Origin of the sequence: Streptomyces sp. NPDC059740 (assembly GCF_042733155.1) — a bacterium.
GTDB lineage: Bacteria > Actinomycetota > Actinomycetes > Streptomycetales > Streptomycetaceae > Streptomyces.
On sequence record NZ_JBHWGP010000008.1, the window covers coordinates 1 to 57,671 of the forward strand.

The 57,671-nt window shown below is 72.3% G+C and carries 42 protein-coding genes, 1 tRNA gene and 3 pseudogenes (1 of these 46 running past the window's edge); 11 read left to right on the plus strand and 35 right to left on the minus strand.

Translation table 11 applies throughout. The features are described from left to right. The first annotated feature begins 140 nt into the window (after nucleotides 1-140). The 3 genes and pseudogenes from ACFV3R_RS12460 to ACFV3R_RS12470 all read left to right on the plus strand — a co-directional run bounded on the left by ACFV3R_RS12460 (nucleotide 141) and on the right by ACFV3R_RS12470 (nucleotide 4,325). Nucleotides 141-959, plus strand: a pseudogene (locus tag ACFV3R_RS12460) (IS5 family transposase). Nucleotides 960-1,785: 826 nt separating this feature from the next. Next, nucleotides 1,786-2,549 (plus strand): annotated as a pseudogene (locus tag ACFV3R_RS12465) (transposase family protein). Between the two features lie 195 nt (nucleotides 2,550-2,744). Then, nucleotides 2,745-4,325 (plus strand): IS1182 family transposase, encoded by a 1,581-nt coding sequence (locus ACFV3R_RS12470; RefSeq protein WP_385580509.1) that lies wholly within the window; start codon nucleotides 2,745-2,747, stop codon nucleotides 4,323-4,325. Between the two features lie 123 nt (nucleotides 4,326-4,448). Here the strand turns inward: ACFV3R_RS12470 and ACFV3R_RS12475 are convergent, their stop codons facing one another. The 25 genes from ACFV3R_RS12475 to ACFV3R_RS12595 all read right to left on the minus strand — a co-directional run bounded on the left by ACFV3R_RS12475 (nucleotide 4,449) and on the right by ACFV3R_RS12595 (nucleotide 32,395). Further along, nucleotides 4,449-4,955 carry a DUF2550 domain-containing protein gene (locus ACFV3R_RS12475; RefSeq protein ID WP_385579942.1) on the minus strand — a complete coding sequence of 169 codons (507 nt, stop codon included), beginning with the start codon at nucleotides 4,953-4,955 and terminating at the stop codon, nucleotides 4,449-4,451. Between the two features lie 135 nt (nucleotides 4,956-5,090). Continuing rightward, on the minus strand, nucleotides 5,091-5,474 hold the full coding sequence (locus ACFV3R_RS12480) for a F0F1 ATP synthase subunit epsilon (RefSeq protein WP_385579945.1): 384 nt from the start codon (nucleotides 5,472-5,474) through the stop codon (nucleotides 5,091-5,093). Between the two features lie 134 nt (nucleotides 5,475-5,608). Beyond that, complete coding sequence (gene atpD / locus ACFV3R_RS12485) at nucleotides 5,609-7,063, minus strand: F0F1 ATP synthase subunit beta (RefSeq protein WP_385579948.1); 1,455 nt, start codon at nucleotides 7,061-7,063, stop codon at nucleotides 5,609-5,611. Nucleotides 7,064-7,068: 5 nt separating this feature from the next. Further along, nucleotides 7,069-7,989 carry a F0F1 ATP synthase subunit gamma gene (locus ACFV3R_RS12490; protein ID WP_385579951.1) on the minus strand — a complete coding sequence of 307 codons (921 nt, stop codon included), beginning with the start codon at nucleotides 7,987-7,989 and terminating at the stop codon, nucleotides 7,069-7,071. A gap of 23 nt (nucleotides 7,990-8,012) precedes the next feature. Beyond that, nucleotides 8,013-9,605, minus strand: a complete 1,593-nt coding sequence (gene atpA, locus ACFV3R_RS12495; RefSeq protein WP_385579953.1) for a F0F1 ATP synthase subunit alpha — start codon at nucleotides 9,603-9,605, stop codon at nucleotides 8,013-8,015. A 210-nt stretch (nucleotides 9,606-9,815) separates the two neighbouring features. After that, nucleotides 9,816-10,631 carry a F0F1 ATP synthase subunit delta gene (locus ACFV3R_RS12500; RefSeq protein ID WP_385579955.1) on the minus strand — a complete coding sequence of 272 codons (816 nt, stop codon included), beginning with the start codon at nucleotides 10,629-10,631 and terminating at the stop codon, nucleotides 9,816-9,818. Further along, nucleotides 10,628-11,194 (minus strand): F0F1 ATP synthase subunit B, encoded by a 567-nt coding sequence (locus tag ACFV3R_RS12505; RefSeq protein ID WP_385579958.1) that lies wholly within the window; start codon nucleotides 11,192-11,194, stop codon nucleotides 10,628-10,630. The genes ACFV3R_RS12500 and ACFV3R_RS12505 overlap by 4 nt, the downstream gene beginning before the upstream one ends. Nucleotides 11,195-11,231: 37 nt before the next feature. Beyond that, nucleotides 11,232-11,486 carry an ATP synthase F0 subunit C gene (gene atpE / locus ACFV3R_RS12510; RefSeq protein WP_385579961.1) on the minus strand — a complete coding sequence of 85 codons (255 nt, stop codon included), beginning with the start codon at nucleotides 11,484-11,486 and terminating at the stop codon, nucleotides 11,232-11,234. Between the two features lie 86 nt (nucleotides 11,487-11,572). Beyond that, nucleotides 11,573-12,400, minus strand: coding sequence for a F0F1 ATP synthase subunit A (atpB, locus tag ACFV3R_RS12515; RefSeq protein ID WP_385579964.1), 828 nt, complete (start codon nucleotides 12,398-12,400; stop codon nucleotides 11,573-11,575). 249 nt (nucleotides 12,401-12,649) lie between these two features. Beyond that, nucleotides 12,650-13,063, minus strand: a complete 414-nt coding sequence (locus ACFV3R_RS12520) for a hypothetical protein (RefSeq protein ID WP_385579967.1) — start codon at nucleotides 13,061-13,063, stop codon at nucleotides 12,650-12,652. 465 nt (nucleotides 13,064-13,528) lie between these two features. Then, on the minus strand, nucleotides 13,529-14,950 hold the full coding sequence (locus ACFV3R_RS12525; RefSeq protein WP_385579970.1) for an MraY family glycosyltransferase: 1,422 nt from the start codon (nucleotides 14,948-14,950) through the stop codon (nucleotides 13,529-13,531). A gap of 358 nt (nucleotides 14,951-15,308) precedes the next feature. Continuing rightward, nucleotides 15,309-16,748, minus strand: a complete 1,440-nt coding sequence (glyA, locus tag ACFV3R_RS12530) for a serine hydroxymethyltransferase (protein WP_385579973.1) — start codon at nucleotides 16,746-16,748, stop codon at nucleotides 15,309-15,311. A 375-nt stretch (nucleotides 16,749-17,123) separates the two neighbouring features. Further along, nucleotides 17,124-17,819, minus strand: a complete 696-nt coding sequence (locus tag ACFV3R_RS12535; protein ID WP_385579976.1) for a protein-tyrosine-phosphatase — start codon at nucleotides 17,817-17,819, stop codon at nucleotides 17,124-17,126. Next, nucleotides 17,819-18,466 (minus strand): L-threonylcarbamoyladenylate synthase, encoded by a 648-nt coding sequence (locus ACFV3R_RS12540; protein ID WP_385579978.1) that lies wholly within the window; start codon nucleotides 18,464-18,466, stop codon nucleotides 17,819-17,821. Before ACFV3R_RS12540 ends, ACFV3R_RS12535 begins: the two co-directional genes overlap by 1 nt. A gap of 92 nt (nucleotides 18,467-18,558) precedes the next feature. Beyond that, nucleotides 18,559-19,398, minus strand: coding sequence for a peptide chain release factor N(5)-glutamine methyltransferase (prmC, locus tag ACFV3R_RS12545; protein ID WP_385579981.1), 840 nt, complete (start codon nucleotides 19,396-19,398; stop codon nucleotides 18,559-18,561). A gap of 149 nt (nucleotides 19,399-19,547) precedes the next feature. Beyond that, entirely contained in the window at nucleotides 19,548-20,618 is a 1,071-nt protein-coding gene (prfA, locus tag ACFV3R_RS12550; RefSeq protein ID WP_385579984.1) for a peptide chain release factor 1, read from the minus strand. 152 nt (nucleotides 20,619-20,770) lie between these two features. Next, a complete protein-coding gene (gene rpmE, locus ACFV3R_RS12555) occupies nucleotides 20,771-20,995 on the minus strand; it encodes a 50S ribosomal protein L31 (protein WP_385579989.1) in 225 nt (74 codons plus the stop codon). 197 nt (nucleotides 20,996-21,192) lie between these two features. Beyond that, complete coding sequence (locus tag ACFV3R_RS12560) at nucleotides 21,193-22,317, minus strand: LCP family protein (RefSeq protein ID WP_385579991.1); 1,125 nt, start codon at nucleotides 22,315-22,317, stop codon at nucleotides 21,193-21,195. A 550-nt stretch (nucleotides 22,318-22,867) separates the two neighbouring features. Further along, nucleotides 22,868-24,910: a transcription termination factor Rho gene (gene rho, locus ACFV3R_RS12565; protein ID WP_385579993.1), complete on the minus strand. Its 2,043-nt coding sequence runs from the start codon at nucleotides 24,908-24,910 to the stop codon at nucleotides 22,868-22,870. A gap of 381 nt (nucleotides 24,911-25,291) precedes the next feature. Then, complete coding sequence (gene thrB / locus ACFV3R_RS12570) at nucleotides 25,292-26,209, minus strand: homoserine kinase (RefSeq protein ID WP_385579996.1); 918 nt, start codon at nucleotides 26,207-26,209, stop codon at nucleotides 25,292-25,294. Nucleotides 26,210-26,570: 361 nt separating this feature from the next. Further along, the gene (gene thrC / locus ACFV3R_RS12575) at nucleotides 26,571-27,671 is read right to left on the minus strand and encodes a threonine synthase (RefSeq protein ID WP_385579999.1); all 1,101 of its coding nucleotides are present in this window, start codon (nucleotides 27,669-27,671) and stop codon (nucleotides 26,571-26,573) included. 8 nt (nucleotides 27,672-27,679) lie between these two features. Next, the gene (locus ACFV3R_RS12580) at nucleotides 27,680-28,972 is read right to left on the minus strand and encodes a homoserine dehydrogenase (protein ID WP_385580002.1); all 1,293 of its coding nucleotides are present in this window, start codon (nucleotides 28,970-28,972) and stop codon (nucleotides 27,680-27,682) included. Nucleotides 28,973-29,123: 151 nt separating this feature from the next. Next, nucleotides 29,124-30,527 carry a diaminopimelate decarboxylase gene (gene lysA / locus ACFV3R_RS12585; protein ID WP_385580005.1) on the minus strand — a complete coding sequence of 468 codons (1,404 nt, stop codon included), beginning with the start codon at nucleotides 30,525-30,527 and terminating at the stop codon, nucleotides 29,124-29,126. Nucleotides 30,528-30,553: 26 nt separating this feature from the next. Beyond that, nucleotides 30,554-31,795, minus strand: coding sequence for a DALR anticodon-binding domain-containing protein (locus tag ACFV3R_RS12590; RefSeq protein WP_385580008.1), 1,242 nt, complete (start codon nucleotides 31,793-31,795; stop codon nucleotides 30,554-30,556). A gap of 159 nt (nucleotides 31,796-31,954) precedes the next feature. Continuing rightward, nucleotides 31,955-32,395 carry a response regulator gene (locus ACFV3R_RS12595; protein ID WP_385580012.1) on the minus strand — a complete coding sequence of 147 codons (441 nt, stop codon included), beginning with the start codon at nucleotides 32,393-32,395 and terminating at the stop codon, nucleotides 31,955-31,957. Between the two features lie 496 nt (nucleotides 32,396-32,891). On the opposite strand from ACFV3R_RS12595, the gene ACFV3R_RS12600 reads away from it, so the two are divergent. From ACFV3R_RS12600 to ACFV3R_RS12610, 3 genes are all read left to right on the plus strand, one after another. Beyond that, nucleotides 32,892-32,963: transfer RNA gene (locus ACFV3R_RS12600), tRNA-Arg, on the plus strand. A gap of 793 nt (nucleotides 32,964-33,756) precedes the next feature. Continuing rightward, nucleotides 33,757-34,020, plus strand: coding sequence for a CopG family transcriptional regulator (locus tag ACFV3R_RS12605; protein WP_385580015.1), 264 nt, complete (start codon nucleotides 33,757-33,759; stop codon nucleotides 34,018-34,020). Next, a complete protein-coding gene (locus tag ACFV3R_RS12610; protein ID WP_385580018.1) occupies nucleotides 34,017-34,430 on the plus strand; it encodes a type II toxin-antitoxin system VapC family toxin in 414 nt (137 codons plus the stop codon). Before ACFV3R_RS12605 ends, ACFV3R_RS12610 begins: the two co-directional genes overlap by 4 nt. Before the next feature lie 60 nt (nucleotides 34,431-34,490). Here ACFV3R_RS12610 and ACFV3R_RS12615 read toward each other — a convergent pair whose 3' ends face one another. Continuing rightward, nucleotides 34,491-36,158: an SWIM zinc finger domain-containing protein gene (locus ACFV3R_RS12615; RefSeq protein ID WP_385580020.1), complete on the minus strand. Its 1,668-nt coding sequence runs from the start codon at nucleotides 36,156-36,158 to the stop codon at nucleotides 34,491-34,493. A 258-nt stretch (nucleotides 36,159-36,416) separates the two neighbouring features. Here ACFV3R_RS12615 and ACFV3R_RS12620 point away from each other — a divergent pair, with 258 nt between their 5' ends. Further along, complete coding sequence (locus ACFV3R_RS12620; RefSeq protein ID WP_385580023.1) at nucleotides 36,417-37,052, plus strand: hypothetical protein; 636 nt, start codon at nucleotides 36,417-36,419, stop codon at nucleotides 37,050-37,052. A gap of 96 nt (nucleotides 37,053-37,148) precedes the next feature. On the opposite strand, the gene ACFV3R_RS12625 is transcribed toward ACFV3R_RS12620, so the two are convergent. The 6 genes from ACFV3R_RS12625 to ACFV3R_RS12650 all read right to left on the minus strand — a co-directional run bounded on the left by ACFV3R_RS12625 (nucleotide 37,149) and on the right by ACFV3R_RS12650 (nucleotide 47,561). Beyond that, a complete protein-coding gene (locus ACFV3R_RS12625) occupies nucleotides 37,149-39,371 on the minus strand; it encodes a hypothetical protein (RefSeq protein ID WP_385580026.1) in 2,223 nt (740 codons plus the stop codon). Nucleotides 39,372-39,546: 175 nt separating this feature from the next. Further along, the gene (locus ACFV3R_RS12630) at nucleotides 39,547-40,107 is read right to left on the minus strand and encodes a transglycosylase SLT domain-containing protein (RefSeq protein ID WP_385580029.1); all 561 of its coding nucleotides are present in this window, start codon (nucleotides 40,105-40,107) and stop codon (nucleotides 39,547-39,549) included. Between the two features lie 530 nt (nucleotides 40,108-40,637). Next, nucleotides 40,638-43,565, minus strand: a complete 2,928-nt coding sequence (locus ACFV3R_RS12635) for an FUSC family protein (protein WP_385580033.1) — start codon at nucleotides 43,563-43,565, stop codon at nucleotides 40,638-40,640. Next, nucleotides 43,562-44,020 (minus strand): MarR family winged helix-turn-helix transcriptional regulator, encoded by a 459-nt coding sequence (locus tag ACFV3R_RS12640; protein ID WP_385580036.1) that lies wholly within the window; start codon nucleotides 44,018-44,020, stop codon nucleotides 43,562-43,564. The genes ACFV3R_RS12635 and ACFV3R_RS12640 overlap by 4 nt, the downstream gene beginning before the upstream one ends. Before the next feature lie 391 nt (nucleotides 44,021-44,411). Continuing rightward, on the minus strand, nucleotides 44,412-46,127 hold the full coding sequence (locus ACFV3R_RS12645; RefSeq protein ID WP_385580039.1) for an adenine deaminase C-terminal domain-containing protein: 1,716 nt from the start codon (nucleotides 46,125-46,127) through the stop codon (nucleotides 44,412-44,414). A 135-nt stretch (nucleotides 46,128-46,262) separates the two neighbouring features. Then, nucleotides 46,263-47,561, minus strand: a complete 1,299-nt coding sequence (locus ACFV3R_RS12650; protein ID WP_385580041.1) for an NCS2 family permease — start codon at nucleotides 47,559-47,561, stop codon at nucleotides 46,263-46,265. Nucleotides 47,562-48,258: 697 nt separating this feature from the next. Between ACFV3R_RS12650 and ACFV3R_RS12655 the strand changes: the two genes are divergently transcribed. After that, nucleotides 48,259-49,233, plus strand: coding sequence for a LacI family DNA-binding transcriptional regulator (locus tag ACFV3R_RS12655; RefSeq protein WP_385580044.1), 975 nt, complete (start codon nucleotides 48,259-48,261; stop codon nucleotides 49,231-49,233). A 270-nt stretch (nucleotides 49,234-49,503) separates the two neighbouring features. Here ACFV3R_RS12655 and ACFV3R_RS12660 read toward each other — a convergent pair whose 3' ends face one another. Next, nucleotides 49,504-50,064, minus strand: a complete 561-nt coding sequence (locus ACFV3R_RS12660) for a transglycosylase SLT domain-containing protein (protein ID WP_385580047.1) — start codon at nucleotides 50,062-50,064, stop codon at nucleotides 49,504-49,506. A 1,229-nt stretch (nucleotides 50,065-51,293) separates the two neighbouring features. Here ACFV3R_RS12660 and ACFV3R_RS12665 point away from each other — a divergent pair. Further along, nucleotides 51,294-52,739, plus strand: a complete 1,446-nt coding sequence (locus ACFV3R_RS12665) for an SUKH-4 family immunity protein (protein WP_385580050.1) — start codon at nucleotides 51,294-51,296, stop codon at nucleotides 52,737-52,739. Between the two features lie 130 nt (nucleotides 52,740-52,869). Here ACFV3R_RS12665 and ACFV3R_RS12670 read toward each other — a convergent pair. Next, nucleotides 52,870-53,880 (minus strand): annotated as a pseudogene (locus ACFV3R_RS12670) (chitinase); the annotation flags it as partial. A gap of 361 nt (nucleotides 53,881-54,241) precedes the next feature. After that, nucleotides 54,242-54,874: a hypothetical protein gene (locus ACFV3R_RS12675; RefSeq protein ID WP_385580053.1), complete on the minus strand. Its 633-nt coding sequence runs from the start codon at nucleotides 54,872-54,874 to the stop codon at nucleotides 54,242-54,244. Between the two features lie 546 nt (nucleotides 54,875-55,420). On the opposite strand from ACFV3R_RS12675, the gene ACFV3R_RS12680 reads away from it, so the two are divergent. Next, nucleotides 55,421-57,130 (plus strand): LCP family protein, encoded by a 1,710-nt coding sequence (locus ACFV3R_RS12680; protein WP_385580056.1) that lies wholly within the window; start codon nucleotides 55,421-55,423, stop codon nucleotides 57,128-57,130. Nucleotides 57,131-57,545: 415 nt separating this feature from the next. Beyond that, nucleotides 57,546-57,671 carry the beginning of a murein biosynthesis integral membrane protein MurJ gene (gene murJ / locus ACFV3R_RS12685; RefSeq protein WP_385580512.1) on the plus strand. It continues 1,464 nt past the right edge of the window, so only the first 126 of its 1,590 coding nucleotides appear in the window; it begins with the start codon at nucleotides 57,546-57,548; its stop codon lies off the right edge, out of view.

The window sequence follows — 57,671 nt, forward strand, 5'->3', positions numbered from 1 at the left end:
TGCCAGTTCTACCGGGGCTCCGCTTCTCACGTCCCGGATCACACCAGATCAGTCCCCACGCGTTTGCCTTCCCGAGCCTTAACTTCACGGCCTTGGCCCTTAGACCGTGTCCTACGTGGTGCTGGCTCGGTGGGCTCGTCATGGGGCGGGGTACGTGGAGTTGGATTGTTCCGGACGGGATGTGGGAGACCGCGGAGCCGCTGATCCCGCCATCGAGGGTGCGGCCGCAGGGCGGCGGGACGCAGGACACGCCTGATGAAACGCTGTTCGCCGCGATCATCTACGTCCTGGTCAGCGGATGCGCCTGGCGGTCCTTGCCACGGTGTTTCGGGATATCGAAGTCAACGGCCCACCGCAGGTTCCTGATCTGGTCCAGGGCCGGCGTCTGGGGCCGGCTGCACGAGGAGATCCTGCACCGCCTGGACGACACCGACCTCCTCGACCTCTCCCGGGCCGTCCTCGACTCCGCCCCCACGGCAGGGCTGAAAAAGGGGCGAACTCACAGGTCCGAGCCCCGTGGACCAGGGCAAGCCGGGGCCCAATATGCACATCCTGTCGGACGTGAACGGGCTGCCCCTCGTCGTCGGCCTCGCCCCGGCCAACACCCACGACAGCCTCGCGCTGAAGCCGATGGTCGAGGGTCACCAAACGAGACACGACCCCCACCGCGGCCGCTACTTCAAACCCCAGCGCCTGCATGCGGACAAGGCGTACGACGTACCTCACCTGCGAAAATGGCTCTGGGAAAGCACATCGGCGTACGCATCGCCCGTAAGGGAGTCGAGTCCAGCGAACGATTAGGACGCCGCAGATGGGTCATCGAGCGCACCATGTCCTGGCTGACCGGCTACCGCAGACTCAACCACCGCTACGAACGCCATCCCCGCAACTACCTGGCTTTTCTCGGCCTCGCGGCCGCCCTCTGCTGCTACAAACGGCTCGCTCGACTCACCACGTAGGACATGGTCTTAGCTACATAGAAGATTTGCAACTGCTTCAAATCTACGTGGTCGATACTCCCTACCCGTCGATGGGTTGCATGCACCGATTCTTCGCCGGAATGGCGAACGCCTACGGGCTCGCCCATAACCGAGGAAGCAGGGCTTCGCGCTTCGAGGACGCTTATAGCCCCTAACGCGCCAAGCTCAGTACCCGGCGCGATCAACCGAACTTGGTCGACGACACAAACCTGGTGTCCCCTGTCGTAACGATGGCTGTCGCTTCAGCAACGTTTCTCTGTCATACCGCCGCACCTGGCCCCGGGGCCGCCCTCCAAACGGCACGTACGGGCAAGCGGGATGACTCACTTGCTTCCGGTACCGGGGGTACCTCAGCAAATGACCGGTCGGCTGGGAATGACCTGACTCTCAGAGCCCGAGAAGATTGGTGCTTATCATGCGTCCCGCTTCATCTACCGCAGGACGCTCAGGGGGAGAACCGTTGAGCCGCTGCGAGCTCAACTCCTCCCGTTTGAGGTCAAGCCCTCTGCGAGAGACACGTCAGCAAAGGCCCGCCCCTCGGTCCCCAGTAAGCGGCTCCCCTCCAGTCAGGCGCGGTGAGTCGTCGACAAGAACAGCACCCAGACCGGCTACGGGACCTACGGACCAGGACCGGAAAAAAGTGAGGTCCTGCTCAGGACCAGACGCCTCCACGGAAGCGAGTGAGCCTTTTCCAACCTGGCTGGGCGGGTGGTCGGTTGGGGGCGATGGGGTGGTGTCTGGGTATGAAGAAGCTCCTGGTAGACGGGTTCACGACCAAGATCGCCTGTCCACCAGGAGCTTCCGCGTGCTTGTCTACCGGTCCGGCATCGATGTGTCCACCTCGACCTTGAGGTACCTGTCCGCTCGCCTGCGGGCTCGCCGCGAGGAGCGTGGAACGCGTTGGCGTCGCGTGAGCGCGGGCCGCCAGGCCCTGCTGGTCTTGGCGCACCTGCGCTGCGGCCATACCTACGCCCAACTGGCGGCAGGATTCGGTGTCGGAACCACGGCCGCCTATCGGTACGTCGCCGAGGCCATCGACGTCCTGGCTGCACTCGCGCCGACCCTCGCCGATGCGATGAAGACCGCCTCCACCAAGGCGTTCGTGATGCTGGACGGCGCGCTGCTGCCGATCGACCGGGTCGCAGCCGACCGGCCCTTCTACTCCGGGAAACACAAGAAGCACGGTATGAACGTGCAGGTCATTACCGACCCGGTGGGGCGACTGCTGTGGGCCTCGCCTGCGCTGCCCGGCGCGGTCCACGACATCAAGACCGCGCGCACCCACGGCATCCTCGACGCCTTGACCGAGGTCGGCGTCGAGTGCTGGGCGGACAAGGGCTACCGCGGTGCCGGCGGCACCATACGGCTGCCCTACTGAGGCCGCTGGGAGACGCTCTCCGCAGGTCAGCAAGCCGTCAACCGCGCCCACGCAAAGATCCGCGCGCTCGTCGAGCAGGCCATGGCCACCCTCAAGACCTGGCGCCTCCTGCGCAAGATCCGCTGCAGCACCACCCAAATCACCCAGCTCATTCAGACCGTCCTCACCTGCACCTGACCTGCTCAAACTGAGGTTGGAAACAGCTCAGTGGCATCCCCGCACACCGCCAGGCTCCGCTGTCACCGCCCCACAGGGCTGCCACCTGATTCCTTCGAACGGCGCATGCGTCCGTTCCGGCGGGGTCTCAGAGGGCCCTAGAAGACTGATGGAGATGTTGGGTTCTGGTCCTGCCGCGTCAGCGGTAGGACCAGACTCGTCATGTGGCGATGGGCGAGTGGGGCGGCGAGACGATCGGGCCGGATGTGTGGGAGACGTGCCGGGATCTGATTCCGGCGGGGAGTGTGTTCGCGTTCCTGGCCGAGCACCGTGGCGAGCTGTTCCCGGTGGAGATGTTCGCGGACATGTATCCGTCGGCGAACGGACGGCCGAGCATGCCGCCGCAGATCCTGGCCGCCGCGATCACCTTGCAGGCCCTGCACGGTCTGTCGGACTTCGAGACGGTGCAGGAACTGCGGTGCGACCTGCGGTGGAAGGCCGCCTGCGGGCTGGGCCTCAACGACATGGCGTTCGACCCGTCGCTGCTGGCCTACTTCCGCCGCCGTCTGACCTGCTCGGGGCGCCCGAACCGCGTCTTCGAAGCCGTGCGGGAGGTGGTGAGGGCCACCGGGGTGCTCAGGGGCAAACACCGGCGTGCTCTGGACTCCACCGTTCTGGACGATGCGGTCGCCACCCAGGACACCGTCACCCAGCTCGTCGCCGCGATCCGCGCGGTGATCCGCGAGGTCCCCGGCGCCGACCATGTCGCGGCCGTGCAGTGCACCGCCCACGACTACACCGTTCCCGGTAAGCCACGTATCGCCTGGAACGATGAACAGGCCCGCGCTGATCTCGTGGACGCCCTGGTCACCGACGCGCTCAGGCTGCTGGGGCATCTGCCCGAGCGGGAGCTGGGCGAGAAGGCGGCGAATGCAGTCGGCCTGCTGGCCCTGGTCGCTGGGCAGGACGTGGAGCCGGCCGAGGACTCCGACGGCCGTGACGGGCGCTGGCGCATCACCCGCGGCCCCGCCTACGACCGGACCGTCTCCACCGTCGATCCCCAGTCCCGCCACGTCCACAAGCCCCGCACCCACCAGCAGGACGGCTACAAAGCCCACCTCGCGATCGAGCCGGAGACCGGGTTGTACACCGCCGTCGCCCTCACGCCCGGGGCCGGACCCGAGCATCACGAGGCAGCCGTCGGCCTGGCCCTGCTCGCCGACGAGGACATCCCGCTCGACGTCTTCGGCGACACCGCCTACTCCACCGGCGACGCCCGCCACAGCCTCGATGGCGCAGGTCACCGACTGTTCCTCAAACCCGCCCCGCTACGGCCCGCCGTCCCGGGCGGCTTCACCCTCGACGACTTCGCCATCGACACCACCGCATCCCTGGTGACCTGCCCCGCCGGGCACACCGTCCCGCTCTCGGCACCCGGCGGCCGGCACGACCAGCGCACCGCCTCCTTCAAAGACCTGTGCATCGGCTGCCCCCTGCGTGAGCGATGCACCAAGGCCAAGACCGGACGAGTGGTGACGATCCGCCCGCACCACGACCTCCAGACCGCCACCCGCCACCAAGCCGCAACCGACCCCGACTGGCAGGCCGATTACCGCCGCTGGAGGCCACCGGTCGAACGAGCCGTCGCCTGGCTCGTCCAGCACGGCAACCGCCGCCTGCACTACCGCGGAACCATCGCCAACAATGCATGGCTCCACACCCGCGCAGCCGCCTTCAACCTCCGCCGACTGATCAACCTCGGACTCACCCACACCGACGGCACCTGGCAACTCCCTCCAGCCACGGCATAGCGAACAGGGCCGCCCGGCCTACGGCCGGACAGCCCCGCACCAAGATCTTCATCAGTCTTCTAGGCCACATTGACCCTCCCCCAGACTCCGTCCGGGGGCACCCCCACCCAAAGGGACCGCGCCTCAAGCAACATTGACCCTTTGGCCCGGGGGCGCCGCCTCCAGCCAGGCCAGGAACCCGGTCAGGGCGTCCTCGCTCATGGCGAGCTCCACCGGCGTGCCGGCGGCCCGGCAGGTGAGGACGATCGAGTCGGAGAGCAGCGCGAGCTCCTCCTCGCCCTCGGGCGAACGGCGCTCCACCACCTCGATGGCCCCGCGGCGCAGTACGCGGCGGGGCCTGGGGGCGTAGGAGAAGACGCGGAACCACTCGACGCGGTCCCCGTTGTACCGGGCCACGCCGTAGATCCAGCCCTTGCCGCCCGGCTCGGTGGCCACAGCGGTGGAGCCGGTGTTCCCGGCGGGCAGGGCGGCACCGGGCGGGGAGGCCGGGGAGGGCGCCACGTCCCAGCGCAGCGAGCAGTCGAAGGTCCCGCCCGACCGCTGGATCAGGCGCCTCCGCAGCCCGAAGACGAAGAGCCCCAGCAGCGCCAGGACCACGATGACACCGATCACGGTCAGAGCGAGGATCACCGTCGCTGACCTCCTCGCCTCGTACCGAAACCACTGCCGCATCGACTCAAGCCGCGGACCGCACTGGAGAAGGCTCCAGGCGACCCGCGGCTGAGGTACTTCCTCGGTGTGGGGGTTCTCTCCTTGAGTAGAAACTCAGTGAGTTCCCGCCACTGCGCGCAAGCGGACGTCGGCGCGGCGCTCGGCGACCGTGTCGGCCTCCGTCTTCGCCCGCTCCAGCGCCCGCTCGGCACGCTGGACATCGATCTCGTCGGACAGCTCCGCCACCTCCGCGAGGAGGGACAGCTTGTTGTCGGCGAACGAGATGAAGCCGCCGTGCACCGCGGCGACGACGGTGCCGTCCCCGCTCTCACCGGTCGTCCGGATCGTCACCGGACCCGACTCCAGCACGCCGAGCAGCGGCTGGTGTCCGGGCATGACGCCGATGTCGCCCGACGAGGTGCGCGCGACGACCAGGCTGGCCTCGCCGGACCAGACCTGACGGTCGGCGGCGACCAACTCGACGTGCAGCTCAGCCACGATGGCTCCTCGGGTCTGACACCGGCCGCGGTCCGGGCCGGTGTTGGGTCACATACTAGTGGGGCTCGGCACCGGGGGCGGGACGGGCCCGCCCCCGGGCCGGGTTACGGCGGTGGTGCCGAGTGCGGCAGGCGTCAGGAGACGCCCAGCTCCTTGGCGTTGTTCTTCAGGTCCTCCAGGCCACCGCACATGAAGAAGGCCTGCTCCGGGAAGTGGTCGAACTCACCGTCGGCGATCGCGTTGAACGCGGCGATGGACTCGTCCAGCGGCACGTCCGAGCCGTCGACACCGGTGAACTGCTTCGCCACGTGGGTGTTCTGCGACAGGAAGCGCTCGATGCGGCGGGCGCGGAAGACGGTGAGCTTGTCCTCCTCGCCGAGCTCGTCGATGCCCAGGATGGAGATGATGTCCTGGAGGTCCTTGTACTTCTGCAGGATCCCCTTGACGCGCGAGGCGCAGTCGTAGTGCTCCTGCGAGATGTAGCGCGGGTCCAGGATGCGGGAGGTCGACTCCAGCGGGTCGACCGCCGGGTAGATGCCCTTCTCCGAGATCGGACGCGAGAGGACGGTGGTGGCGTCCAGGTGCGCGAAGGTGGTCGCCGGCGCCGGGTCGGTCAGGTCGTCCGCGGGGACGTAGATCGCCTGCATCGAGGTGATGGAGTGACCACGCGTGGAGGTGATGCGCTCCTGCAGGATGCCCATCTCGTCCGCCAGGTTCGGCTGGTAGCCCACCGCGGAGGGCATGCGGCCCAGCAGGGTGGAGACCTCGGAACCGGCCTGGGTGAAGCGGAAGATGTTGTCGATGAAGAACAGCACGTCCTGCTTCTGGACGTCGCGGAAGTACTCCGCCATCGTCAGACCGGCCAGCGCGACCCGCAGACGGGTGCCCGGGGGCTCGTCCATCTGGCCGAAGACCAGCGCGGTCTTGTCGATGACGCCGGAGTCGCTCATCTCCTCGATGAGGTCGTTGCCCTCACGGGTGCGCTCACCGACGCCCGCGAACACCGACACACCGTCGTGGTTGTTGGCGACGCGGTAGATCATCTCCTGGATGAGGACGGTCTTGCCGACGCCCGCACCACCGAACAGACCGATCTTGCCGCCCTTGACGTACGGGGTCAGCAGGTCGATGACCTTGATGCCGGTCTCGAACATCTCGGTCTTGGACTCGAGCTGGTCGAAGTTCGGGGCCTTGCGGTGGATGGTCCACCGCTCGCCGATGTTGGCGTTCTCCTCGGGGACGTTCAGCACCTCGCCGAGGGTGTTGAACACCTTGCCCTTGGTGAAGTCGCCGACCGGGACGGTGATGCCCGTGCCGGTGTCGGTCACCGGGGCCTGGCGGACCAGGCCGTCGGTGGGCTGCATGGAGATCGCGCGGACCACGCCCTCACCGAGGTGCTGGGCGACCTCGAGGGTCAGGGTCTTGCGCTCGCCGGCGTTGGCCGGGTCGGCGACCTCGACGGTCAGCGCGTTGTAGATGTCCGGCATCGCGTCGACGGGGAACTCCACGTCGACGACCGGGCCGATGACCCGGGAGACGCGGCCGGTGGCCACGCCCGCGCCGGCGGTCGGCTCAACAGTGGTGGTCATAGTTGTCAGTCACTCCCCGCGGTCGCGTCGGCCAGGGCACTCGCGCCACCGACGATCTCGCTGATTTCCTGGGTGATTTCGGCCTGGCGGGCCGCGTTGGCAAGCCGCGACAGCGACTTGATGAGCTCCTCGGCGTTGTCGGTCGCCGACTTCATCGCGCGCCGGGTGGCGGCGTGCTTGGAGGCGGCGGCCTGGAGCAGCGCGTTGTAGATGCGGCTTTCGACGTACCGGGGCAGCAGGGCGTCCAGGACGTCCTCAGCCGACGGCTCGAACTCGTACAGCGGCATCAGCTCGCCCTTGGTGGCCTCCTCGGCCTCCTTGGCGGTCTCCTCAAGGCTGAGCGGCAGCAGCCGGGCGTCGACGGCCGTCTGCGTCATCATCGAGACGAACTCGGTGAAGACGATGTGCAGTTCGTCGACGCCGCCCTCGGCGGAGCCCTTGACGACGGCCTCGATCAGCGGGCCCGCGACCGCCTTGGCGTCCGCGTAGGTCGGGTTGTCGGTGAACCCCGTCCACGAGTCGGCGACAGGCCGCTCGCGGAAGGTGTAGTACGACACGCCCTTGCGGCCGACGATGTAGGCGTCGACCTCCTTGCCCTCACCCTTGAGCCGCTCGGTGAGCCGCTCCGCCGCCTTGATGGCGTTGGAGGAGTAGCCGCCCGCGAGACCGCGGTCGCTCGTGACGAGCAGCACCGCGGCGCGCGTCGGGTTCTCCGCCTCGGTCGTCAGGGCGTGCTTGGTGGTGGAGCCCTTCGCCACCGCCGCCACCGCGCGTGTGAGCTCACTGGCGTACGGCGACGATGCCGCCACCTGGCGCTGCGCCTTGACGATGCGCGAGGCGGCGATCATCTCCATCGCCCGGGTGATCTTCTTGGTCGCGGAGACGGATCGGATGCGACGCTTGTAGATCCGGAGCTGCGCTCCCATGGATCAGGTCCCTTCCGTCGTCGTCACTTGTCGGAGCCGGCTTCGGTGCCCTCACCGAGCAGCTTGCCGTCCGAGGTCTCGAACTGCTGCTTGAAGGTGTCGACCGTCTCGGAGAGGGCCTGGAGGGTGTCGTCCGACATCTTGCCGCCCTCGCGGATGCCCGTGAGCAGGTCCTTCTTCTCACGGCGCATCCAGTCGAGCAGCTCGCGCTCGAAGCGGCGCACGTCCGCCACCGGCACGTCGTCCATCTTGCCGTTGGTGCCGGCCCAGATGGAGACGATCTCCTCCTCGGGCGGGAACGGCGCGTACTGCGACTGCTTGAGCAGCTCGGTCATGCGCTGTCCGCGGGCGAGGGAGGCCTTGGAGGCCGCGTCCAGGTCGGAACCGAAGGCGGCGAACGCCTCCAGCTCGCGGTACTGGGCGAGGTCGACCCGGAGCCGGCCGGAGACCTGCTTCATGGCCTTGTGCTGGGCCGAGCCGCCGACGCGGGAGACCGAGATACCGACGTTCAGCGCCGGGCGCTGGCCCGCGTTGAACAGGTCGGACTCCAGGAAGCACTGGCCGTCGGTGATGGAGATGACGTTGGTCGGGATGAACGCCGAGACGTCGTTGGCCTTGGTCTCGACGATCGGGAGACCCGTCATCGAGCCGGAGCCCATCTCCTTGGAGAGCTTGGCGCAGCGCTCCAGCAGCCGGGAATGCAGGTAGAAGACGTCGCCCGGGTAGGCCTCGCGGCCCGGCGGACGGCGCAGCAGCAGGGAGACGGCACGGTAGGCGTCGGCCTGCTTGGAGAGGTCGTCGAAGATGATCAGGACGTGCTTGCCCTGGTACATCCAGTGCTGACCGATGGCGGAACCGGTGTAGGGCGCCAGGTACTTGAAGCCCGCCGGGTCCGACGCGGGGGCCGCGACGATGGTGGTGTACTCCATCGCGCCGGCCTCCTCCAGCGCGCCGCGCACGGACGCGATGGTGGAGCCCTTCTGGCCGATGGCGACGTAGATGCAGCGGACCTGCTTGCTCGGGTCGCCGGACTGCCAGTTGTCGCGCTGGTTGATGATCGTGTCGACGGCCAGCGCGGTCTTGCCGGTCTGGCGGTCGCCGATGATCAGCTGGCGCTGACCGCGGCCGATCGGGGTCATCGCGTCGACGGCCTTGTAGCCGGTGGCCATCGGCTCGCCGACGGACTGGCGCTGCATGACCGTGGGGGCCTGGAGCTCCAGGGCGCGACGGCTCTCGGTGGCGATCTCGCCCTGGCCGTCGATCGGGTTGCCCAGCGGGTCGACGACGCGGCCGAGGTAGCCCTCACCGACACCGACCGAGAGCACCTCACCGGTGCGCTGCACCGGCTGGCCCTGCTCGATGCCGCTGAACTCGCCGAGGACGACCGCGCCGATCTCGCGCTCGTCCAGGTTCAGTGCGAGGCCGAGGGTCCCGTCCTCGAACTTCAACAGTTCGTTCGCCATGGCCGAGGGAAGACCCTCGACGTGTGCGATGCCGTCGGAGGCATCGCTGACCGTGCCGACCTCCTCGCGGGAGGCCGCGTCCGGCTCGTACGACTGGACGAAATTCTCCAGCGCGCTCCGGATCTCCTCCGGCCGGATCGTGAGCTCCGCCATCTGGGTTCCCTGCTCTCCTTGTTGGGCCCGATTGTCTGGGGGGTTGTGCCTGCCACCCCCCACCGCAGGCTGCGGGCTTGCGCCCGTCGTATGTCTGCGTCTCCACGGCCCAACCCGGGCCGCCGTGACTGTTCTTGGCTTGTGTGGCTTACGGCTGCGTGCTGCCTGCCGGACGCCGTGGGGTCTGCGTCCGTGCCGTCGACCGGTGGGTCAGTTGGTCATCCGTCGTGAGGCCTCGGCGAGCCGCTCGGAGACGGTCCCGTCGATCACCTCGTCGCCGATGCGCACCCGCACTCCGCCGACGACCTCCGGATCCACGTCCATGTTGAGGTGGATCTGGTGGCCGTAGAGCGAGGCCAGGGCAGCACCGAGACGGTCCCGCTGGGCGTCGCTGAGCGGCACCGCAGAGGTGACGACCGCGACCAGCCGACCGCGGCGGGCCGCCGCCAGCTTGGAGAGGGCGTCGAGCCCCGCCTCCAGGCTACGGCCTCGCGGCTGGGAGACGAGCCGGACGATCAACCGCTCGGTGACCGCGTCGGCCCGGCCGCCCAGCAGGCGCCGCAGCAGCTCCGCCTTGGCGTCCCGGCCGGCGCGCCGGTCGGTCAGCGCCGAGCGCAGCTCGGTGGAGGAGGCGACGATCCGGGCGAACCGGAACAGCTCGTCCTCGACGTCGTCCAGCGATCCGGCACGCTCGGCCGCCACCAGGTCGGCGCTGTGGGACAGCTCCTCCAGGGTGTCGGCCAGGTCCCGCGAGCGCGACCAGCGGGAGCGGACCATGCCGGAGACGAGGTCGAGTGCCTCGCCGCCGATCTGGCCGTCCAGCAGGCGCCGGACCAGATCCGCCTTGGCGGTTCCGGACTGCGCCGGGTCGGTGAGGACCCGGCGCAGGGACACCTCGCGGTCGAGCAGGTCGGTCACCCCGGCCAGCTCGTCGGCGAGGGCCCCGGCGTCGACGGCGGTGTTGTCCGTCAGGGCGTCCAGGCGCTCGCGCGCGGCGGCAAGCGCCTCGCGGCTCGCTCCGTTCATCGGCCGGCCTCGGCCTTCGCCGGGTCGGCCGCCTTGTTCTCCAGCCCGTCCAGGAACCGGTCGATGGTCCGGCTCTGGCGGGCCTGGTCCGCAAGGGACTCGCCCACGATCTTGCCGGCCAGTTCGGTGGCCAGACGGCCCACGTCCTGGCGCAGCGTCTGCGCGGCCTGCTTGCGGTCGGCCTCGATCTGGGCGTGACCGGCAGCGATGATCTCCTCACGCTGCCGCTGGCCCTCCGCGCGCATCTCGGCGATGAGCGCGGCGCCCTGCTCCTGCGCCTCCTGGCGCAGACGGGCCGCCTCGTGGCGGGCGTCGGCGAGCTGGGCGCGGTAGTCCTCAAGGACCTGCTGGGCCTCGGCCTGCGTGGCCTCCGCCTTCTCCATGCCGCCCTCGATCGCCGCGCGGCGCTCCTCCAGAACCCTGTTGATGTTCGGGAGGAGCTTCTTGGCGAGGAAGCCGAAGACGATGACGAAGGCGAGCAGGCCGATGATCAGCTCTGGGATGGGGGGGAAGAGGGGATTCTGAGTCCCTCCCTCCGCCGCCAGCTGTACCAGCGAGTTCACATCAGTGCCTTTCGTCGAAAAGGGGCGTTCTACCGCGTCACTTCGCCGGGTAGACGAAGCCCATGACCAGACCGATCAGCGCCAGCGCCTCACAGAGGGCGAAGCCGAGGATCTGGTTGGCGCGGATCAGACCGGCAGCCTCGGGCTGACGGGCGAGGGCCTGGGTGCCGTTACCGAAGACGATGCCGACGCCGATGCCCGGGCCGATCGCGGCCAGGCCGTAGCCGATCGCGGCCAGGTTGCCCTGGATGTTGACGGTGCCGGCAGCGAGGGTCTGGAGAGCAGCAGACATGCTCGTTACTTCCTTCTCGTTCACGGACCCGGTGGGGATTGGCCACCGGACGGTTGTGGGGTGGGACGTTCAGGTGGGCCTGAGGGTCAGTGGCCCTCGGCCATCGCGCCCTGGACGTAGTTGGTGGCCAGCAGCACGAACACGTACGCCTGGACAGCCTGGATGAAGAGTTCGAACGCCGTCATGATCACGGTCATGACGAAGGAGACGCCGGCGTAGACGATGCCGATGCCGTTCAGCAGGTACCAGCTGGCGATGGTGAACAGCAGCAGCAGGGTGTGGCCCGCGAACATGTTGGCGAAGAGCCGCACCGCGTGGGTGAAGGGCCGCACGACGAGGTTCTGGAGCAGCTCCAGCGCCATGATCAGCGGCAGGATCGGGCCGAGCGACTTGTCGTAGCCGGAGAGGTTCTTCCAACCGCCGGTCCAGCCGTGCCGCTTGAAGGTCAGGCCGACCCAGAGCACGTACACCAGCAGGGCGAGGCCGAGCGGGTAGGAGATGATCGAGGTGACCGGGAACTGGGCGAGCGGGATGACCGCCCAGATGTTCATGATCCAGACGAAGAAGAAGAGCGAGACGATGAAGGGCACCCACTTCTCGCCCTCCTTCTTGCCCAGCGCCTCGTAGACCACGCCACGGCGGATGAAGTCGTAGCCGGCCTCACCGATCATCTGGAGCTTGCCGGGGACGACCTTCGCGCGGCCGAACGCCATCCAGAAGAACACGACGATGACCAGCGTGGACAGCAGCGCCAGCAGCATCGTCTTGTTGAACTCGAAGCCGCCGACGGTGAACAGCGGCCGGAAGATGAACGAGTTGAGCCCTGGGGCCGGGAAGCCGCAACCGCTGAAGATGTGGCAATCGGCCTCGGAGGCGAGCATCAGGTCAGCACTCACCGCGGGCTCCTTCTGCATGGCGCATGGATACGGCTACCTCAATGTGTCGGCGCGGCGCGCGGCCACGGAGCGGCACTGGACTGGTCTGGCGATGGAGGGGACGGCGGCGGCACGGCGCCAGGCCGTGACGGCGGACCGACGAGGCCGGGGTGAACGCTCGATCCCGTCCCACAGGTTCCGAGTGTTCGGCCGCAGATGCCGGAGGTGCCGCAGTTGGCACCGGACGATAGCAGGCCACGTCGTGGGCGTTTATCCCGGTCCTACGCGTCACGCCGAGTTCCGGGCGGCGTCGGGGTCGATGTACATGATCTTGGCCCTCTTGTAGCTCCACGCCTGGGCGGTGATCCACACCAGGGTGGCCGCCAGCATCGAGAAGCCGAAGGCACGGGGGTTGAAGAGCTCGGTGCCCCGGAAGACCGCCAACACGACGGCCATCAGCAGCACCTGGACGACGTACATCGCCGGCCCCATCATCTGGAACAGGTGCGGGTACTTCCGGGCCGTGGTCTGCAGCCCGGCCATCCCCGACCCCATGAGCACCGCGGCGACGAGCACACCGACGACCGCGCCGAGCGCCCCCTTGCCGCCGGCCAGCGCAGCGCTGACGGCGACGGCGATCACGCCGGTGCCAGCGGTGGGCAGGGCTGCGGTGAGGAGAAGTCGGGCGTCATTCGATGGCATGGCGGCGCTCCGGCGGGTGGGAATGGGGGGTCGTCCGGGACGAGCGTAAACCCGGTACGAGGGCGGAACTGCTCCCCAAAGGACCGTCAGATGAAGGGCCTTCGGCTCGGTTGCCGGGTTTTTGTGAACGGTAGCACAAACTATTTGATGAGGTCTTTACCTACATCGTGTGCTACCCGTCACACGTGAGCGGGATACCGCCCGTTAGTGCAGCGACAGGGAGGGCATTGTCTGGTATTGGCCCGAGACGCCGGATTTTTGAACCGCTCTTTGCGCGGCAGGGATGACGCCTGTCACCCCTGACTTTACGAGGAGGGCCGAAGCCGCCTCGCCCCGGGGGCCGCCGCGACGCGGGGGGGGCGACCTGGGGCGGTCCGGGCGGGGCACCCGTCGTCCGGCTGCCCTCTCCCGGGGTCGTACCGGCACCGGTCTGGCCAACCCGGTGGCCGAAAACAGGCGTTGGGGTCAGCGGCGCAGACCGGCACCACGCCGGTCGGCGAAGCGCGCGCGTTCGCCGATGGCGGTGGCGCCGTGCAGGCCGGCCGCCACCGGTTCGGGGTGGTCGGCGTCCTGGTGCCGGGGCCGCTCCGGCGCCTCCGGTCCGCCCGGGCCGGTGACCACGCTCTGTGCGGCCACCGCCTCCTGGGCCTCCATCTCCGCAGCGACGCGTTCCATCGCCTCGTCGGTGGCACCGGCCGCGTCCCGGTGGGTGCGGCGGTAGCGCGGCGGCACCAGGCGCTCCGCCCAGTGCGGAGCGTGCGGGCTGAACCGCGGCAGCAGGAGCAGCACCAGCCCGACCGCGCTGAGCACCATGACGCCGACCAGGATCCACATGCTGGTGCTGTTCACCGAGTAGGCGACGGCGCCGAACGCGATGAGCGCGGTCCAGAAGTACATGATCAGCACCGCACGGCTGTGGGAGTGCCCGATCTGCAGCAGCCGGTGGTGGAGGTGGCCGCGGTCCGCCGCGAACGGCGACTGGCCTGCCCAGGTGCGGCGGACGATGGCCAGGACGAGGTCGGCCACCGGCAGCGCGATGATCGTCAGCGGCAGCAGCAGCGGGATCCAGACCGGGACCATCGCGTGCACCACCTCCCGCGAACCGCCGACCTGCGCCCGCAGCACGTCCGGGTCGACCTGGCCGGTGACCGAGACCGCGCCGGCCGCCAGCACCAGGCCGATGAGCATCGATCCGGAGTCGCCCATGAAGATCCGGGCCGGGTGCATGTTGTGCGGGAGGAAACCGAGGCACATGCCCATCAGGACCACGGCGAAGAGGGTGGCCGGGGCCGCCTGCTGCACGCCGTAGCCGTACCAGAGCCGGTAGGTGTAGAGGAAGAACGCACAGGCGGCGAGGCAGACCATGCCGGAGGCGAGACCGTCGAGGCCGTCGACGAAGTTCACCGCGTTGATGGTGATCACCACGAGGGCGACGGTGAGCAGGGTGCCCTGGATCGGGGTCAGCGCGACCGTCCCCACGCCCGGAACCGGAATCCACAGGATGGTCAGGCCCTGGAGCACCATGACGCCGGCGGCGATCATCTGGCCGCCCAGCTTGATCAACGCGTCCACGCCCCACTTGTCGTCCAGGACGCCGAGCACCCAGATCAACGCGGCGCCGGAGAGCAGCGCCCGGGGTTCGTGCGAGGTCTCGAAGACGCTGGAGAGGTTCGTCAGGTGGGAGGCGATGAGGAGGCCGGCGCACAGCCCGCCGAACATGGCGATCCCGCCGAGCCGCGGTGTCGGTTCACGGTGGACGTCCCGTGCCCGGATCTCCGGCATCGCACCGGCCGCGATCGCGAACTTGCGTACCGGTCCGGTCAGCAGATAAGTGACCGCGGCCGTGACGCAGAGCGTCAGCAGGTATTCACGCACGGGCTGCCCCATCGATGTCGCCGGCCATGTTCAGCCACACAGCTTAAGTGTGCTCGTCCCTCCCCCGTGAATGGTCTCTACGACGAGAGGGGAAGCCTCCATGGTTGCATCCCGCCGTCCACACCTCCTGCCGCACTCGGCCACATACGGCCACATCCGGCCACCTCGCCACGGGGGACGGCGGCCCCGGGACGGCTCCGCGCCCCCCGCCGGGCCGGGCGGCGGGCCCGCGAAGGGGTGCCGGCCGGCCGGCGGCCGGCGGTGGCCCGGCGCACCCGCAGCCGTCCGCGCCTTGCCCCCGCCCCGCCGCGGACCGCCCGCCTCCGACGGGGACGCCGTCACCGGACGGTCCGCACGCATCCGGCCGCCGTCACCGGTCGGGGTAGGGCGGGAACGCCGAGACCAGGTCCGCCGTCGCTCCCGGAGGGACGTTCCCGTCCCGCACCGCTGCGGCGACCAGCGCGGCCACGCGGAGCATCTCCGGCTCCCCCATCCCCTGCGTGGTGACGGCGGCGGTGCCCAGCCGCAGACCGGTGCGGCGGGTGTTCGGGTCGGGCCCCGGCAGACCGCAGGTGTCGAGCACCACACCGGCCGCCGCCAGCCGGCCGCGGGCGGTCCGAGCGTCCACCCCGAGGGGCTCGCAGTCGACGGTCACCAGGTGGGTGTCGGTGCCGCCCGTGGTGACCGCGAACCCCTCACGGGCGAGGGCCGCGGCGAGCGTGCGGGCGTTGGCGACCACCTGGTGCGCGTAGTCGCCGAAGGCCGGGGTCGCGGCCTCCCCGAAGGCCACTGCCTTGGCGGCCACCGAGTTCATCTGCGCCCCGCCCTGGGTGAACGGGAAGACCGCGCGGTCCACGCGCCGGGCCAGTCCCGCCTCGCACAGCAGCAGCCCGCCGCGAGGGCCCCGCAGGACCTTGTGCGTCGTGGCGCACACCACGTCGGCGTAGGGGACGGGGCTGGGGGCCGCTTTGCCGGCGACCAGGCCGATGGGGTGTGCGGCGTCGGCCACCAGGTAGGCCCCGACCTCGTCGGCGATGTCCCGGAAGGCGGCGTAGTCCGGGTGCCGGGGGTAGGAGATCGAGCCGCAGACGATCGCGCGCGGCCGGTGGGAGCGGGCCAGTTCGCGCACCGCGTCGTAGTCGAGCAGTCCGGTGGCGGGGTCGACGCCGTACCCGACGAACCGGAACCAGCGGCCCGAGAAGTTGGCCTGCGAGCCGTGGGTGAGGTGACCGCCGTGCGGCAGGGACATGGCCAGCACGGTGTCCCCGGGCTGGAGCAGCGCCGCGTAGGCGGCCAGGACCGCGGAGGAGCCGGAGTGCGGCTGGACGTTGGCGTGCTCGGCACCGAACAGGGCCCGGGCGCGTTCCACGGCGAGCGTCTCGGCCGCGTCGGCGTACGCACAGCCGCCGTGGTGGCGGGCGCCGGGGTAGCCCTCGGCGTACTTGTCGACCAGCGGCGAGCCGAGGGCTGCCAGCACCGCGGGCGAGGTGTGGTTCTCGGCGGCGAGGAGTTGGAGGGTGGTGGCGCGGCGGCGGACCTCGCCCCACAGGACGTCGGCGACCTGGGGGTCCTGGCGGCGCAGCACTGCGGGGTCGGGGCGCCAGCCGGCCGTCCCCGCGGCGCTGCGGGGGGCCGGCGCCGCGGCGGGCGGGCTCGTGACGGGCCCGGCCGTGACGGGCCCGGCCGTGACGGGTGCGGCCGTGACGGACGCTGTCGTGACGGGCCCGGTCGTGACGGGTGCACTCGTGACGGGCGCGGCCGGGGCGTCGGCGGCTGCGGTGGGGCGTGGGGAGGCGGTCGGGGCGGGCATCGCGGGCACCTCGCACAGGATGGAACGTCCTGGTCTGTGATGTATGCCCAATGTAGGGCGGCCCGGGCGATACGGCGCCCCCAGCCGGGGCTCCGGGCGACACCGGCCCGGCCGGCAACCGCCGTCGGGGCGCGGGGCGTGCGGTCGTGGGCCGCGGGGCCCGTGGCGGACGGGGCACCTCGTGGGTGGGGCGGGCCCTCGCCGGGGGAGGCGTCCTCGGGCCCGTCGTCGGGCGGCGGCACTCGGCGGGCCCCTGGGGCCCGCAGGACCCGCGGGCGCCGCTCAGGAGCGGGCCCACGGGCTCCCGTGGCCCCCCTCGCCGGCCGCGAGGTGCGAAGGCCGCCGCGGTGCTCCGCCGCTCGCGGACGGCGGCTCTCAGGTGTGGGCGGGGACGCCGGTGAGAGCGGTCACCACCGGATCCAGGGCCTCGTCGATCTCCTCGCCGATGGAGCGGAAGAAGGTCAGGGGCGCACCGTAGGGGTCGTAGACCTCGTCGGCCTCAGGGGTGGGCGCCAGCAGCCAGCCGCGCAGCGCCGCGGCGGCGCCGACCAGGGAGCGGGCGCGCTCGACCAGGCCGCTGCCGGGGCGGGTGGGGTCCGGTTCCGGCAGGGTGGCGGGGTCTATGGCCCGCACCAGCCGGGTGAACTCCTTGAGGGTGAAGGTGCGCAGCCCCGCGGAGTGGCCCATGGAGATGACCTGGGCGCGGTGGTCACGGGTGGCCGTGAGCACCAGGTCGGCGCGGATGACGTGCTCGTCGAGCAGCTCGCGGCCGAGGAAGCCGGTGGCGTCGGCGCCGCGGTCGGCCAGGACCGTCGCGGCGTTGGCCTCCATCGGCGCGCCCTCGTGGCCCCAGGTGCCGGCCGACTCCACGATCAGCCCCTCGGCCCGGCCGTCGCCGAGCCGGACGTCCAGGGCATGCCGGTGGAGCCGCTCGGTGATCGGCGAGCGGCACACGTTGCCGGTGCTGACGTGGAGGATGCGGAAGACCGTCGGATCGGTGTCGTCGCGCGTCTCCCTCCGGTCGTACGACAACCCCCGTACCGCTATGCCACGCCCCGCGGGTGGCGGCATCAGTGCGCCACCTCTAGATCGGGTACGACCTTGCGGAGCTCCTCTGCGCTCAGCGCGCCCTCGCGCAGCAGGACCGGCACGCGGCGGGTGACGTCGACGATGGAGGAGGGCACCGCCGCGGGGGTGGGGCCGCCGTCGAGGTAGACGGAGACGGAGTCGCCCAGCATGTCCTGCGCGGCGTCGCAGTCCTGCGGGGAGGGGTGGCCCGTGAGGTTGGCGCTGGAGACGGCCATCGGGCCGACCTCGGTGAGCAGTTCGATGGCCACGGGGTGCAGCGGCATGCGCACTGCCACGGTGCCGCGCGTCTCGCCCAGGTCCCAGGTCAGCGAGGGCTGGTGGGTGGCGACCAGGGTGAGCGCGCCCGGCCAGAAGGCGTCGACGAGCTCCCAGGCCTGCTCGGAGAAGTCGGTGACCAGACCGTGCAGCGTGTTGGGCGAGCCGATGAGCACCGGCGAGGGCATGCCGCGGCCCCGGCCCTTGGCCTCCAGCAGGTCGCCGACGGCCTCGGCGCTGAAGGCGTCGGCGCCGATGCCGTAGACGGTGTCCGTCGGCAGGACGACCAGTTCGCCACGGCGGACCGCCGATGACGCCTCACGCAGACCGGTGACGCGGTCGGTCGGGTCTTCGCAGTCGTAACGCCGTGCCATCTAGCGGACCTCCTCGTACTGAACCATTGGTGTCTCGGCGCCGTAGCCGCATCCGGCCGGCGCCACCGGCCCGTCCAGGGGCCGCGGCGCGGTCACGGCGTCGCCCGGCGGGCCGTGGCGAAGCGGGGCCGCTTGTTGAGGTCGGGGTGGTCGGCCGCGTCGGCCCAGCCCCGCTCCTCGGTGAAGATCCAGGGGACCTGGCCGCCCTGGGTGTCGGCGTGCTCGACCACCACGATGCCGCCGGGGCGCAGCAGCCGGTGGGCGGTGCGCTCGATCCCGCGGATGGTGTCCAGGCCGTCCTCGCCGGAGAACAGCGCGAGCTGCGGGTCGTGGTCGCGGGCCTCGGGCGCCACGTACTCCCACTCGGTGAGCGGGATGTACGGCGGGTTGGAGATGACCAGGTCGACCTGGCCGTCGAGCTCGGGCAGCGCGGTCAGCGCGTCACCGTGGTGCAGCTGCACCCGGGAGCCCTCGACGTTCTTGCGGGCCCACGGCAGCGCCTCCTCCGACAGCTCCACGGCGTGGACGCGGCTGCGCGGCACCTCTTGGGCGAGGGCCAGGGCGATGGCCCCGGAGCCGGTGCACAGGTCGACGATGAGGGGCTCGACCACGTCCATGGCGCGCACTGCGTCTATGGCCCAGCCGACGACGGACTCGGTCTCCGGGCGGGGGACGAAGACGCCGGGGCCGACCTGGAGCTCCAGGTAGCGGAAGAAGGCCCGTCCGGTGATGTGCTGGAGCGGTTCGCGGGCCTCGCGGCGGGCGATCGCCTCCCAGTAGCGGGCGTCGAAGTCGGCGTCGGCGACCCGGTGCAGGTCGCCCCGCTTCACCCCGTGCACGTGCGCGGCGAGTTCCTCGGCGTCGAAGCGCGGCGAGGGCACGCCGGCGTCGGCCAGCCGCTGGGTGGCCTGGGCCACCTCGGCGAGCAGCACGGACCGGGAACCCGGCCCGCGACCGAGTCGCTGAGGGTCGCCGTGACCCCCGGGAGAACGCTGCACTGGGCTCCTCCTACCGGTGTCGTACAGGTCGTGCGGGGTGGTGCGGGTGGTGCGGGTGACGCGGTCCTGCGGGGTGGACGCGCCTACTGGGCGACGGCCAGCTTGGCCGCGGCGTCCGCGTCGACGCAGGCCTGGATGACGGGGTCGAGTTCGCCGTCGAGCACCTGGTCGAGGTTGTATGCCTTGAACCCCACGCGGTGGTCGGAGATGCGGTTCTCGGGGAAGTTGTAGGTGCGCACCCGCTCGGAGCGGTCGACGGTGCGGACCTGGCTGCGGCGGGCGTCGGAGGCCTCGCGTTCGGCCTCCTCCTGAGCGGCGGCCAGCAGCCGGGAGCGCAGGATGCGCAGCGCCTGCTCCTTGTTCTGGAGCTGGCTCTTCTCGTTCTGGCAGGAGACGACGATGCCGGTGGGCAGGTGCGTGATGCGCACCGCGGAGTCGGTGGTGTTGACCGACTGGCCGCCGGGCCCGGAGGAGCGGTAGACGTCGATGCGCAGGTCGTTCGCGTTGATCTCGACCTCCACCTCCTCGGCCTCGGGCGTGACGAGCACGCCGGCGGCGGAGGTGTGGATGCGGCCCTGCGACTCGGTGGCGGGCACGCGCTGCACGCGGTGGACGCCGCCCTCGTACTTCAGGCGGGCCCAGACGCCCTGGCCGGGCTCGATCTGGCCGCGGGCCTTCACAGCGACCTGGACGTCCTTGTAGCCGCCGAGGTCGGACTCGTTGGCGTCGAGGATCTCGGTCTTCCAGCCCAGGCGCTCGGCGTAGCGCAGGTACATGCGCAGCAGGTCGCCGGCGAACAGCGCGGACTCCTCGCCGCCCTCGCCGGCCTTCACCTCGAGGATGACGTCCTTGTCGTCGCTGGGGTCGCGCGGGACCAGCAGCAGGCGCAGCTTCTCGGTGAGCTGCTCGCGCTCGGCGCTCAGCTGCTTGACCTCGTCGGCGAAGTCGGGGTCGTCGGCCGCCAGTTCGCGTGCGGTCTCGATGTCCTCGCCCGTCCGGCGCCAGTTGCGGTAGGTCGCGATGATCGGGGTGAGCTCGGAGTAGCGCTTGTTCAGCCGCGTCGCCTCGCGCTGGTCGGCGTGGACCGCGGGGTCGGCGAGCCGCTTCTCGAGGTCGGCGTGTTCGCCGATGAGTTCCTCGACCGCCTCGAACATCGTGGCTTCCTTAAGGGGGCTTCAGGGGCGTGGTGCCCGCAGGGGGCCTGGACCGCTTCAGCGGGCCCACGAGGCGTGGGCCCGCTGACGAAAGGCGCCGGGCCCCGGCCGTCCGTTTGCGGGACGACCGGGGACCGACGCCTTGAGGGTCGCTACTTCCGTCCGGTCCCGGCGTTCTTGCCGAAGCGAGCCTCGAAGCGGGCCACGCGGCCGCCGGTGTCGAGGATCTTCTGCTTGCCCGTGTAGAAGGGGTGGCACTCGGAGCAGATGTCCGCGCGGATGGTGCCGCTGCCGACGGTGCTGCGAGTGGTGAACGAGGCGCCACAGGTGCAGCTCACCTGGGTCTCGACGTACTCGGGGTGGATGTCGCGCTTCAAGGGATCTCCTAGGTTCGGGAGGGCTCCGGGTCGTGGCGCGGGTTGCGGCACGTGAACCGGGACCGACGGTCCAGTCTGCCAGGACCGCCCGCACAGGACCAAAACGGGGGTGGGGGGTCGGGTATTCCCGCACCTCCGCGCCCCGCCGCCGGAGGGCGGTACGGGGGCGGAGGTGCGTCCGGAGTGGTCCCTGGCGGCTACTTCACGTAGTCGGAGGTGCCGCCCTTGTCGCCGACGGAGCCCCTGGTGGCCTTCGCGGGGATCGGACGGTCGTGGCGCAGGGCGTTCCAGACCTGGTGGTCGGCGGTGGCCATGGGCAGGACGCGGGCCGCGTCGTTCGGGTCGTAGGTGACGGGCAGGGTGACCATCTTGATGGCCCCGGAGTCGATCCCGCCGAGGTCCTTGGCCAGCCCGGTCAGCTTGGAGACCGAGTCCAGTCCGGTGTCGGTGGTGACGGCCTGCGTCGCGGTGTCGGCCACCCGGTAGAGCCGGGTCGGGTCCGAGAGCAGTCCACCGCTCTTGACCTGCTGCATGAGCGCCTTGATGAAGGTCTGCTGGAGCTGGATGCGGCCCAGGTCGCTGCCGTCGCCGCCGGGGACGCCGTGGCGGGTGCGGACCAGGCCGAGGGCCTGCTCGCCGCCGAGGGTGTGGGTGCCGGGCCTCAGGTGCAGGTGGCTGTCGTCGTCGTCGATCGGCTTGGTGGTGGTGATCTTCACGCCGCCGAGCGCGTCGATGATCTTCTTGAAGCCGGTGAAGTCGACCTCGACGAAGTGGTCCATGCGGATGCCGCTCATCGACTCGACGGTCTTCACCGCGCAGGCCGGTCCGCCGGAGGCGTAGGCGGTGTTGAACATGGCGTCCTGCTCGCCGGGGACGGTCTTGCCGTGCTCGACGCAGTCGGGGCGGTCGACGAGGGTGTCGCGCGGGATGCTGACCACGCTCGCCTTCTTGTGGCCGGGGTAGACGTGGACGACCATCGCGGTGTCCGAGCGCGCCCCGGTGTCGCCGCTGCCGTACTTCGCGTTGGAGCCGGCGCGGGAGTCGGAGCCGAGGACGAGGATGTCCATGGAGCCGTCGTCGGGGTTCTTCGGCCGGTCACCGCCGAGCGCGGCGTTGATGTCGACGCCCTTGAGGTTGCCGTTGAGGTGGAAGTACAGGTAGCCGAGGCCGGCTCCGGCCAGGACGACACAGCTCACCAGCGCGCACAGGACGATCTTCAGCGCGCGGCGGCGCGGGTCGGGGCGGCGGCGGCGACGGCCGCTGGCCCGTATGCCGCCGGGACGGGGTCGGCCGGCGTTGCCGCCCGGGCTGTTGTCCGCCATGTTCTCCAGTCCTTCGTTCCGTCGGCCCACCGCCGACGGCCGGTCGTTTCTCGCCACGTGCGCGGCAGGACAGCTCGACGGGAAGGGTCGCACAGCGCCCTGGGCGCACGGCCGGGGCCGAAGTGCCCCTCCGGCGCCGCCGACAAGCCTCGCTTTCCGCCCTCACCTGCACATTCGTCCCGTTGGCCGGCTTTTCGCAGCCCCGGTACGCCGTCTGCCCCTGTGCGCAAGCTCTCAGACCCGGCTCCACCGAAAATCCACATGCGGTTCCCGGTGCAGGGGCCCGCGCAGATCGTCGGCGCTCCGGCCCGGGAAGCCGGTTCGGTGCCCGGCCGGGCCGCGCGGCTGCGTCCGGCGGTGGGCCCGGCTGCGGTGCCCGCCCGCGCACCGGCACGGTGGCGCCGCGGCTGTCCGGGGCGTTCAGGGCGGCTGTGCGGGCTGCCGCGGAGGCGGGACGGCCGAGGGCCCCGCCCTCCCGCGGTGGGGAGGACGGGGCCCTCGGTGGTACTCCCGTGCCGGTGTGGACCGGCGCGGCACGCCGACCATGAGGTCAGTCGTTGCCGTTGCCCGGGGTGGGCGTCGTCTTCTGGATCTGGAGCAGGAACTCCGCGTTGGACTTGGTCTGCTTCATCTTGTCCAGCAGGAGCTCGATGGCCTGCTGCTGGTCCAGCGCGTGCAGGACGCGGCGGAGCTTCCAGACGATCGCCAGCTCGTCGCTGGAGAGCAGGATCTCCTCCTTGCGGGTGCTGGACGCGTCGACGTCCACCGCGGGGAAGATGCGCTTGTCCGAGAGCTTGCGGTCCAGCCGCAGCTCCATGTTGCCGGTGCCCTTGAACTCCTCGAAGATGACCTCGTCCATGCGGGACCCGGTCTCGACCAGCGCGGTCGCCAGGATGGTCAGCGAACCGCCGTCCTCGATGTTGCGCGCGGCACCGAAGAACTTCTTCGGCGGGTAGAGCGCGGTGGAGTCCACACCACCGGAGAGGATGCGCCCGGACGCCGGGGCGGCCAGGTTGTACGCGCGTCCCAGACGGGTGATGGAGTCCAGCAGCACGACGACGTCGTGGCCCAGCTCCACCAGGCGCTTGGCCCGCTCGATGGCGAGCTCGGCGACGGTGGTGTGGTCCTCGGCCGGCCGGTCGAAGGTCGAGGAGATGACCTCGCCCTTCACCGACCGCTGCATGTCGGTGACCTCCTCGGGCCGCTCGTCGACGAGGACGACCATGAGGTGGCACTCGGGGCTGTTGTGCGTGATCGCGTTGGCGATCGACTGCATGATCATGGTCTTGCCGGTCTTCGGCGGGGCCACGATCAGGCCGCGCTGGCCCTTGCCGATGGGCGAGACCAGGTCGATGATCCGGGTCGTCAGCGCGTTGGACTCGGTCTCCAGGCGCAGCCGCTCCTGCGGGTAAAGCGGCGTCAGCTTGTTGAACTCCGGTCGGCCGCGGCCCTGTTCGGGGGCGACGGAGTTGACCGTGTCGAGCCGGACGAGCGCGTTGAACTTCTCGCGCCGCTCACCCTCGCGCGGCTGGCGCACCGCACCGGTGACGTGGTCGCCCTTGCGCAGGCCGTTCTTGCGGACCTGGGCGAGGGAGACGTACACGTCGTTGGGGCCGGGCAGGTAGCCGGAGGTCCGGATGAACGCGTAGTTGTCGAGGATGTCCAGGATGCCCGCGACGGGGATCAGGACGTCGTCCTCGGCGACCTGCGGCTCGTTGCCGAAGTCCTCGCGTCCGCGGCGGCCGCGCCGGTCCCGGTAGCGACCACGGCGACCGCGGCGACCGCCGTCGAAGTCGTCGTCGTTGTCGTTGTCGCGGCGGTTGTCCCGCTGGCCGCCGCGCTGCTGGTTGTTGTTGCCGCCGGACTGGTTGTCCTCGTTGCCGCCCTTGCCGCCGCGGCGGTTGTCCCGCTGGCCACCGCGCTGCTGGCGGTCGTTCTTGCCGCCGCGGTCCTGCTGCTGCCGGTCGCCGCCGCCCTTGCCGGAGCGGCCGTCGGCGGTCTCGTTGGCGGTCTCGCCGCGGGTGTCCTGCTTGCCCTCGCGGGGCTCGGTCTTGGTCTCGGTGCGCGCCTCGGTCTTGAGGTCGCCCTGCGCCTCGGGGGCACCGGCCGCCGCGGTCGCGCGGCGCCGGCGACGCTCGCCGGCGGGCTGCGCCTCACCGGCGGGCTGACCGGGGATGTCGATCTGCTGCTGCTCGGTGGCGCGGGCGGCGTTGTCCGCGGGGGCCTGCTGCTCGGCGGCCTCGCCGGTGCGGGCCTTGGAGGTGGCGCGGCGCTTGGGCTTGGTCGCGGCCTCGCCCTCGGCGGCGGTCTCCTTGGCGGGCGTGGCCGGAGCGGTTCCGGAGCCCGCGCCCTGACGCTCCCGGATGACCTCGATCAGCTGGCTCTTGCGCATCCGGGCCGTGCCCTTGATGCCGAGGCCCGAGGCAACCTGCTGGAGCTCGGCCAGAACCATGCCCTCAAGGCCGGTGCCGGAACGGCGACGCCGGGTGGCGCCGGTCTGGGCGGCACCGTTGGCAGGCGCGGCAGAGGCGTCTGAGGACGCACTGGCATTGCCATCGGTGCGTACGCCCATCAGATCGGTGGTGTCGCTCACGAAGGGTCCTTCCCTGGAGCGGGCGTCGGCCTGTCTGGCTCGGCGACCGGTTGTGCTGTCCGGCTTGCGGTCCTTCGGTCTGTGCGGACCGGGCCGGGGCGGTGGTCCCGCAGTGAAGACGGCGGGAAGATCATTTGAGTTCCGGCGAGAGGGGATGCCAAGAGATCAGGCGTCGCTCACGCCGATTCCGGAGCATGCACGCTTCTGCTCAGGCATGTGCTCCAAGCAGGTGGGGAGGCTCCCGGAAGAAGGTCTGTCCCGATGGGGGACACGAAGCACCGCGCCACACGGGCGTCGAGCACTGCTTTGAGATTAACACTACCGGCTCCATCAAACATTCCCCCTCTCCAGACCGGCAATCGTGGGACGGCCGATCGTCGATCACCCGGCGAGCGGCAGCACGCACGCGCCCGCCGCGTCGAGGGCGAGCCGGTTGGCGGCCCATCCCTCACCCGCCAGCCGTGCGACCTTGTCGGCCGCACCGTCTTCGACCAGCGCGAGCACCGTGGGGCCCGCGCCGGAGATGACCGCGGGGACGCCGTCCCCGCGCAGCCGGTTCACCAGCGCCACGCTCTCCGGCATCGCGGGAGCGCGGTAGTCCTGGTGGAGACGGTCCTCGGTCGCCGCCAGCAGCAGTTCGGGGCGCCGGCTGAGCGCCTCGACCAGCAGCGCGGCGCGGCCTGCGTTGGCGGCGGCGTCACTGTGCGGCACCGTGCGGGGCAGCAGCCCCCGGGCGGTCTCGGTCAGGACCGGCCGGTCCGGGACGAACACCACCGGCACGACCGACTCGTCGGGATCCAGGCGCACCGCACGCGCCGCCCCGGTGTCCGTCCAGGCCAGGGTGAAGCCGCCCAGCAGGCACGCCGCGACGTTGTCCGGGTGCCCCTCGATCTCGGTCGCCAGCTCCAGCAGGGCGGCGTCGTCGAGTCGCTGGTCGCCGCCTATGGTCACGGCTCGCGCGGCGAGGATGCCGGCGCAGATGGCCGCGGAGGAGGAGCCGAGGCCGCGTCCGTGCGGGATGCGGTTGGCGCAGACGATCTCCAGACCGCGCGGCTGGCCGCCGAGCACCTCGAACGTGCGGCGCATCGACCTCACGAGCAGGTGGCCCTCGTCGCGCGGCAGGGTGTCCGCGCCCTCGCCGGCGATGTCGATGTGCAGGCCGGTGTCGGCCACCCGCACCACGACGTCGTCGTAGAGCCCCAGCGACAGGCCGAAGGCGTCGAAGCCGGGACCGAGGTTTGCGCTGGTGGCGGGGGTGCGCACCCGGACGGCGGCGGCGCGGAACGCGGGACCGGCCATCGCTCGATGACTCTCCTTGCTTGATGCGGCAGTGATGCCCCGGGACCGTCGGCGCCGAGGGCGGACGACCGGAGGGGTCTGTTTCTGACCTGCCCGACACACCACTGCGCTAAGCGCCGCGGCGGGGGGAGTTGTGACCAGCCTATCGAAGGAAGGTTCTGGCGCGACATAGGGCGCACGACTGACTCCGGCTGCGTGTCGCCGTGCGCCGGGAGTGCGCGTGGGCCGCGTCGCCGGTGAAACCCCTCCCCCAGGCATTTGCTGGGTTTGCGCTGGTGATCACCTCGGCGCCGGTGCACCCCGGAGCCCCGGCCCGGCAGCGCGCCGCACGGGGGCGCCGCCGGGCGGGTTCGGCGGGGGCCTACGCCAGGCCGAGCCGCTCCGCGGCGGCGTCCGCGTCGACCGGCACCACGACCGGCTGCGGCGCGCCGGCCACCGCCCAGTCGGGGTCCTTCAGGCCGTTGCCGGTGACCGTGCACACCACGCGCTGTCCGCGCTCCAGCGTCCCGGCCTCGGCGGCGGCGAGCAGACCGGCCACCGAGGCGGCCGAGGCCGGCTCCACGAACACGCCCTCCTGGGCGGCCAGCAGGCGGTAGGCGGCGAGGATCTGACGGTCGGTCACCGCGTCGATCCGGCCGCCGGAGTCGTCCCGGGCGGCCTCGGCGAAGGACCACGAGGCGGGGTTGCCGATACGGATGGCGGTGGCGATGGTGTGCGGGTCCTTGACGACCTCGCCCCGCACGATCGGCGCGCTGCCGGAGGCCTGGAAGCCCCACATGTGCGGGGTACGGGTGGCCAGGCCGTCCGTCGCGTACTCCCGGTAGCCCTTCCAGTACGCCGTGATGTTGCCGGCGTTGCCGACCGGCAGCACGTGGATGTCGGGCGCGTCGCCGAGCATGTCGACGACCTCGAAGGCCGCCGTCTTCTGCCCCTCGATGCGGGAGGGGTTCACGCTGTTCACGAGTGCGACGGGGTACTTCTCGGAGAGGCCGCGGGCCAGGTCGAGGCAGTCGTCGAAGTTCCCGTCGACCTGGAGGATCTTCGCGCCGTGCACCAGCGCCTGCCCCATCTTCCCCAGCGCGATCTTGCCCTGCGGGACGAGGACGGCACAGACCATGCCGGCGCGCACCGCGTAGGCGGCGGCCGAGGCGGAGGTGTTACCGGTGGAGGCGCAGATGACCGCCTTGGCGCCCTGCTCCTTGGCGTGGGTGATCGCCATGGTCATGCCCCGGTCCTTGAAGGAACCGGTGGGGTTGGCGCCCTCCACCTTCAGGTGGACCTCGCACCCGGTGCGCTCGGAGAGCACCTGGGCGGGCACGAGCGGGGTGCCGCCCTCACGGAGGCTGACGACCTCGGTGTCCGGGCCGACCGGCAGCCGGTCGCGGTACTCCTCGATGATGCCGCGCCACTGGTGGCTCCGGGCGGCGACAGGCGCGGACGGGCCGCTGACTGCTGTGGACATGATCTTCCTTACTCCCCTTCGACCCGCATGATGCTGGCGACGTCCCGCACGGTGTCCAGTTCCCGCAACGCCTCGACCGTACGGGACAGTTCCGCGTCGGTGGCCCGGTGGGTGACGACCACGAGCGAGGCCTCACCGTCCTTGCCCTGCTGACGGACGGTGTCGATCGACACCCCGTGCTCGGCGAAGATCAGCGCCACCTGTGCCAGTACACCCGGTTTGTCGGCCACGTCGAGGCTGATGTGGTACCGGGTGACCACATCGCCCATCGGGCTGACCGGCAGCGCCGTGTAGGCCGACTCCCCGGGACCGGTGGCGCCGCCGAGCTTGTTGCGGCATACCGCGACGAGGTCTCCCAGGACCGCGGAGGCCGTCGGCGAACCGCCCGCGCCCGGCCCGTAGAACATGAGCTGCCCGGCCGCCTCCGCCTCGACGAAGACCGCGTTGTAGGCCTCGCGCACCGAGGCGAGGGGGTGGCTGAGCGGGATCATCGCCGGGTGCACCCGCGCGGTCACCGAGGACCCGTCGGCCGTGCGCTCGCAGATGGCCAGCAGTTTCACCGTGCAGTCCATGCGGCGGGCGGAGGCCATGTCGGAGCCGGTGACCTCGGTGATGCCCTCGCGGTGCACGTCGTCGATGGTCACCCGGGTGTGGAAGGCGATGCCGGCCAGGATCGCGGCCTTGGCGGCGGCGTCGAAGCCCTCCACGTCGGCGGTCGGGTCGGCCTCGGCGTACCCGAGCGCCGTCGCCTCGTCCAGCGCCTCGCTGTAGCCGGCGCCGCTGGTGACCATCCGGTCCAGGATGAAGTTGGTGGTGCCGTTGACGATGCCGAGGACGCGGTTGACCTTGTCGCCGGCCAGCGACTCGCGCAGCGGGCGGACCAGGGGGATGGCCCCGGCGACCGCGGCCTCGTAGTACAGGTCTGCGCCCGCCTTCTCCGCCGCGGCGTGCAGCGCGGCGCCGTCGGCGGCGACCAGCGCCTTGTTGGCGGAGACCACGCTCGCGCCGTGCTCGAAGGCCGTGGTGATCAGGGTGCGGGCGGGCTCCACCCCGCCGATCACCTCGACGACCACGTCGATGTCGCCGCGCTTGACCAGCGCGGTGGCGTCGGTGGTGACCAGCTCGGCCGGGACGCCCGCACGGACCCTGTCGGGCCGGCGCACCGCGATGCCGGCGAGCTCCAGGGGCGCACCGACGCGGGCGGCGAGATCGTCGGCCTGCGTCGTCATGATGCGCGCCACCTCTGAGCCGACGTTCCCACAGCCCAGCAGCGCCACCTTCAGCGGACGCGTACGCATCATTCGACCCCTGCTTCTCCTCGACACAGCTTCGCTCCCCTCGCCTCCGGCACTGCCGCAGGCGGGAGCCCCTCCGGGCGGACCCGGGCCCACCAGTCTCCCCGACGGGGCGGAGGTTTCCGCCCTTCGTCCAGATGACGAGACGATGATTTCATCATCCGACGTCCAGCCGCAGGAGATCTTCCTCCGTCTCCCGGCGGACCACGACACGGGCCTCACCCTCGCGCACCGCGACGACGGGGGGCCGCAGCGCGTGGTTGTAGTTGCTGGCCATCGACCGGCAGTAGGCGCCGGTGGCCGGCACCGCGATGAGGTCGCCGGGCGCCAGGTCGGCGGGGAGGAAGGCGTCCCGGACCACGATGTCACCGCTCTCGCAGTGCTTGCCGACGACCCGGCAGAGCATCGGCGGGGCCTCGGAGGCGCGGGAGACCAGCGCCACCGAGTACTCGGCGTCGTAGAGCGCGGTGCGGATGTTGTCGGACATCCCGCCGTCGACGCTCACGTAGGTGCGCAGCCCCTCCAGCTCCTTGATGGTGCCGACCTCGTAGAGGGTGAAGGTGGTGGGGCCCGCGATGGCGCGCCCCGGTTCGACCGAGAGGCGGGGCACGGCGAGGCCGGCCGCCGCGCACTCGCGCGTGACGATGTCGCCGAGCGACTTGGCGATCTCGTGCGGCTCGCGCGGGTCGTCCTCGGGCGTGTAGGCGATGCCGAGGCCGCCGCCGAGGTCGATCTCGGGCAGCTCGACGCCGTGCTCGTCGCGCACCTCGGTGAGCAGCGCTACCACGCGCCGGGCGGCCACCTCGAAACCGGCCATGTCGAAGATCTGCGAGCCGATGTGGGAGTGGATGCCGACCAGTTCCAGCGAGTCCAGCCCGAGGACGCGCCGGACGGCCTCCGCGGCCATGCCGTCGGCCAGGGCGATGCCGAACTTCTGGTCCTCGTGGGCGGTGGCGATGAACTCGTGGGTGTGGGCCTCGACGCCGACGGTGACGCGGATCTGCACCCGCTGCCGCCGGCCGAGCCGCCGCGCCACGTCCGCGACCCGCACGATCTCCTGGAAGGAGTCCAGGACGATGCGTCCCACACCGGCCTCGACGGCCCGGGTGATCTCCGCGGTGCTCTTGTTGTTGCCGTGCAGCGCGATGCGCTCGGCGGGCATGCCGGCGTCCAGCGCGGTCGCCAGCTCGCCGGGCGAGCACACGTCGAGGTTCATGCCCTCCTCGTGGAGCCAGCGCACCACGGCGCGGGAGAGGAAGGCCTTGCCCGCGTAGAAGACGTCCGCGCCTTCCCCGAAGGCGTCCTTCCAGGCCCGGCACCGGGCGCGGAAGTCCGCCTCGTCCAGGATGTAGGCCGGGGTGCCGAACTCCTCGGCGAGCCGGCGCACGTCGATGCCGCCCACGCTGACGACGCCGTCGGGGCCCCGGCCCTCGGCACGGCGCACGGTGCGGGACCAGACCCGGCCGTCCAGGCCGTTGAGGTCGGTCGGGGGCGGCGAGTAGTGGCCCTCAGGAAGGACGTCGGCGTGGCGGGGGCCGGCGGGGTGGGCGGAGCGGCTCATGGTGGTTCGAAGTTCCCCTCGGTGGTTCACAGGTGTGCGGGCGCGGTGACGCCGAGCAGGTCGAGGCCGCCTGCGAGCACCGTCCCGGCGGCTTCGGCGAGCGCCAGCCGGGCGCGGTGGGCGGCCGAGGGTTTCTCCTCGCCCTTCGGCAGCGGCGGGCAGAGGTCATTCCACCGCGTGAAGACGTCGGCCGCCACTTCGAGGTGGCGCACGAAGCGGTCCGGCGCGCGACGGCGGGCGGCCAGCTCCAGCTCGGTGGGGTGGGCGGCGAGTGCCGCGCAGAGCGCCCCGGTCGCCGCGACCGCCTCGGGGCCGTCGGCCAGGACCTCGCCGGGCTCCGCGTCGAATCCGAGCCGCCCGGCCTCCCGCGACAGCGCGTGGGCCCGGGAACGGGCGTACTGGACGCGGAAGCGCGGGTTCCGCTCCCGCTGCACGGGCCGCTCGGGCAGCCTCGGCAGGTCACCCGCGGCCGGACGCAGCAGCGCCCACCGCAGGTCGTCGGAGCCGAGGCGGGCGAGGAGCGCGGCCTCCAGCAGGTCGGCTTCCCGGGGGTCGGCTTCCCGGATGTCCGGCTCCGGCCGCCCGGGCTCTCGGGCGGCCGGAGCCGGAAGGACGGGCGAGGCCGCGGAGACGGACTCGGCGGGGCGGCCCGCGGACGGCGCCCCCGACCCGGTCAGCCACTGCGGCGGACGCACCGCGAGCGGGTCCACGGCTTCCGGTGCCGCGACGGGGACGCCGGCGGCCGCGGTCAACCGCTCCAGCACCTCGGCCGTCACCCGGGCCCGCAGGTGCGGGGCGGGAACGAAGGCCGCGGCCGCTCCGGCAGCGCCTGCGGGCGAGCCCGAGGAGCCACCCGGGCCTGCGGAGCCGCCCGGGCCGGCGCCGGGATGCAGGTCCACCCGCCCGAAGGCGGGACCGGCCGCACGGATGCGGCGCACGAGCTCGACGGGGGCGCCCTCGTCCAGGACGACGTTGACGAATCCGGGCCCGGCGACCTCGGCCCGCTCGATCCCCGGCACCGCCGCCAGCCGCCGGCTCACCAGCGCGGCGACCTCGGCCGCCGGGAGCCCCGCGGGTCCCGCCAGGCGCAGGGCGATGCTCGACGCGTAATGGGCGTCCTCCGCCCCTTCCGGAGATCCGCCGACCCTGCGCACGGCACGGACGGCCGCCTGCCGCGGGTCACGGGGAACCGGAACGTCCAGCTCCCTCGCCGCCACGGCATCGCGCACGCAGCGCAGCACGGCGTCGGAGAGCTCGGCGGGGGTCACACCCCCAAGCCTATGGGAGACCCCCCTCAGGGCCGCGACCCGGATTCCCGGCGGTCCGGAGCCGAGCCGTCCGACGCCCCGCCGACCGCGCCGCCTCCACCACCGCACACCGGACGCCGCACCCCCGCACCGCACCTGCCGTCCGGTGCTACCGGCGCCTCACCCCTCCTCGGCCGAGGAGGCGTCCTCACCGCGACCGGTGCTCTGGCTCTGGGCGGCCAGCCGCCGTTCGGCGAGCTCCCGGACCGTACGCACCAGCTCCACCGGCTCGAAGGGCTTGGCGACGAAGGCGTCCACGAGGGCCATCGAGTAGCCGGTGGCCGCCTCCGGCTCGTGGCAGGCGCTCACTATGGCGACCGGCAGGTCTCTGGTGCGGGGGTCGGCGCGGAGCTGCGCGACCGTCTCCATGCCTCCCAGTCTCGGCATGGTGACGTCGAGCGTCACGACGTCAGGGCACACCTCGTGGACGACGTCGAGACACTCGACACCGTCAACCGCGGTCACGACCTCGAAGCCCTCCAGCTCGAGATTGACCCTGATCAGCTGCCGGATCACCTTGTTGTCGTCGACGACAAGGACCCGGCCGGACAACCCAGGCACCCTTCGAGATTAGGCGCGTGAGCCCCTCCCCGGGCCACTTTCCCCCACTTCTCACCCGGCTTGAGCGACCTTCCCGGAACCACTGGCACCTCCCCCTGTCCTGCGCTAAGGCCTTCCCCGAAGGCCCCACGGCCACCCCTCCCCCACGAGGCCCACCCCCGCCTCCGGGGCGGCGCGGGCACCCCCCGGTCCTGCGAGGAATCCTTTCCGCGCGGAGGCCGCCCCCGGGGTGGGTACGGTGATGCCGGGCCCTCCCCCGCACTCGCCCGCCACCGCCACCGCCCTTGCACAGGCGTCCCCCCGGCACCGGAACGCCCTGCCGAGACCCGAATCTCTGCGCCGGTCACTCCCGGCCGACCCCAGGCGCCGCAACCAGCCCCACAGACCGCCGCACACCTCGCCCCGGGCACCACCCACCGCACTCCCCGAACCCGTTCCTGATCACCCCACCGGAGCTGGTAGTGTTCTACCCGTCGCCGCGAACACCGGCGGCAACGCCCCCGTAGCTCAGGGGATAGAGCAACGGCCTCCGGAGCCGTGTGCGCAGGTTCGAATCCTGCCGGGGGCACTCGCCTACAGCCAGCACAGATCATGCGCTGAGCGGGGCGGATGCCGGGAAGAGAGGGAGCGGGAGTCATCGACTCCCGCTCCCTCTCTTCGTCTCTCACGGATGGCGCGTTTCTGCGACATCCGCGCCCCACATCTGACAAGCTCCGTCGGCCTCAGGACCGTCCCGGACCGCGACCGGCCCCATCCGTCCGTGCTACGGACTGCAGAGTTCGTCCACCGCTTCCTGCCAGTCCTCTGTTCTTCCTTGCCTCCAGCCAGTTCTCCCGAGCCTGGTCGACCTCGACCTTCTGGGCCTCGGTCGCCGTCTCGTCCGGTGGCTGCGCGGCTTCCGACTCCTCGAGCCTGTCTCGGCCTCGGACAGCTGGTTCAGCCTGAAGGCTGTCTCCTGCCCGGCTTTGGCCAGGCCGGCCTTGGCGTGCTCGCAGACTGGGATCCGCACCTGTCCTCCTCGGGAAACCCGCTCGACGTACGTAGCCGGATCGGGGCCGGCCTCGTGCCGCCTGCGAACGGGACGACCGCCCTCCTCGCGCACGCTGATGCCCGTCCCACCCCAGGCCGCGAACGCGCTCGCGGGTCGGGAGTTCTGCACTGTTCGACGGACACGCACCGCGGCCGCAGTGGGGCGGCATACCGTGAGCTCTCCGTTCGACGACGGGAGGGTGCGGCGGTGCAGGGCGCGGGCAAACCGCCGCGCTCGTGCCGCGGTCGGCGTCGCTGCTGCACGGGCGCGCACGGCGGGACCCGGCCTGCGTCACTCCGAACCAGGGGGCATACTCGGTAGCATAAAGAGCATGAGCGAGCCTACCCAGAAGTACTCGATCACGATGCCCCGGGACATCGCCGAGGCCGCCCGCGCCCGTAGTGGTCACTCCGGTCTGTCGGCCTACGTCGCCGCCGCCGTCGCTCGGCAGATCGAGCGCGACAACCTCAACGAACTCATCGAGGTCGCGGAGGCGGAACACGGCCCCGTCACCGAGGACGAGGTGCAGGCCCTGCGCGAGCAACTGCACCAGGCGCGGGCGCAGCAGGCCGGCGAGCGGGAGAGCGCGGCGTGACACGCCCCTCGGCCACCCCGGGCGGCACGCTGGTACTGGACAGCGAAGGACTGGCCAAAGCCGTACGGCGAGACCGGGCGATCACCTCCTGGCTCGCGCTCGCCCGGGCCGATGACCTGCGTGTGACCACGTCCGCAGCCACCTTGGTGGAAGTGGTGCACCCGCGTGTGAACCGTCCCGCACTGGAATGGACCCTCTCCCGAATCGTCGTGGAACCCGTGACCGAACCGATCGCTCGCCATGCCGCCGCTCTCCTCGCCGACGGCAGTCTGCACGGCCACAAGCACGCGATCGACGCCATGCTGAGCGCGACCGCCCTCGCCTCTCCCGGACCTGTCACCATCCTCACGTCCGACCCGGACGACATCACCAGGCTCTGCGGGTCGCAAGCCACGGTCATCAAGATCTGAGGACCGCACGCCACTGCTCCTCGCCGACACCGGCCGACCTGCGGAGTCCGGCACCGGTGTTCACAGCCCGTGCTCGTCCATCAGCCGCATCAGGTTCCGCTTGCGCTTCTGAGCGGTACGCAGGGCGGTGACGTACGTGGTGAAGTCGTCCGGTGTGCCCAGGCGTCGATGGCAGTCACGGATGCTCAGGAGCAGGTTGACGAGCTGCTCGTAGACGGCGTTGCCCGTGCGGCGGGTGAGGGGCTCGGCCAGGCGCAGGTAGACCCTGAGAGCGTCGGCGGGGCGGGGGGCGCGGGTCCGGTCGGCGAGCGTGAGCCACTGGTCGTCGTGAGCGCCGAACTCCGTGGCTGCCTGCCAGGCCGCGTCGACCTCCTTGTCGTCCAGCAGCACGTCGACCAGGACGGGACCGCCGTAGATGTCCTTCCGCCCGGCTTCGGCGCGCAGTAGCTCAAGGGCCTTCTCGCGCTCGGTCGGCCAGCGGCCGACGGCCCGCGCGGCGGCGCGCAGTTGCTGGTAGGTGAGCAGGGTGCGGCGGGCGGCGAAGTGCTCGCGGCGCAGGGTGACGGCGTCGGGGAGACGATCCGCCCGGGTGTAGTGGTCGGCGAGGTGGTCGACGAGGGCGGTGTCGACGGCGGCGAGATCGCCGGTGTCCCGGAGGCCGCGTTCGGCCCAGGCCAGGGCTTCGGCGGGGCGGCCGGCGGCGTCCAGTTCGCGGGCGATGACCAGGTGGGTGTGACCGTCCGGCGTGAGGTCGGCGGCGTGCACGGCGATCACCGTGTCGACGTCCCGGCCCGCCCTCGCCAGGCGCTCCATCAGGTACTTCTCGGCCCAGCCGGTGCGGTTGGCCTGCCACGCCCCGACCGCGTGCCGGCGCAGGGCGGCCATTCCCCGCTCTCCGAGCACGTCCTCGTAGTCCAGCGGGTCGACGTCCGTCAGGTCGGCCATGTCGTCGAGCGCGTGAGCGACCAGCCAGTGCGCGAGTTCCTCCGGGTCGGGGCAGGCGGCTCGGCAGGCGTCGTGGTGGGCGTCGGCGAGGTCGGCGCCGGCCTGTCCGAGACCTCCGTCGGAGTCGTCCACGCTCTCCGCCGCCTCGGTCAGCAGCCCGATCGCCTCCCGTGCCAGGGCCACGGCGTCGGCGGCCCGGCCCGAATCGGTCAGCGCCCGGATGGCGGACACCGCCTGCCCTGCCTGGTCCGCGTAGGCGCGGGCATCGGCGTACTCGACGTAGCCGTACCGGGCGAACGGGCCGATGTCGAGCTGTTCCCGTACCCGCGACCGGACCTCGGCGAGGTCGCCCCGGACGGTCGCCGCCCGCAGTTCCAGGCGGCGCCGTACGTTCCGGTCCTCGGCGACCTCCGCCCGTACGACGGTGAGCAGTTCGTCCCGTGACAGGCCGGACAGCCAGGCGTCGAGACTCCGCGCGCGGCCCCGGGCCGCCTGCCGCTGCCGGGGGACGTCGGCAGACCGGGCGATCACTGTCAGACCGAGCGCGACCAGGTGCTTGCAGAAGTTGCCTTCCTGGCCGTACGGGCAGTCGCACTCCCCTGCCGGACCCGTGGGCCCGTCCAGGACCAGCTCCGCCTCGTACCGCTCGGTGCCGTGGACGGACGCCCTGACCCGGTCGGCGCCGACCTCGACTCCCGACACCGCGTCGAGGTAACCGAGCCCGCGCTCGAAGGACCGCGCACCGGCGAGTTTTCTCAACTGCGCTTCCGTGAGACCGTCCACGACTCTCCGCACCACGCCTCGGGCTCCGCTCGACGGCTGTCACCCTAACGGCCCTCGCCCGACAGCACCTCGCGGGCAGCGGGGCACACAGCTCGGCTCGGGACCGGCTGCCCCGCGACGATCCCCGTGGTGCCGGGTCCCTGAGCAGGGAATCCCACCTGCGGCCGTTGCCGCACTCGGCCGAGGGCAGTAATCATCGGGGCGGCGGCTCGCCTTCGGCGCGGGAGAAAGGCCGCTCACCGGTCGAGGTGGGGACGAGTGGGGGATCTCGTGGACGTGACCACGCTTGCCGTAGCGCTCATCAGCGTGGCGGGCACCCTGGGCGGCACGCTGGGCGGGGCGGTGCTGAGTCAGCGGGCGAGTCGGGCGGAGGCGCGGGAGCAGAACCGGCGTGCCGACCGCCAGCGCGAACAGGAACGCGCCGAGCAGGTACAGCAGGCCAAGCGCGACCTGTACGCGCAGCTGAACACCACGGCCCGCGCCTACCGGGTCGCCGCCCGGGACGTGGTCAAGGCCGTCGAGCGTGGGGAGTCCCCGGACCCCGGTCCCCTGGACGTTGCCAAGGAGGCCTGGGCCGAGCAGTACTCACAGGCCCAGATGGTCCTGGCGAAGGACGTCCTGGACGTTGCCTCCGGGCTCAACAGTGCTCTCGGGGTCGGCTACGCCGTCGTGAAGCACCTGCTGGCTGATCCCGGTGATGCTGTCGCGCTCCGGCGGGCGGCGGCGTGGTTCAGCGGTCCGCTGTCCGACGGCGTGTACCTGCTGAGGGTCACGCTGCGGCACGACCTCGGCGTGGAGGCCGAGGCCACGTTCGAGCGGGACCGCCTGGAGATGCTCGCCGCGCTCGACGCCGCGCGGCACGAACTGGGGCGGCGGGTGGGTGCTGCTCCGTGAGGGGTGGGCTCCCGGCACCTCCTCGTCCGGCGGGCTGCCCGGGTCCGGGGTCCGGCCGCTGAACCGTCGGGCGCTGCGGTGGTCGCGTCGTGGGCTTCAGGCTCCGGGGACGGTGAGCAGGGCGGCGCAGTCGGCGCGCAGGGTCTCGTCCCGGGCGCAGTCGTAGCGTCGTCGGCCGACGGTGTTTCCGGTGTTGCCGAGGCGGCGGACGTCGGCCAGCTCCGCCCGCAGCAGCGTGCGGAACGCCGCGGGAGGTGTCGTCTCCACGATGCCGCGCAGTCCCGCGGCCACCGTCGGGCGTACGGAGCGCTCTTCCTGCCAGGCCTCGCTGAGGGCCGCCCACGCCCTCTCCGCCTGGTCCGGTGCGGTGGCCAACAGGGCGAGGGCGGCTCGGGCGCGGGCGGCCGGTTCTCCGGCGGCGGTCAGCTCCCGCAGCCTGCCGGTCAGTTCGGCGGCTGCCTGCCGCATGTCGAGGGCGAGGTCCAGTGCGTGGTGGCGGGCCTGCTCCGCGGCGTAGGTGCCCGGTGGAGTGCGCAGGACGGAGGCGAGGACGGGGACGACGTCCGTCGTCTCGCCGGTCAGCCGCCACAGCGCGTGTGCCGCACCGACGCGGGCTGCCGCGGACGGGTTACGGGTGAGCCGGTGCAGCAGCGGTGCGGACGCCTCGGCTGCCGCGCCGAGCCGGTGCCAGTCGCGCAGCAGCTGGGCACCGAAGGGGTGCAGTTCCGCTCCGTCGGCGTCGGCCAGGTCGGCGAGGGCCTCCAGCAACGGTGTCAGGGCTTCGCCCGTCTCCGGTACGCCGGCCGCCAGCAGGGCGAGGGCGGTGCGCTGCACCGGTGGGGGGATGTGGCCCTCGGGCGCCTCGTCGTCCGCCGCCAGTTCCGCGACTGCCTGCCCGAAGCGGGTGGCGAGTGCGGGTCCGAGCCTGACGGCGTGCGGACCGAGCCAGGTGCACCAGTCCGGCAACCGCTCGGGCACCGCGCGCCCGGACAGCAGGGGCCCGAGGAGGTCCACCGTCCGTGGGTCGCCGGCTGCGGCGAGCAGTTGAAGGCACACCCCCGGAAGGTTCCGCTCCCAGTCCGGGGCGGTGGTGTACGACCCGGCGGCGGCGATGCCGACTGCCGCGTCCCGCGTCTGCTCGTCCAGTGGCAGTCGGCAGTCGAGGAGTTCGGTGGCGGCGCAGTGGGCCAGGTCCGGGGCGGACTCGCCGAGCACGCGGTGCAGCAGCGCGACGCCGGGGGCCGGGTCGGGCACCCGCCAGCCGTTGTAGAGGTCTCCCGCGCGGCGTACCGCCGCCTGCGGGCCGGCCGGGTCGCTGTGACGCAGGCCGTACAGCACCATCTCGTGCCGCTGAGCCACCCGGTCACCCAGGGCCGTGTGCAGCGCGTCCAAGGCTTCGGACGTCCGCTCCTGGTCGGGGCCGCCTGCGTCAGCGGTCCGTTCGGCGCGCAGTGTCCGCAGGTGGGACAGGAGCGTGGGGGTGCCGGGACGCGGGGTGCCGGGGGTGGTCGTCCCGAATGGCCGGACGTGGCCGATCACCGTGGCCACCCGTGTGGGCACGTCTGCGGGCAGTTGCTCCGGCAGGCCCCGCGCCAGTGCGGCGAGGGCGGTGAGAACCGTGCCGGGGTCACCGTCCGGTGCGGCCAACGCTCGTAGGGCGGAGGCGGCAGCGGGGACACCTGCTGGTGCAGGTTCGCCTGCCTCGGTGGGCCGCAGGAGCGCGCCCAACGCCGTCGCCAGGCCCTGTCGGGCTTCCGGGTCCCGCTCGACGGCCACCCGTTCGGAGAGCGCCTCGGCGACCCGATGCCGGTCGGGGCTGAACCGGGCCAGCAGCAGCGCGGCCCTCTCGCGCACCGCCGGGTCCGGGTCGGCGACCAGCGGGGTCATGCGGGCCAGTTCGGTCCGCAGTACTTCCCGGGCGGCCTGCCGATGGAGGGCCGAGAGCATCTCCCCGTCCTCGTCATCGGTGTCTTCGTCATCGGTGTCCGGACTGGCAGGCTCCTCGGTCACCGTCTGCGGGTCGAGGCTTTCGGCCGGTGGCTCGACGCACTGTGCGGACTCGGCGATGCTTCCCAGCAGCGTCAAAAGCATGTGCCGGTCCTCGACCGCCGGGTCGGTCGCGAGCGCGCAGAGCGGACGGATGCAGGCGATCGTCGAGTCGTGGACGTCCCCTTGGTGGTGCACGCTCCCGTAGAGGCCGTCGAGGGCCGTCTCGCGTACCACCGGGTCGGACGAGGCGAGCCCCTTGAGCATGCCGGGCACGTCCGCGGCGCTCCCGTACGCGTGCCGCAAGGTGCCCCAGTCCGGTCCGCCGATCATCCGGGCAACCTAACAGGCGGCCGGGAGGCCACGTCGTCCTGGACCTGGGTGTGGACGCACAAGGACGGGCCGGGACCAGTAGTTGCTGGTCCCGGCCCGTCCTGCCGTGCGGCTGACGGTCCGTGTCACACGGTCCCGACGGCCACTACCGGCCTGTTTTGCCTCACTGCACCGATCAGTAGGCGGAGTTGACGTTGTCCATCGAGCCGTACCGGTCGGCCGCGTAGTTCGTCGCAGCGACGATGTTGGCCACCGGGTCCGTCAGCGAGTCCTTGGTGCCCTTGACGTGGTAGGTGTCAAAAGTCGGCTGGATCACCTGGAGCAGGCCCTTGGACGGCACGCCCTTCTGGGCGTTGATGTCCCAGTTGTTCTGCGCGGTCGGGTTGCCGCCGGACTCACGGATGATGTTCTTGTGGATGCCCTGGTAGCTGCCGGGGATGTGCTCGTAGTGCATCACGTCCAGCGCGGTGCGGATCCAGCCGTCGAGGTCGTCGCCGTGCTTCTTCTTGCCCTGCTCGACCAGCTTGGCGACCTTCGCCGCCTCCTTGGCCTGCGCGTCCTTCGCGTCGGCCTTCTTGCCGTGGGCGACGGAGACAGCGGCGGAGTTGGCCTCGTGCACCGGGGCAGCATGCGCCGGGGTCGGGGCCAGGGTGGCCGCGGCAGCGGCGGCACCGGCGGTGGCGATACCGGCGACGGTGTACTTGCGGAAGCGGGTGGCGGTGGTGGTGGCAGTCATGGCGTACCTCTCCAATACGGGGGACATCGTGGGGAGGCCGACAGGCTGTCGGCGGCACACGCTCCCGAACCCTGAAGCTCCGGATGTGCGCTCGACGCGGGCGGCGCGTCGCGGGGCCGGTGTCAGGCTCGGGCGGAAGGACTCCCGCCCGGTCCGGCGCTCGGCTCCCCGGTACGTCCACCACCCTGGGAACCGGCTCCCACCCGACGCGAACATGTGACCTACGAAGGCCGGTAGGACGGAGACGGAAGCCGGCGTCCTCCATCCCTGCTCGCGCAGTCTGCCTGGCTACTACCGCGCTTCCCCTGTGACCCGCGCCCCGTGCCCGCCCTCACAACGAGTGCCGCGGGAAGGCCCACCGGGCGGCTCGGGATGACGCTGCGTCCGCTGATCCGTCACCGTCGGAGGCGGCGTCCGTCGGAGGCGAGGACGAGCGGGGCGGGGACGAGACGCCCAGAGGGCCCGGAGCGGTTGCTCCGGGCCCTCTGGGCTTGACCCTCCGGGTGGAGGGCTCGTGCGGGACGGGACGGTCAGTGCTGCTGCGCCGGCTCCAGCTGGATGTCGTGGTGCAGGTCCCCGGCCCCGGGGGTCACCGAGAGGAACTCGGCGCTGGGGGCGTGCGCGGTGGCGGAGGCGATGAGGGTGTAGCCGCCGGGGCGCAGGCCGCTGATGCGGTACTGGCCGCCGACCGCGCGGGAGCTGGTGTGGCGCTTGCCGCGGTCGCTGACGACCGTGATCCAGGCGTCGCAGCCGGTGGGGTGGTCCGGGCAGCGCAGCGAGCCGCTGACGGTGACCGCTCCCTCAGTCGCGTCCGTATGCCGGGGATCGGCGGACGGCGCGGCGGTTGCCGTCGCGGCCGGGCGGGCCGTCGGGAGGTCGCGCTGGACCGCGCCGGCCGGGACGCTCGCCGGGCGGGCCGCCGGGGCCGCCGGGGAGGCGGGGGCTGCCGGCGTGACGTGCGAGGTCGTGGCGCGGACGCCCGGGGTCGCCGGGGGCACCTGGGCCCCGGGGACCGGCCGGCCGCCCTGGGCGCCGGTGGGCTGCACGGGGGCGGCCGGGCGGCGGGTGTGGGCGGCCCAGGCGGCCAGGGCTGCCTGGGTGCGCTGGTCCAGGCGGGAGGCGGCGCGGTCGGCGGTTGCTGCCGCGCGGGAGGCGGCGGCGCTCGGCGAGATGGTGGTGGTGCCCAGTCCGCGGTTGTCGGCGAAGCTCGCCAGCACCTCGTCGAGGGCCGCCAGCTCGCGCAGCGCGGTGTGCAGGCGGGCGGCGCGCGGGCCGGTGGGGCCGGTGAGCAGGGACTCCAGCTCGCGGATGAGGGGGCTGACCCGGACCCAGCGGCCGTCGGTGTCGCCGGTGGCGAAGTGCCGGTCGAGTGCGGCCAGGGACTCGCTGAACGTGCCGGTGATGCGCTCGACGCGTTCGGCCAGGTGCGGCGCCAGGTCGATGTCGATGTCGGCCGCCGCGGCCAGGGCGCGGGCGTGGCCGGTGGCGGTCGTCAGCAGCGCCAGGCGGTTCTGCGCCCCCCTGCCCCGCACGCCGGGCATGTTGACCAGCGGGCGGGCGACGCTGCGGAGCTGGAAGAGGGCCGCATCCACACCGCGTGCCGCGCCGCGCAGGCGCACCGGGGCCTCCGGCTCCTTCCAGCGCAGCACGATCTCCGAGATCAGGTGCTCCAGCGCGGAGACGTAACCGCGCTCCGCCTCCTGCGCGATCTTGCGGCTGGAGACGGGGAAGATCAGCGCGGCGCAGGCGGTGGCGATGAGGATGCCGAGCCCGTTGTCGAGCAGCCGCTCGGCCAGCAGGTGCTCCATGCCGTTGTACGGCGTGGACATGCCATAGAGCTGGACGAGGGCGGTGACGAGGCCGATGACCCAGTAGGCGTAGGCACGCTGGATGCCCCAGGCGCCGAAGGTGAGGCCGGCGACGATGACCGCCAGCGTCCAGTAGACGTGGCCGGGGCCGATGACGTGCAGCAGCACCACGCCGAGGACGGCACCGATGATGGTGCCGACCATGCGGTGGCCGAACTTGCGCAGCCGTTCCTGGGTGGTGTTCGTGCCGAAGAGCGTGATCATGACGCCGACCAGGCCCCAGTAGAAGCGCCGGGGGTCGATCCAGTCGGTGATGGGGCAGACGATGGCGACGGCCACCGCGGCGTGCAGCGGGAGGCGGAGGTACGGGATGACCTTGCGCCACCCGCCGGTGTTCTGTGCGGCGCTCACGCGGCGGGCGACCGCTCCGGTGCCGGCGGGCCTGTTCTGCTCCAGGGCGACGGTCGGCTGGAAGGGGACCTTCGCCCGGGACTTGGGGCCGTTCCAGCCGAGGTCCAGCCAGTGGGCCAGGGAGTCGGCGAGCGAGTCCAGGAGGTGGCCGACGCGGCGGGCCAGGGCCGCGGCCTCGGCGTGGTCACCGCCGGCCTCCTCGGCCTCGTCCAGTGCGACGGCGGCCTGCTGCTGGATGAGCTGGGCGGCGGGGCGCAGCGCGTCGGCGCGGCCCAGCGGGGTGTCGCGGGCGATGACCAGGCCGACGACCATGGCCTCGCGCAGGTGCGGCGGCACCTGGAGGCGGGCGAGCCGGCTCACCGACTGGCCGATGCCCTGGAGGGCCAGTTCGGCATCGAAGAGGTGCTGGTGGAGGAGTTCGGCGGTGTCGGGGTCGGCGGCGACCTCGGGCTGCGCGAGGCGGCCGTCGATGGTGACGGTGGTGACGTTGAGCTGCCGCAGGTGGCGGCGCATCCGCTTGACGGCGACCTCGTGGTCGGCGTCGGGGTCGAGGGCCTTGGTGGCGGCCTCGGCGACCCGGCGGGCCTGGACGACGAACGCGCGCTGGGTGCGCAGCAGGTCCTCACGCGGCATCGGGTAGCAGAGCAGGAGCCGCGCGACGAGCACGGCCGCGGCCGACACCAGGGCGATCACGAACATCTTGTCGCAGAGCGCCAGGGGGACGCCCGCCATCATGCCCACCATGAAGGCGTTGAACAACATCATGCCGGTGAGCAGGTACATCGTCCCGAACCGCGCGAGGAAGAAGGTCAGCGCCAACGCGGCGCCCATCAGCGTCAGTTCGAGGGGGCGGTGCGGGGCGAGCCACGCGGAGAGCGGCAGTACCGCGGAGTAGGGGAACGGCATCCACAGGATGGCGCGGGTCAGCCGCAGCGGCGTGTTCTCCGCGACGGCGAACGCGCTCATCAGGCCCATCATGCCGCCGACCATCATGCCGAGCATGGCCGGGACGCCGAGGGCCACGGACATGCCGTAGCCGACCGCAAGCGAGGTGACCATGGAGACCAACGAGCGCCAACCGGACTGGAGTTGACCGAGTCCCGGGTCGGCGGCGAGCACCCAGTCCCACCAGCGTCTCGGCCCGCCGACGCGGTGCGGGGCTATGGACCCCGAGCGGGACGCGGCGCGTCCCGTTCCGCCGGCAGTCGTGTCGGGGCGGGTTGTGGCTGGCGTGGTCAACTGACCTCCGGTTCGATGGCGTGCAGAAGGGTGGTGACGGAGTCGCGGGCGAGGGCCACGGCGCGCTCCGGATCGTCGACGGTGGCGCTCAGCCCCTCCAGGAGGGCGACGGCCATCCGCTGCCGTCCCTGCTCCAGGAGTGCGTGGCCGGCGGGGGTGATGTGGGTCTCCTTGGCGCGGCGGTCCAGCGGACAGGGCGCGCACTCGACGAGGCCGCGCTCCTCGAGCTCCTTGAGGACGACGGTGACCCGCGGCTGGGCGAGACCGGTGAGGCCGGCGAGTTCGGTGACCCTGCGCGAGCGGCCTTCCAGGGCGTCCAGCACCGTCGTGTGACTACGCGACAGTCCGAAGTCGCCGATCCGGAAGAGGGACTGCGAGAGCCTGCCGATGCCCCTGAGGAAACCGCGAGCGGCATGCTCGATGCGCTGCTCGTCGGGCGTCGACGATGATTGCATACGGCAATTATATAAGCGAGCTATGGAATCTGCGCACCGGGGCTTCCCCAGCCATCCCCCGTCCCCGTCGCGGCGGCAGGAAGGCGCTGGTCGGGACGGGGTTGTGAAGCTGCACACGGGGAGTGCGGCGGGGCGCGGGAGAGCGGGACGGGACAGGGGCGGGGGCGGGGGCGGGGGCGGGCCGCACGGCCCCCGGCACCGCATCCGGCGCCGCCGCCTCATCAGCACCGCCGCCTCATCCGCACCGCCCGCGCCCCGCGCCCGCCCCCGGGCCGCACTCTCCGCCCTCGGCAGGACCACGCCCCCCGGTCGGGCCCGCGCTGCTCCCGTGCGCACCCTCCGCCCCGCCGGCCGGCGCCCCGCCGCATGTCCTCGACCGGCGGGCGTGCGCTCAGACGGTGGCGGTGACCGGCTCCCGCCGCACGACGTCCACCAGGGACCGGTCGGTGATCTTGAGCGCCGGGGAGACGGCGAGGGTGAGGGTGGAGACGCTCATGAAGGGGTTGAGGTGGTCCCAGCCCCAGGCCGCCAGCGCCTCGCGCACCTGGCGGGAGCGTGCGGCCACCTCGGGGGCGGGCTCGGCGGACATGACCCCGCCGACCGGCAGCGGCAGCCGTGCGACGACGGTCCGGCCGTGGACGACCGCCACCCCTCCCCCGTCGTTGACGACCGCCTGCGCCGCGTTCGCCATGGACAGCGCCGAGGTGCCGATGGTGACCAGGTTGTGGCTGTCGTGGGCGTAGGTGGTGGCCACCGCGCCTTCGGTCAGGTCGCGTCCCAGGAGGGGGGCGAAGGTGGTGCCCGGCTCCCCGTAGCGGTTGCGCACGCGCACCAGGACGGTCCTGCCCTCCCAGTCGACCTTTCCGTCGCGCACCGGGAGGTCCACGGCGGCTTCCTCGGTGTAGGTGTCGCGGGGGTTGACACGCATGGCCCGGAAGGTGTGGACGCCGTCGGGGAGGGTGGTGCGCCAGGTGAAGTCCTCGGGCCGCTGCGGCTCCAGGTGGACGGTGCCGGTCAGGCCGTCGGCGGCGGGCGGGCAGGCTTCGGCCCCGTCCTCCTCGCCCGGCGTCACTCCGTCCCGGGCCACGACGCGGCCGCCGGCGATGACCAGGGCCGGATCGAAGTCGGCCAGTTCGCCGCGGAGCAGGACGAGGTCGGCGCGCTTGCCGGGTGTGACGACGCCCCGGTCGGGCAGGCGCAGTCGCTGGGCGGGGTTCCAGGTCAGGGCGCGCAGCACGGCCTCGGGGGGCAGACCGGCGCGGACGGCGACGCGCCCTATGTGGTCCAGGTGGCCGGAGCTGACGATGTGGTCGGCGGCCAGGTCGTCGGTGACCAGGCAGAACGGCGGCAGCATCGGCAGGGCCAGCAGCGCCCGCACGACCTCGGGCAGCAGGCACTTCTCCTGAAGCATCATGAGCATGCCCAGGCGGGCCTTCTCGACGAGGACCTCGGTGCGGTTCTTGGTGTGGTCGGAGTCGACGCCGGTGGCGAGGTAGGCACTGAGGTCGGCGCCGCTGAGGTTGGGGCAGTGCCCGTCGAGGATGGCGCTGCGGGCCCGGGCGGCGGCTACCACCTCGGCCATCCGGGCGTCCCCGCCGACGACGGCCCGGTAGTCCATGACCTCACCGAGGGCGACGACGCCGGGCCAGTCCAGCATGCGAGCGATGTCGGCGGCACCGAGCGAGGCGCCGGCGCCCTCCAGGCCCTCGACGGCCGGCACGCAGGACGGCACGCCCCACAGCTGGGTCTGCTCGGTCCCGGCGCCCGCCTCGATCATCCAGCGCATGGCCTCGGCCCCGGCCACGTTGACGATCTCGTGCGGGTCGGCGAGGACCGTGGTGGTGCCGCGGGCCAGGGTCGCGTCGGCGAACGCGCGGGGGGTGAGGAAGGAGCTCTCGACGTGCATGTGCGCGTCCACGAAGCCGGGCACCACGAGGTGCCCGGTGGCGTCCACCTCCTCCGCGGCCACCGCCGGCGTGCCCGGTGGCAGGACCCCGCTGACGGTGTCCCCGCGGACGAGGACGTCGGCCGCGAAGTGTTCGCCGGTGAAGGTCGACACCACCACTCCACCGCTGATGCGAAGGTCGTGCGGGCGCGGGGAGGTCATGGTTTGCTCCTGGGGTCTGGCCGGGGTCCGGCGGGGAGGGGGCCGGGCGTGGCCTGGTACGTGCGGGTGCCCGGTGCCCGGTCGGGGGTGGTGCGGCGCCGGCGGCGGCCCTGGCCGGGGCGTGCGGCGGAGTCGTCAGGGGACGAGCGTGAAGAAGTAGTAGCCGAGCGGCACCATCACCACCCACAGTCCCCAGGGCACCTCGCGGAAGCGTCCCGCGGCGGCCTTGACCAGGACGTGGGAGGCCAGGCCGACGGCGATGCCGGTCCCGAAGTTGCCGAAGAACAGGGTGGTGGCGACGGTGAGCGCGGCCGGGACGGCGTCGGTGGGGTCGCGGAAGTCGACCTTCCGCAGCGAGCCGAGCATGGTCAGGCCGATGTAGATGAGGACCGGCGCGGTGGCCGCCGAGGGCACCAGCGTGGCGAACGGCGTGACCAGCAGCAGCGCGGCGAACCCGAGTGCCGCCCACACCGAGGCCAGGCCGGTCCGCGCCCCGCTGTCGGCGCCCGCGGAGGACTCCAGGTAGGCGGTCATGCTGGGCGCGCCGAGGCCCGCCCCGCCGATGACGGCGACGGAGTCGACGTAGAAGGGCCGGCGCACCCCCGGCAGGTTCCCGTCGGCGTCGGTGAGCCCGGCGCGGCCGGCGACGGCGAGCAGCGTCCCCGTCATGGAGAAGAACTCCGAGACGAAGAAGGCGAAGACGTAGGGGAAGTACTGCGGCTTGAGGGCGCCGAGGAGGTCGACGTGGAAGGCGACGGGCCCGGGGCTCGCCGGGAGGCCGAAGAGGTGGTCGGGCACCTCGGTGACGCCGAGCGGGATGCCGGCGACGGTCACCACCGCCATGGTGATGAGGAAGGCGCCGGGGACGCGGCGGGTGGCGAGGGCGGTGAGGAGGACGAGCCCGGCCAGCGCCAGCAGCCCCGCGGGCTTGGACAGGTCGCCGACGCTGAGCGCCGCGCTGTCCGGGCGGGCGACGACCAGCCCGCAGTCGCGGAAGCCGATGAGGGCGATGTAGAGGCCCAGCCCGCCGCTGATGGCGTGCTTGAGGTTCAGCGGCATCAGCCGGGTCAGCAGGTCCCGCACCCCGAGCACGGTCAGCAGCAGGAAGACGACCCCGGACAGCAGCACCATTCCCAGGGCGGCGCCCCAGGGGACGCCGTCCTGCCCCACGATCGTCACGGCGAGCAGGGCGACGCCGCCCAGGCCGGGCGCGACGACGAACGGCAGGTTGGCGAAGAGCCCCATCGCCGCGGTGGCGAGGACCACGGCGATCAGCACCGCCGTGGTGGCCGCCCCCAGCGGCAGACCGGCCTTCGCGAGCTGGCCGGGCACGACGACGGCCGCGTACGCCGCCGCCACGAACATCGAGAGCCCGGCCAGCGCCTCGGTCCGGGGGCTGCTGCCACGGGCCCGCACCTGGAAGAGCCGCTCCACCAGCGAGGGCGCCGCCCCCGCGGTGCCCCCGCCGGAGGTCTTCTCCCCGGCGGGCTCCGCGGGACGGCCCGTCCCGGAGCGGTCCGCCGCAGGACGGGCCGCCTCGGAACGATCCGCCTCAGGACGGGCCGCCTCGGAACGGTCCGCCTCAGGACGGGCCGCCTCGGAAGGGTCCGCCTCAGGACGGGCCGCCTCAGGACGGGCCGCCTCAGGACGGTCCGCCTCAGGACGGGCCGATGCAGCAGGGGCTGATGCAGCAGGGGTCGATGCAGCAGGGGTCGATGCAGCAGGGGCCGCCTCAGAGCCTGCCGGCTCAGGGGAGGCAGAGGTGCCGGAGACCGCGCCCGGGACCTTTGGCCGGGTGGCCTCGGAGGCGGCCCCCGGGGCGTCGGACGGGGAGACGTCGGACACGTCTGACTGGGACAACGGACACCTCGGCGGTGTGGGAGGGCGAGCCGGCGGGCGGGAGCTCCGGCTTTCACTGCGACGCTGCACGAAACCGGTCTGCAACCGGTTGCAGAAACCGGTTGCAGATAGGATGGCATCCCGCGACGGCCAGGGAAACCCCGGTTGCGTCACACTCCGCGGAGCCGCTGCCCCGACCCGGCGGACAACGGACGGTGCCGCACCCGCGGGGGACGGCTCGCGGGAGACGGCAGGTGGGGCGTGACCGCGTGCGGCGCAGGGAGGGGAGAAGGTGGCGACACTCGCCGATGTGGCCCGTGAGGCCGGCGTCTCCAAGGCCACGGCATCCCGCGCACTGACCCGGCCCGACATGGTGGCCGCAGCCACCCGGGAGCGGGTCACGGCAGCAGCCGGGCGGCTCGGCTTCCACGCCAACCGCTCCGCCCGCGCACTGACGACGGGCCGCACCGGGATGGTCGGGCTGGTCGTGCCCACCCTCGCCAACCCGTTCTTCGCACCGCTGGTCCTGGGTGCCCAGCGAGCGGCGGAGGAGGCCGACGCCCACGTGCTGCTGAGCGTCTCGGAGTACGACCCGGGGCGCGAGGCGGCCCTGACCGACCGGCTCGGCGAGCAGGCGGACGGCGTGGTCATGGTGGCACCGGTCGGCAGTGACGCGGAGCTGCGGGAGCGGGCCCGGCGCTCCCCCGTGGTCCTGGTGGACCGGCGGGTGGGCAGGTTGCCCGCCGTCGTCCTGGACACCGCGGCCGGCGCCGCCGAGATGGTCGGCCACCTGCTGGAGCTGGGCCACCGCCGCCTGGCCTACGTCGCGGGCCCACCGGGGTCGTGGGCCGACGAGGGACGCCGGGCGGCCATGACGGAGCGGGTCGCCGCGGCGGGGGCCCGGCTGACGGTGCTGGGCCCGGTGACGCCCACCTTCGACACGGGCATCGCCACGGCCGCGGAGGTCCCGCACGAGGTCACCGCCGTACTGGCCTTCAACAGCCTGGTCACCCTGGGGCTGCTGCACGGCCTGCGGGCAGCCGGACGACGCGTGCCCGAGGACGTGAGCGTGGCCGCGGGTGACGACCTGACGGCGCTGGGCGCCACCGACCCCGCGGTCACGGCGCTGGAGGTGCCGGTGGAGGAGGCGGGGGCGGTCGCCGTGCAGCGACTGCTGGAACTGTGCGCCGGGGCCGCGGGCCGGTCCACCACGCTCACGACCCGTACGGTGCTCCGCGCCTCGACGGCCGCACCCCGACGGGCCTGACCGTCCGGTCGCGCGCCGCGCCGGGCCGGCGGGAAGCGAGGACGGGCACCCGCGAGAACGCCTCCAGCGAGGACGGGTACGCACGAGGACCGGTACGCACGAGGACGGGCCGGAACCAGCTGTTGCTGGTTCCGGCCCGTCCTGCCGTGCGGGTACCGGTAACGGTCCGTGTCACCCGGTCCCGATGGCCACCACTGGATCGCTCCGTGTCGATCTGCTCGGCCTGTTCGGCCCGCTCGGTCTGATCGGTCTGACCGCTGACCGGTCTGATCAGTAGGCGGAGTTGACGTTGTCCATCGAGCCGTACCGGTCGGCCGCGTAGTTCGTCGCAGCGACGATGTTGGCCACCGGGTCCGTCAGCGAGTCCTTGGTGCCCTTGACGTGGTAGGTGTCGAAGGTCGGCTGGATCACCTGCAGCAGGCCCTTGGACGGCACGCCCTTCTGGGCGTTGATGTCCCAGTTGTTCTGCGCGGTCGGGTTGCCGCCGGACTCACGGATGATGTTCTTGTGGATCCCGTGGTAGCTGCCGGGGATGTGCTCGTAGTGCATCACGTCCAGCGCCGTGCGGATCCAGCCGTCCAGGTCGTCGCCGTGCTTCTTCTTGCCCTGCTCCACCAGCTTGGCCACCTTCGCCGCCTCCTTGGCCTGCGCGTCCTTCGCATCCGCCTTCTTGCCGTGGGCGACGGAGACAGCGGCGGAGTTGGCCTCGTGCACCGGGGCAGCATGCGCCGGAGTCGGCGCCAGGGTCGCGGCGGCAGCGGCCGCACCGGCAGTGGCGATACCGGCGACGGTGTACTTGCGGAAGCGGGCGGCGGTGGTGGTGGCAGTCATGGCGTACCTCTCCAATACGGGGGACATCGTGGGGAGGCCGACAGGCTGTCGGCGGCACGTCCCGGGACCCTGGGGCGTCCGGTGTGTGCTCGACGCGGGCGGCGCGTCGCGGGGCCGGTGTCAGGCTCGGGCGGAAGGACTCCCGCCCGGTCCGGCGCTCGGCTCCCCGGTACGTCCACCACCCTGGGAACCGGCTCCCCACCGGCGCCAACCTGTGACCTACGAAGTCCCCTAGCAGCACAGCGCCCGACGACGCCCCCAAGCCCCTCTCCACCCCGTCGACACCTACTTCCGTCCACCCCGTGTGACCCACACCCCGTGCCCGCCCTCACATCGAGGCCCGCAGAACGGGCTCGACGGGCCTGCCGGACGCACCCGGTGTCAACGACTGCCTACGCCCTCCGCCGCCGGCACGGCGCGCACCTCCTGCCGCCGCCGACGGTCGGGGCGAAGGGCGCACTCCCCGGTGCCCGGGGGCTGTCGGTCGGCCCGACCCCCGAACCCTAGGATTGAAGCGAACGTCCGCCTGTCTTGCGGACACCTCATGCGGACGACCGGACCGGGGGGAGCCGATGGAGCCACGAGAGGACGGGCCGGAGTGGGTCCCGCACCTCCTTCGGGAAGGCCGCGGCACCGCTTCCCGGGGACGCTCCGGAGTGGCCGGACGGCGTCCCGCCGGCGACGACGCCTCACGCGTCACCGACCACTCCGGTTCCGCGCCGGCACCCCGGGCGAGGGCGGTCCTCCTGCTGAGTGATCACGGCCCTCGCGACCAAATGACGCCATCAGTACAGCGCTTGCTGCCGACGGCCCCTCAACTGCCTTTCGCCCAGGCAGCAGTGAGCCCGGCCCCCACCGCCCGCGCCCGTGGCATCACGCGCCACCGTGGTGCGGCAGGCCACCGTGCGGCAGACCACCGCGGCCTTGCCCACCACCGCCGTGTCGCGCACCACCACGCAGCCGGCGGCCGACGACTCGCCGGTTCCCACGGCCCGCAGCTGCCCATGACCGCCCCTCCTCCCGCCGCTTCCTTCTCTCCCTGCGGCGTGCCGCGCGTCGCGGCCGGGCGGGGGGTGGCCAGGTTGCACGGCTCGGCCGGGGACACGGCCGTCAACCCCTCGTAGACTCGGCGTCCGGCCCGGCCCGCCCTCGGCGACTCGGGACCGGCACGTCGGCCGCCCTGCCGACCCCCGCCCCACACCGACGCCCCGGAACCGAAGGAGTCTCACGTGATCAGCCAGGCGCAGGCCGAAGCCATCGCCGACCGGTGGCTCAACCCACCGGACTCGCAGACTCCACAACGTCCCGTCGGCATGCAGGAGTTCGACCTGGGCTGGGTGGTGTGGGCCGTTCCGCCACCTGCCGAGCGGGACCCGCAGACCGGTGAGCGCCGGCCGCCGGCCGAGGTCGGTGCCGCCTGCGGAGTCGTGGACCGGGCGTCCGGCGAACTCTCGGTGTGGCCCTCGGTGCCGGTGGCGGAGGTGGCTCGCATGTACCGGGACAAGCACGGGGCGGCCCCGCAGGCTTCCGCCGGCCCCGCCACGGCCGCAACCGACGGGGGGACGGCCCCGGCCGGTGGGACCCCCGGTGGTGCGGCCGTCCCGCACCAGCAGACCGGCCCCGCAGCCGGCGCACCGCAGACGGGGACGGGTGGTGAGCTGCCGCCGGTCACCGGGCCGGGGAACACCGCCGTGTTCACCTACCGCGACCCGGACACCGGAGAGGAGTCCACCCTCGCCCGCACCTCGGCGCCCGGGTTGCCGCCCGCCGAGTTCCAGGTGCTGGCGGACATCCGGGAACGCAACGTGCCGCTGGGCGACGTGGTCGCCGTCCACACCGACCTCAGCCCGAGCCGGCTGCCGGGCGGTTACCCCGGTGAGGCGCTGCCGGGGCTGCTGCCCCACGCGCAGTTCACCTGCACTCAGGAGTACGGGACGCTGGCGCACGAGCGTGCCGAGGCGGTCGCCGGCCTGTTGCAGCACGTGACACTGTTGGCCCAGACGACGGGGCAGCCGCAGCCGCCCACCCCGCACCGGGTGCCGGCGCCTGTCCGCAGCGAGCCCGCCTCGACCGTGCGCGACGTGGCGCTGGGCCGGGAGCTGACCGCCGCGTTCGGCGCGGACGCGGTGCTGCGCCACGACGCGGACGACGTGGCGCCCACAAAGCTGCCGGAGGCTGCCAAGTCGACGCTGATCTGGGCGGGCCTCCCCCTGCACATCCCCTTCTTCTTCACCGCGGACATCGCCGGACAGCCGCCCGCCGGTGGCCTGTTCACGGACGCGGCGACCCATCTGCGGCAGGTGGGGACCGCAGCCGGGGACGCGGTGCTGGAGGTGCTGGCGGGGCACGTGCGGATCGGATCGGACGGGCATGCCGCGATCACCGTGCAGTGCACGCAGCCGGAGCACATGACGACACCGGTGGGCCAGGTGTGGGCGGTGCCGCCGCAGGACGCCATGGGGCGCAGGGTCAACGTCTCGGTGTCCGCCTTCGTGCGCTCGCTCGCGCTGCTGGTCGCCAGCCGGGAGGCGATGCGCGGGGCGGACCCGTACGCGGCGGGCGCGGCGGTCGCCGCCTTCCAGGAGGGGCTGGTCGCCATCGATCCCACGGCCCTGGCGGATCCCGAGGACTGGTGGTCGGTGGTCGTGGAGCAGATGTGGCACGGCCTCTTCTGAGCAACTGACGGCGAGGAGCCCCGGAGTCGCTCCCCGGGGCGGGGCCGACGGCCTTGTGCGCCGGTCCGGTAGGTCCCGGGGTGGGGCGCGCCGCGCGGTGGTCGGCCGCGGGCGCGCCCGTCGCCGGTCAGCCCCGGGTGAAGGGCGCGAAGGTGTGGCTGAAGTACCAGGTGTCCTGGTCGATGCCGGAGCAGCTGTCGGAGCCTCCGGTTCCGGGGCAGCCGCCGTTGTCCCGCTGGAGCGCCCAGAAGGAGAGCGTGTCGACGCCCTTGGCGGTGGCCCAGTCGACGACGGCGGTGGCGTCCTCGGTGGTGAAGGTCTCCGCCGGGCCGTAGTCGTCGATGCCGGGCATCTCGGTGATGCCGATGCTCCCCCACAGGTCCGCCTCGCTGGTGCCGGGGTGGAGGGAGGCGAGCTGGTCGTGGAGCCCGGTCGCCGCGGACTTGGTGTCCTCGGCCATGTCGTGGTTCCCGCCGTCGTAGTAGTCGAAGGTCATGAGGTTGACGACGTCGATGCGGGCACCGGCGGTCTTTGCGCTCTTGAGCACCTTCAGGCCGTCCGCGGCCAGTCCGTCCGGGCCGGTGGGAAGGGTGTAGGAGAACTGCACCTCGCGTCCGTTGGCCGCCGCCCAGTCCTCCACCTTCTTGATGGCCTGGTTGCGGCGGTCGATGCCGGCGCTGTTGGTCAGTGAGTTGTCCTCGACGTCCATGTCCAGGCGGGAGACGTCGTAGGTCGTGATGACCTTCTCGTAGGCGGCGGCGACGGCGTTGACGTCGGTGCAGCTGTCGGCGATCTCGGTGCCGCCGTTGTCCGCGGAGTAGCCGCCGAAGGACGGGATGACGTCGCCGCCGCGGGACCTGACGGAGGCGATGTCGTCGCCGAAGCTGGAGTCGGCCACGGGCTGACCGGTGTCGCCGTTCCAGTACGGGGTGCAGGAGCCGCGGGACTGGGTCTGCAGGAAAGCCATCGTCAGGTACTTGTCGCCGGACTGGCGGCTGAGGTCGGCGAGGCTGTCGCCGTTGTACGCCTCGAAGTAGGGGGCGAAGACGTGCGCGGGCAGCGGGGTGGCGGCGGGGGCGGCGGCCTGGGCCCCGGAGGCGGTGGCGAGGAGTCCGGCGGTGGTGGCGAGGGCGGCGGCCAGGGCGGTCCGGAGTGATCTGGAGGTCTTCACGGCTACTCCCGGTGGGGGGACGAGGGGCTGGCGCACCCCGGAGCCGCCCGCGGGTCCCGCCGGAGGCGGGTCTGCCGTGGTGGGCGGCGCGAGGTGTGCGGAGTGAGCCCGGCCGGAGTCACCGTCCACGCGGGACCGGAGGAGGAACCGGAAAGTCCGGTCCGCGCGGCATTCCCATGATTGGTATGGACCACCTGGGCGTCAAGAGGTCTGCACACGACAGGCGTTGAGGGCCGCAGGCCGCATGCCGCCTACCGGGTGACCCGCGCCCGATTCCACCACCCGGCCGCCCGTCCCGCTCCGTCCACCCCCTCCGCGGCGCCGTTGCGGCCTACGCCCCGCCACCCGTCCGACGCCCCGTCCCGTTCGCGCTCCCGGTGGCCTCCCCGTCCGCGCTGCGGACCCCGGCCTCCAACTCCTCCCGGAAGGCCGCCATCCGGCGCAGCTCCCACCGGTGCAGGCCCACGGCGACCAGCAGCACGAGCGCGCCGGCCGCCAGGAAGCCCACGCTCGCCGCGACCCGTCCCAGGACGAGGAAGAGGACGCCCAGGGCGAGCCAGAGGGCGGCCATCAGGGGGAAGGCCCAGACGCGGGCACGTCGGGTCCGCCTCTCCCGGAGGCGAGCCATGTGGAGCAGCGCCTGGCGGTCGGCCGGGGTCTCGGGGACGCTGCGTCGCCGCAGGTACCGCTCCAACCGGGGCAGTTCGGCGGGCGGGACGCCGAGAGAGCGGCTGTCGTGGCGGTCCTGCCTGAACCGCGCGACGGCGACGACGACGGCGAGCGCGGCGGCACCGCCCACGGCGAACGGCCAGGCGGACAGCCCGTCGAAGGCCAGTCGCGAGGCTGCGTACACCACCGCCACGCCCAGGGACGCCTGCAACCAGCGCTGCCGCCACCAGGGTTGGCGCTTCCGGGCGGAGGCCGTGGTGGTGCGGCGGGCGCGGGAAGGTGCGAACTCGGCCATGCTCTCCCCCTGTTGGAAACAGACGCCGGATGCGTCTCGCTTCCGACCGCCTACCCCGGGTGAGCCCCTTCGTTCCTGCGCTCACCCCTCCCGGCCGTCGGGGCCGCGTGAACACGGCTCCCTGCCCGGGGCGCGGGAACCGGGCCGGGCGAACAGGCGTCCACGGTGGTGACGGAGGGCGACGGGCGCAGCGGCTCGGCCCCCCGTCTGCTCCAGGTACTTCGAAGGGGGCGCCCGTCCGCGCGGACGGCCCTCCGCGGGAAACGTGACCTTGCTCACTGACCCCGTCAGGCACAGGGTGGAGGGCTACTGTGTGCGAAATCGAACCCGTTCGGGTGAGATGGGCGGACAGTGACCGCAGTGACCGGCTCCTGCGGTGACGGGCGGCGCGCGTCCGAAAGCAGGGAGCCGGGTGCCGGGTTCGACGAGGAACCGTGCGAGTGCCGGGCCGTCGGTGAGGGCTCGACCGGGGGCGGGCTACCCGGCCCGCACCGAGCCACCAGTCCCAGACAACGTCTCCACCATGTGACGCACCACGGGGGAAGCATGCGAGACCGGAAGCGGAACACGCCCGGTGACGGCGGTCGTGACGGCCACCGCGACGGCGGTCGGGGCAGCGGCGCCCCGGCCTCGCCCCGGCGCGGGGACCGCGGCCGGGACGGACAGGGCGACACCATGGCGCTGCGGGTGGCCTCGGTGGACGGTTCTGACGGCCCGTCCGGCGACCGCCCGCGTTCACCGCGCCGCAGGGGCCGGCGCATCCTGCGCGGCGTGGCGATCAGCGTCGTGCTGCTGGTGGTGGTGACGGCCGGTGGCGCCTACGCCTACTACGAGCACCTCAACGGCAACATCGAGAAGGGTGAGCGCAGCAGCGGCGACAGCAAGGTCGCCAAGCCGAAGGCGGACGCCTACGGGCACGTCCCGCTCAACATCCTGCTGCTCGGCTCGGACAGCCGGAACTCCGACGAGAACGTCAAGCTCGGCGGGCACAAGGACGGCCGGGGCCAACCGCCGCTCGCCGACGTCCAGATGCTGCTGCACATCTCCGCCGACCGCAAACACGCCTCGCTCACCAGCATCCCGCGTGACACCCGCGTCGACATACCGCAGTGCACGGACCCCAAGACGCACAAGGTCTACCCGCCGACCAACGACATCATCAACTCCAGCCTCGCCCGCGGCGGCCCCGGCTGCACCCTCGCCACCTGGCAGAACCTCACCCACGTCTACATCGACCACTGGATGATGGTCGACTTCGCGGGCGTGGTGGACATGACGACCGAGATCGGCGGGGTCGACGTCTGCGTGGAGAAGCCGGTGTGGGACCGGCCCACCGCGCGCGTCCACGGCGGCTCGGGTCTGAAGCTGACCACCGCCGGGCACCACACCATCACGGGCAAGCAGGCCCTGCAGTGGCTGCGCACCCGGGATGCCTTCGGCAGTGACCTGGGCCGGGCCAAGGCCCAGCACATGTACCTGAACTCGATGATGCGCAAGATGAAGGAGCAGAACCTCTTCGGCAGCCCGGTGCGGCTGATGGGGCTGGCGGAGACGGCCACGAAGGCCCTGACGGTCTCCTCCGAGATCGGCACCCCCAAGGACCTGTACGACCTGGCGATGCAGTTCAAGGACATACCCACCGACCAGATCGTCACCGTCACCATGCCGCGCATCGAGGACCCGCAGAACGTCAACCACGTGCTGCCGAAGCCGGGCGAGGCCGACCACCTGTGGTCGATGCTCCAGCACGACGTCGCCTTCGACTCCCACGGCAAGGACAAGAGCGCGGCGAAGCCCTCGTCCAGCCCGTCCGGCGCCACGGCGCACCCGGCCGGCGACATCCCGCTGACGGTCGTCAACGGCACCGCGGGCAGCAACGGCGGCGCCCCGGTACCGGGCAGGGCCGGCGGTGTCGTGACCGCCCTGACCGGCAAGGGCTTCTCGCAGGCCAAGGCCGACCCGGTGCAGCAGCCCACCGCCACGACCCGGCTGAACTACCCCGAGGCGGACGGCGCCCAGGGACGGGCGGACGCGCTGAAGGTTGCCTCCGCCCTGCACATCCCGAGTTCGGCGGTGAAGGCCGACGCCGACGCCGACGGCATCACCCTGCTCGTCGGCGCCGACTGGAAGCAGGGCACGGACTACTCGGCCTCGCTGCCCAAGGACGGCTCGCTGCCGGACGATGTCGACGCACAGAAGGGCTCCGACGACGACTGCATGCCGATCTACCCGCCCTACGACAACCTGACGCCGTGACCGCGCCCGGCCGCCTCGCCCGTACGGCCCCGCCCCCGGTCCCTGGCGGGCGGTGGCCGGCGGGCCCGGGTCACCCGGCCCGGCCGGTCACCACGGCCCCGGCCTGACGGGCCGATAGGTTCGCGCCATGGACGAGGAGACGACCGCCGCGCCGGGACCGACACCGGACGGGCGGGGCACCGGGCCCGCGGACGGACCTGCGGACGGGCCTGCGGGTGGGCCTGCTGGTGAACACGGCAACGGCCCCGGCAACGGCCCGCGCCGGGGCCCGGCCGGTGCGGACCCCGCGCGGGCGGCGGCCACGCGGAGCAGTGCCACGGCGGACGCCGAACGGCCCGCGGCGGAGCAGCCCGCGACAGGGCAGCCCGCGGGGGAACGGCCTGCGGCGGGTTCGTTGGCACGCTCGTCGATGCTGATGGCCGCCGGAACGGTGGTCTCGCGCGCCTCGGGCGTGGTGCGCAACGTCCTGCAGGGCGCGGCGCTCGGGACGGGGCTGCTGGCGAGTACCTACAACACCGCCAACACCGCGCCGACGAGCCTG

Coding starts and splice junctions, on each gene's coding strand:
- ACFV3R_RS12470 (WP_385580509.1), top strand. CDS start 2,745: ATGGGCGAGTGGGGCGGCGAGACGATCGGGCCGGATGTGTGGGAGACG.
- atpD (WP_385579948.1), bottom strand. CDS start 7,063: ATGACCACCACTGTTGAGCCGACCGCCGGCGCGGGCGTGGCCACCGGC.
- ACFV3R_RS12490 (WP_385579951.1), bottom strand. CDS start 7,989: ATGGGAGCGCAGCTCCGGATCTACAAGCGTCGCATCCGATCCGTCTCC.
- atpA (WP_385579953.1), bottom strand. CDS start 9,605: ATGGCGGAGCTCACGATCCGGCCGGAGGAGATCCGGAGCGCGCTGGAG.
- ACFV3R_RS12500 (WP_385579955.1), bottom strand. CDS start 10,631: ATGAACGGAGCGAGCCGCGAGGCGCTTGCCGCCGCGCGCGAGCGCCTG.
- atpE (WP_385579961.1), bottom strand. CDS start 11,486: ATGTCTGCTGCTCTCCAGACCCTCGCTGCCGGCACCGTCAACATCCAG.
- atpB (WP_385579964.1), bottom strand. CDS start 12,400: ATGCAGAAGGAGCCCGCGGTGAGTGCTGACCTGATGCTCGCCTCCGAG.
- ACFV3R_RS12520 (WP_385579967.1), bottom strand. CDS start 13,063: ATGCCATCGAATGACGCCCGACTTCTCCTCACCGCAGCCCTGCCCACC.
- ACFV3R_RS12525 (WP_385579970.1), bottom strand. CDS start 14,950: ATGGGGCAGCCCGTGCGTGAATACCTGCTGACGCTCTGCGTCACGGCC.
- glyA (WP_385579973.1), bottom strand. CDS start 16,748: ATGCCCGCCCCGACCGCCTCCCCACGCCCCACCGCAGCCGCCGACGCC.
- ACFV3R_RS12535 (WP_385579976.1), bottom strand. CDS start 17,819: ATGCCGCCACCCGCGGGGCGTGGCATAGCGGTACGGGGGTTGTCGTAC.
- ACFV3R_RS12540 (WP_385579978.1), bottom strand. CDS start 18,466: ATGGCACGGCGTTACGACTGCGAAGACCCGACCGACCGCGTCACCGGT.
- prfA (WP_385579984.1), bottom strand. CDS start 20,618: ATGTTCGAGGCGGTCGAGGAACTCATCGGCGAACACGCCGACCTCGAG.
- ACFV3R_RS12560 (WP_385579991.1), bottom strand. CDS start 22,317: ATGGCGGACAACAGCCCGGGCGGCAACGCCGGCCGACCCCGTCCCGGC.
- thrB (WP_385579996.1), bottom strand. CDS start 26,209: ATGGCCGGTCCCGCGTTCCGCGCCGCCGCCGTCCGGGTGCGCACCCCC.
- thrC (WP_385579999.1), bottom strand. CDS start 27,671: ATGTCCACAGCAGTCAGCGGCCCGTCCGCGCCTGTCGCCGCCCGGAGC.
- ACFV3R_RS12580 (WP_385580002.1), bottom strand. CDS start 28,972: ATGATGCGTACGCGTCCGCTGAAGGTGGCGCTGCTGGGCTGTGGGAAC.
- lysA (WP_385580005.1), bottom strand. CDS start 30,527: ATGAGCCGCTCCGCCCACCCCGCCGGCCCCCGCCACGCCGACGTCCTT.
- ACFV3R_RS12605 (WP_385580015.1), top strand. CDS start 33,757: ATGAGCGAGCCTACCCAGAAGTACTCGATCACGATGCCCCGGGACATC.
- ACFV3R_RS12625 (WP_385580026.1), bottom strand. CDS start 39,371: ATGATCGGCGGACCGGACTGGGGCACCTTGCGGCACGCGTACGGGAGC.
- ACFV3R_RS12630 (WP_385580029.1), bottom strand. CDS start 40,107: ATGACTGCCACCACCACCGCCACCCGCTTCCGCAAGTACACCGTCGCC.
- ACFV3R_RS12640 (WP_385580036.1), bottom strand. CDS start 44,020: ATGCAATCATCGTCGACGCCCGACGAGCAGCGCATCGAGCATGCCGCT.
- ACFV3R_RS12645 (WP_385580039.1), bottom strand. CDS start 46,127: ATGACCTCCCCGCGCCCGCACGACCTTCGCATCAGCGGTGGAGTGGTG.
- ACFV3R_RS12660 (WP_385580047.1), bottom strand. CDS start 50,064: ATGACTGCCACCACCACCGCCGCCCGCTTCCGCAAGTACACCGTCGCC.
- ACFV3R_RS12675 (WP_385580053.1), bottom strand. CDS start 54,874: ATGGCCGAGTTCGCACCTTCCCGCGCCCGCCGCACCACCACGGCCTCC.
- ACFV3R_RS12680 (WP_385580056.1), top strand. CDS start 55,421: ATGCGAGACCGGAAGCGGAACACGCCCGGTGACGGCGGTCGTGACGGC.